51 protein-coding genes (1 of these 51 running past the window's edge) are annotated in these 57,671 nt (G+C 66.5%); 28 read left to right on the top strand and 23 right to left on the bottom strand.

What is annotated here, in order from left to right; translation table 11 throughout:
- The 7 genes in view from thiC to RMCN_RS21695 are tightly spaced (at most 42 nt apart) and all read left to right on the top strand, a layout consistent with a single transcriptional unit that may run on beyond the window.
- Positions 1-1,287, top strand: the 3' portion of a protein-coding gene (gene thiC / locus RMCN_RS21725) for a phosphomethylpyrimidine synthase ThiC (RefSeq protein ID WP_067393602.1). It extends 357 nt beyond the left edge of the window; 1,287 of the gene's 1,644 nt are visible here — the last part of the coding sequence; its start codon lies beyond the left edge, outside the window; the stop codon is at positions 1,285-1,287.
- Positions 1,284-2,120 carry a bifunctional hydroxymethylpyrimidine kinase/phosphomethylpyrimidine kinase gene (gene thiD / locus RMCN_RS21720; protein ID WP_067393599.1) on the top strand — a complete coding sequence of 279 codons (837 nt, stop codon included), beginning with the start codon at positions 1,284-1,286 and terminating at the stop codon, positions 2,118-2,120. Before thiC ends, thiD begins: the two co-directional genes overlap by 4 nt.
- Positions 2,117-2,740 (top strand): alpha/beta hydrolase family protein, encoded by a 624-nt coding sequence (locus RMCN_RS21715; RefSeq protein ID WP_067393596.1) that lies wholly within the window; start codon positions 2,117-2,119, stop codon positions 2,738-2,740. The genes thiD and RMCN_RS21715 overlap by 4 nt, the downstream gene beginning before the upstream one ends.
- Positions 2,730-3,179, top strand: a complete 450-nt coding sequence (locus RMCN_RS21710; RefSeq protein ID WP_131808591.1) for a septum formation family protein — start codon at positions 2,730-2,732, stop codon at positions 3,177-3,179. Before RMCN_RS21715 ends, RMCN_RS21710 begins: the two co-directional genes overlap by 11 nt.
- A 28-nt stretch (positions 3,180-3,207) precedes the next feature.
- Positions 3,208-3,945: a DUF4190 domain-containing protein gene (locus tag RMCN_RS21705; RefSeq protein ID WP_067393590.1), complete on the top strand. Its 738-nt coding sequence runs from the start codon at positions 3,208-3,210 to the stop codon at positions 3,943-3,945.
- A 42-nt stretch (positions 3,946-3,987) separates the two neighbouring features.
- The gene (locus RMCN_RS21700) at positions 3,988-5,475 is read left to right on the top strand and encodes a flavin-containing monooxygenase (RefSeq protein ID WP_067393587.1); all 1,488 of its coding nucleotides are present in this window, start codon (positions 3,988-3,990) and stop codon (positions 5,473-5,475) included.
- Between the two features lie 11 nt (positions 5,476-5,486).
- Complete coding sequence (locus RMCN_RS21695; protein ID WP_110765905.1) at positions 5,487-5,753, top strand: DoxX-related protein; 267 nt, start codon at positions 5,487-5,489, stop codon at positions 5,751-5,753.
- Here the strand turns inward: RMCN_RS21695 and RMCN_RS21690 are convergent.
- On the bottom strand, positions 5,720-6,961 hold the full coding sequence (locus tag RMCN_RS21690) for a TetR/AcrR family transcriptional regulator (protein ID WP_067393583.1): 1,242 nt from the start codon (positions 6,959-6,961) through the stop codon (positions 5,720-5,722). The two genes, RMCN_RS21695 and RMCN_RS21690, sit on opposite strands and share 34 nt — an antisense overlap.
- A gap of 105 nt (positions 6,962-7,066) precedes the next feature.
- On the opposite strand from RMCN_RS21690, the gene RMCN_RS21685 reads away from it, so the two are divergent.
- The 4 genes from RMCN_RS21685 to RMCN_RS21670 are packed head-to-tail and all read left to right on the top strand — an operon-like array spanning position 7,067 to position 10,167.
- Entirely contained in the window at positions 7,067-7,291 is a 225-nt protein-coding gene (locus RMCN_RS21685; RefSeq protein WP_067393580.1) for a hypothetical protein, read from the top strand.
- A 13-nt stretch (positions 7,292-7,304) separates the two neighbouring features.
- Complete coding sequence (locus RMCN_RS21680; RefSeq protein WP_064415176.1) at positions 7,305-7,646, top strand: hypothetical protein; 342 nt, start codon at positions 7,305-7,307, stop codon at positions 7,644-7,646.
- Between the two features lie 14 nt (positions 7,647-7,660).
- Positions 7,661-8,881, top strand: coding sequence for an APC family permease (locus RMCN_RS21675; protein ID WP_110765903.1), 1,221 nt, complete (start codon positions 7,661-7,663; stop codon positions 8,879-8,881).
- Positions 8,878-10,167 carry a uracil-xanthine permease family protein gene (locus RMCN_RS21670; RefSeq protein WP_067393577.1) on the top strand — a complete coding sequence of 430 codons (1,290 nt, stop codon included), beginning with the start codon at positions 8,878-8,880 and terminating at the stop codon, positions 10,165-10,167. The genes RMCN_RS21675 and RMCN_RS21670 overlap by 4 nt, the downstream gene beginning before the upstream one ends.
- On the opposite strand, the gene RMCN_RS21665 is transcribed toward RMCN_RS21670, so the two are convergent.
- The 6 genes from RMCN_RS21665 to thiO are packed head-to-tail and all read right to left on the bottom strand — an operon-like array spanning position 10,121 to position 15,921.
- A complete protein-coding gene (locus RMCN_RS21665; protein ID WP_067393573.1) occupies positions 10,121-11,593 on the bottom strand; it encodes a M28 family peptidase in 1,473 nt (490 codons plus the stop codon). The two genes, RMCN_RS21670 and RMCN_RS21665, sit on opposite strands and share 47 nt — an antisense overlap.
- Positions 11,590-13,113, bottom strand: a complete 1,524-nt coding sequence (locus RMCN_RS21660) for a M28 family metallopeptidase (RefSeq protein WP_067393570.1) — start codon at positions 13,111-13,113, stop codon at positions 11,590-11,592. Before RMCN_RS21660 ends, RMCN_RS21665 begins: the two co-directional genes overlap by 4 nt.
- A gap of 28 nt (positions 13,114-13,141) precedes the next feature.
- Positions 13,142-13,915 (bottom strand): SGNH/GDSL hydrolase family protein, encoded by a 774-nt coding sequence (locus RMCN_RS21655; RefSeq protein ID WP_067393566.1) that lies wholly within the window; start codon positions 13,913-13,915, stop codon positions 13,142-13,144.
- The gene (gene thiG / locus RMCN_RS21650; RefSeq protein ID WP_067393564.1) at positions 13,912-14,703 is read right to left on the bottom strand and encodes a thiazole synthase; all 792 of its coding nucleotides are present in this window, start codon (positions 14,701-14,703) and stop codon (positions 13,912-13,914) included. Before thiG ends, RMCN_RS21655 begins: the two co-directional genes overlap by 4 nt.
- On the bottom strand, positions 14,696-14,893 hold the full coding sequence (gene thiS / locus RMCN_RS21645; RefSeq protein WP_064402091.1) for a sulfur carrier protein ThiS: 198 nt from the start codon (positions 14,891-14,893) through the stop codon (positions 14,696-14,698). The genes thiG and thiS overlap by 8 nt, the downstream gene beginning before the upstream one ends.
- Positions 14,890-15,921, bottom strand: coding sequence for a glycine oxidase ThiO (gene thiO, locus RMCN_RS21640; protein WP_165604470.1), 1,032 nt, complete (start codon positions 15,919-15,921; stop codon positions 14,890-14,892). The genes thiS and thiO overlap by 4 nt, the downstream gene beginning before the upstream one ends.
- A gap of 133 nt (positions 15,922-16,054) precedes the next feature.
- Here thiO and thiE point away from each other — a divergent pair, with 133 nt between their 5' ends.
- Positions 16,055-16,738, top strand: coding sequence for a thiamine phosphate synthase (thiE, locus tag RMCN_RS21635; protein WP_067393561.1), 684 nt, complete (start codon positions 16,055-16,057; stop codon positions 16,736-16,738).
- Here the strand turns inward: thiE and RMCN_RS21630 are convergent.
- On the bottom strand, positions 16,722-17,222 hold the full coding sequence (locus tag RMCN_RS21630; protein ID WP_067393558.1) for an NUDIX hydrolase: 501 nt from the start codon (positions 17,220-17,222) through the stop codon (positions 16,722-16,724). The two genes, thiE and RMCN_RS21630, sit on opposite strands and share 17 nt — an antisense overlap.
- A 111-nt stretch (positions 17,223-17,333) precedes the next feature.
- Between RMCN_RS21630 and glnX the strand changes: the two genes are divergently transcribed.
- From glnX to RMCN_RS21615, 3 genes are read left to right on the top strand one after another with little or no spacing between them, the layout of a single operon-like run.
- The gene (gene glnX / locus RMCN_RS21625) at positions 17,334-18,653 is read left to right on the top strand and encodes a protein kinase G-activating protein GlnX (protein ID WP_067393555.1); all 1,320 of its coding nucleotides are present in this window, start codon (positions 17,334-17,336) and stop codon (positions 18,651-18,653) included.
- The gene (locus tag RMCN_RS21620) at positions 18,653-19,615 is read left to right on the top strand and encodes a glutamate ABC transporter substrate-binding protein (protein WP_067393551.1); all 963 of its coding nucleotides are present in this window, start codon (positions 18,653-18,655) and stop codon (positions 19,613-19,615) included. The genes glnX and RMCN_RS21620 overlap by 1 nt, the downstream gene beginning before the upstream one ends.
- Complete coding sequence (locus tag RMCN_RS21615) at positions 19,615-21,876, top strand: serine/threonine-protein kinase PknG (protein ID WP_067393638.1); 2,262 nt, start codon at positions 19,615-19,617, stop codon at positions 21,874-21,876. Before RMCN_RS21620 ends, RMCN_RS21615 begins: the two co-directional genes overlap by 1 nt.
- Positions 21,877-21,879: 3 nt before the next feature.
- On the opposite strand, the gene RMCN_RS21610 is transcribed toward RMCN_RS21615, so the two are convergent.
- Entirely contained in the window at positions 21,880-22,245 is a 366-nt protein-coding gene (locus tag RMCN_RS21610; RefSeq protein WP_067393548.1) for a group I truncated hemoglobin, read from the bottom strand.
- Positions 22,246-22,605: 360 nt separating this feature from the next.
- Between RMCN_RS21610 and RMCN_RS21605 the strand changes: the two genes are divergently transcribed.
- On the top strand, positions 22,606-23,052 hold the full coding sequence (locus RMCN_RS21605; RefSeq protein ID WP_067393545.1) for an STAS domain-containing protein: 447 nt from the start codon (positions 22,606-22,608) through the stop codon (positions 23,050-23,052).
- On the opposite strand, the gene RMCN_RS21600 is transcribed toward RMCN_RS21605, so the two are convergent.
- From RMCN_RS21600 to galE, 5 genes are all read right to left on the bottom strand, one after another.
- Positions 22,987-24,129, bottom strand: coding sequence for an acetate kinase (locus RMCN_RS21600; RefSeq protein ID WP_067393542.1), 1,143 nt, complete (start codon positions 24,127-24,129; stop codon positions 22,987-22,989). The two genes, RMCN_RS21605 and RMCN_RS21600, sit on opposite strands and share 66 nt — an antisense overlap.
- The gene (pta, locus tag RMCN_RS21595; protein ID WP_067393539.1) at positions 24,129-26,213 is read right to left on the bottom strand and encodes a phosphate acetyltransferase; all 2,085 of its coding nucleotides are present in this window, start codon (positions 26,211-26,213) and stop codon (positions 24,129-24,131) included. The genes RMCN_RS21600 and pta overlap by 1 nt, the downstream gene beginning before the upstream one ends.
- Before the next feature lie 174 nt (positions 26,214-26,387).
- A complete protein-coding gene (locus RMCN_RS21590) occupies positions 26,388-27,752 on the bottom strand; it encodes a hypothetical protein (protein WP_067393536.1) in 1,365 nt (454 codons plus the stop codon).
- A 97-nt stretch (positions 27,753-27,849) separates the two neighbouring features.
- Entirely contained in the window at positions 27,850-29,811 is a 1,962-nt protein-coding gene (locus tag RMCN_RS21585; RefSeq protein ID WP_067393533.1) for a hypothetical protein, read from the bottom strand.
- A gap of 228 nt (positions 29,812-30,039) precedes the next feature.
- A complete protein-coding gene (galE, locus tag RMCN_RS21580; RefSeq protein WP_234787744.1) occupies positions 30,040-30,999 on the bottom strand; it encodes a UDP-glucose 4-epimerase GalE in 960 nt (319 codons plus the stop codon).
- 311 nt (positions 31,000-31,310) lie between these two features.
- On the opposite strand from galE, the gene RMCN_RS21575 reads away from it, so the two are divergent.
- The 7 genes from RMCN_RS21575 (at position 31,311) to RMCN_RS21545 (ending at position 40,853) form a co-directional block, all read left to right on the top strand.
- Positions 31,311-31,940: an FkbM family methyltransferase gene (locus RMCN_RS21575; RefSeq protein ID WP_165604469.1), complete on the top strand. Its 630-nt coding sequence runs from the start codon at positions 31,311-31,313 to the stop codon at positions 31,938-31,940.
- 67 nt (positions 31,941-32,007) lie between these two features.
- Entirely contained in the window at positions 32,008-33,588 is a 1,581-nt protein-coding gene (locus tag RMCN_RS21570) for a lipopolysaccharide biosynthesis protein (RefSeq protein ID WP_084377642.1), read from the top strand.
- Entirely contained in the window at positions 33,589-34,278 is a 690-nt protein-coding gene (locus RMCN_RS21565) for a YveK family protein (protein ID WP_067393527.1), read from the top strand.
- An 8-nt stretch (positions 34,279-34,286) separates the two neighbouring features.
- Positions 34,287-36,308, top strand: a complete 2,022-nt coding sequence (locus RMCN_RS21560; RefSeq protein WP_131808589.1) for an O-antigen ligase family protein — start codon at positions 34,287-34,289, stop codon at positions 36,306-36,308.
- Positions 36,309-36,375: 67 nt separating this feature from the next.
- Positions 36,376-37,332, top strand: a complete 957-nt coding sequence (locus tag RMCN_RS21555) for a hypothetical protein (protein WP_067393521.1) — start codon at positions 36,376-36,378, stop codon at positions 37,330-37,332.
- 43 nt (positions 37,333-37,375) lie between these two features.
- On the top strand, positions 37,376-38,518 hold the full coding sequence (locus RMCN_RS21550) for a glycosyltransferase (protein WP_234787743.1): 1,143 nt from the start codon (positions 37,376-37,378) through the stop codon (positions 38,516-38,518).
- On the top strand, positions 38,508-40,853 hold the full coding sequence (locus RMCN_RS21545) for a glycosyltransferase (protein ID WP_234787742.1): 2,346 nt from the start codon (positions 38,508-38,510) through the stop codon (positions 40,851-40,853). Before RMCN_RS21550 ends, RMCN_RS21545 begins: the two co-directional genes overlap by 11 nt.
- A gap of 13 nt (positions 40,854-40,866) precedes the next feature.
- Here RMCN_RS21545 and RMCN_RS21540 read toward each other — a convergent pair whose 3' ends face one another.
- Positions 40,867-42,126, bottom strand: a complete 1,260-nt coding sequence (locus tag RMCN_RS21540; protein ID WP_067393518.1) for a glycosyltransferase — start codon at positions 42,124-42,126, stop codon at positions 40,867-40,869.
- Between the two features lie 330 nt (positions 42,127-42,456).
- Here RMCN_RS21540 and RMCN_RS21535 point away from each other — a divergent pair, with 330 nt between their 5' ends.
- Together RMCN_RS21535 and RMCN_RS21530 are read left to right on the top strand one after the other, a co-directional pair.
- Positions 42,457-43,596, top strand: a complete 1,140-nt coding sequence (locus tag RMCN_RS21535; protein WP_067393515.1) for a glycosyltransferase family 4 protein — start codon at positions 42,457-42,459, stop codon at positions 43,594-43,596.
- Positions 43,593-45,161 (top strand): glycosyl hydrolase family 28-related protein, encoded by a 1,569-nt coding sequence (locus RMCN_RS21530; RefSeq protein WP_067393512.1) that lies wholly within the window; start codon positions 43,593-43,595, stop codon positions 45,159-45,161. The genes RMCN_RS21535 and RMCN_RS21530 overlap by 4 nt, the downstream gene beginning before the upstream one ends.
- Here the strand turns inward: RMCN_RS21530 and RMCN_RS21525 are convergent.
- The 4 genes from RMCN_RS21525 to RMCN_RS21510 are packed head-to-tail and all read right to left on the bottom strand — an operon-like array spanning position 45,122 to position 50,304.
- On the bottom strand, positions 45,122-46,486 hold the full coding sequence (locus tag RMCN_RS21525; RefSeq protein ID WP_201028902.1) for an O-antigen polysaccharide polymerase Wzy: 1,365 nt from the start codon (positions 46,484-46,486) through the stop codon (positions 45,122-45,124). The genes RMCN_RS21530 and RMCN_RS21525 overlap by 40 nt on opposite strands.
- A 7-nt stretch (positions 46,487-46,493) precedes the next feature.
- Positions 46,494-47,699 carry a hypothetical protein gene (locus tag RMCN_RS21520; protein WP_067393506.1) on the bottom strand — a complete coding sequence of 402 codons (1,206 nt, stop codon included), beginning with the start codon at positions 47,697-47,699 and terminating at the stop codon, positions 46,494-46,496.
- Positions 47,700-47,719: 20 nt separating this feature from the next.
- Complete coding sequence (locus RMCN_RS21515) at positions 47,720-48,838, bottom strand: glycosyltransferase (protein WP_067393503.1); 1,119 nt, start codon at positions 48,836-48,838, stop codon at positions 47,720-47,722.
- On the bottom strand, positions 48,835-50,304 hold the full coding sequence (locus tag RMCN_RS21510; protein WP_131808587.1) for a hypothetical protein: 1,470 nt from the start codon (positions 50,302-50,304) through the stop codon (positions 48,835-48,837). Before RMCN_RS21510 ends, RMCN_RS21515 begins: the two co-directional genes overlap by 4 nt.
- A gap of 164 nt (positions 50,305-50,468) precedes the next feature.
- Here RMCN_RS21510 and RMCN_RS21505 point away from each other — a divergent pair, with 164 nt between their 5' ends.
- Positions 50,469-52,430, top strand: a complete 1,962-nt coding sequence (locus tag RMCN_RS21505; protein WP_067393497.1) for a hypothetical protein — start codon at positions 50,469-50,471, stop codon at positions 52,428-52,430.
- Between the two features lie 10 nt (positions 52,431-52,440).
- Here the strand turns inward: RMCN_RS21505 and RMCN_RS21500 are convergent, their stop codons facing one another.
- A complete protein-coding gene (locus RMCN_RS21500) occupies positions 52,441-53,412 on the bottom strand; it encodes an endonuclease/exonuclease/phosphatase family protein (protein ID WP_067393494.1) in 972 nt (323 codons plus the stop codon).
- Between the two features lie 27 nt (positions 53,413-53,439).
- A complete protein-coding gene (fgd, locus tag RMCN_RS21495; protein ID WP_067393491.1) occupies positions 53,440-54,450 on the bottom strand; it encodes a glucose-6-phosphate dehydrogenase (coenzyme-F420) in 1,011 nt (336 codons plus the stop codon).
- Between the two features lie 34 nt (positions 54,451-54,484).
- On the opposite strand from fgd, the gene RMCN_RS21490 reads away from it, so the two are divergent.
- Entirely contained in the window at positions 54,485-55,222 is a 738-nt protein-coding gene (locus tag RMCN_RS21490; RefSeq protein ID WP_067393489.1) for an MBL fold metallo-hydrolase, read from the top strand.
- 161 nt (positions 55,223-55,383) lie between these two features.
- The gene (locus RMCN_RS21485) at positions 55,384-56,538 is read left to right on the top strand and encodes an acyl-CoA dehydrogenase family protein (protein WP_067393487.1); all 1,155 of its coding nucleotides are present in this window, start codon (positions 55,384-55,386) and stop codon (positions 56,536-56,538) included.
- A gap of 155 nt (positions 56,539-56,693) precedes the next feature.
- On the opposite strand, the gene RMCN_RS21480 is transcribed toward RMCN_RS21485, so the two are convergent.
- Positions 56,694-57,017: a hypothetical protein gene (locus RMCN_RS21480; protein WP_067393484.1), complete on the bottom strand. Its 324-nt coding sequence runs from the start codon at positions 57,015-57,017 to the stop codon at positions 56,694-56,696.
- A 65-nt stretch (positions 57,018-57,082) separates the two neighbouring features.
- Entirely contained in the window at positions 57,083-57,571 is a 489-nt protein-coding gene (locus RMCN_RS21475; protein WP_067393625.1) for a GNAT family N-acetyltransferase, read from the bottom strand.
- Between the last annotated feature and the right edge of the window lie 100 nt (positions 57,572-57,671).

Here is a 57,671-nt window from a genome sequence, read left to right as displayed (position 1 = left end):
GCCGTCATTCCCGCCAACCACAATCACCCCGAGACCGAGCCGATGATCATCGGCAAGGCGTTCGCGGTGAAAGTCAATGCCAATATCGGCAATTCGGCGGTCACCAGTTCCATCGCCGAGGAGGTCGACAAGATGGTGTGGGCCACCCGGTGGGGCGCCGACACGATCATGGACCTGTCCACCGGTCGTGACATCCACACGACGCGCGAGTGGATCCTGCGAAACTCTCCGGTGCCCGTCGGCACTGTACCGATCTACCAGGCGCTGGAGAAGGTCAACGGCGACCCGGCCGCGCTGACGTGGGAGCTGTACCGCGACACCGTGATCGAACAGTGCGAGCAGGGTGTGGACTACATGACCGTGCACGCCGGCGTGCTCCTGCGTTACGTTCCGCTGACGGCCAAGCGCGTCACCGGAATCGTCAGTCGCGGCGGTTCGATCATGGCTGCCTGGTGCCTGGCTCATCATCGGGAATCGTTCCTGTACACCCACTTCGACGAGCTGTGCCAGATCCTGCAACGCTACGACGTGACGTTCTCACTCGGCGACGGCCTGCGGCCCGGCTCGATCGCCGACGCCAACGACGCCGCCCAGTTCGCCGAGCTGCGTACGCTGGGCGAACTCACGAAGATCGCGAAATCTCATGGCGTACAGGTGATGATCGAGGGACCCGGCCACGTGCCGATGCACAAGATCGTGGAGAACGTCCGGCTGGAGGAGGAGTGGTGCGAAGAGGCCCCGTTCTACACGCTGGGCCCGCTGGCGACCGACATCGCACCGGCCTACGACCACATCACCAGCGCCATCGGCGCGGCGATCATCGCACAGGCGGGCACCGCGATGCTCTGCTACGTCACACCCAAGGAGCACCTGGGCCTGCCCGACCGCAAAGACGTCAAGGATGGCGTCATCGCTTACAAGATCGCCGCGCACGCCGCGGATCTCGCCAAGGGCCACCCCCACGCCCAGGAACGTGACGACGCACTGTCCCGCGCGCGATTCGAGTTCCGCTGGAACGACCAGTTCGCGCTCTCCCTGGATCCCGACACCGCACGGGAATTCCACGACGCGACGCTGCCCGCCGAACCGGCCAAGACCGCACACTTCTGCTCGATGTGCGGGCCGAAGTTCTGTTCCATGCGCATCACGCAGGACGTCCGCGACTATGCTGCCAGGCACGGACTCGACAGCGAGGAGGCGATCGAAGCCGCGATGGAGATGGGAATGGCCGAGAAGTCACGCGAGTTCGCCGAACACGGCAATCGTGTGTACCTGCCGCTGGCATGAGCTACCTACCGCTGCCACCACCCGGCACCACCCCGGTGCGCGTGATGACGATCGCCGGGTCCGATTCCGGTGGAGGCGCCGGGATCCAGGCCGACATGCGCACGTTCGCTCTGCTCGGAGTGCACAGCCTGGTGGCGGTCACCGCCGTCACGGTACAGAACTCGGTCGGGGTCAAGGGCTTTCACGAGGTTCCGCTCGATGTCATCGCGGGGCAGATCGAAGCGGTGGCCTCCGATATCGGGGTGCAGGCGGCCAAGACGGGAATGCTGGCATCATCGGAGATCATCGACACCATCGCCGAAACCTGGCGCGCACAGGGTATGGCCGGTTCAGTGCCATTGGTCGTCGACCCCGTGTGCGCCTCCATGCACGGCGATCCGCTGTTGCATCCCAGCGCGCTGGATTCGCTTCGGACACAACTGTTCCCGCTGGCGACCCTGGTGACGCCGAACCTCGACGAGGTGCGCCTGCTCACGCACATAGAGGTCATCGACCCCGAGTCCCAGCGTGAGGCGGCCCGCGCGCTGCACGCACTGGGACCGCAGTGGGCACTGGTCAAAGGGGGACACCTGCGGGCGTCGGCGCATAGTCCCGATCTGCTGTACGACGGCACCGAGTTTCACGAGTTCGACGCCACCCGGATCGATACGGGCCACGATCACGGTGCCGGCGACACGTTGGCCGCGGCCATCACCAGCGCGCTGGCACACGGCTATTCGGTACCCGAGGCGGTCGCGTTCGGTAAGCGCTGGGTCACCGAATGCCTGCGTGCCGCTTACCCGTTGGGGCGTGGTCACGGCCCGGTGTCGGCGCTGTTCAGGCTCACCGAGTGAACCTCGAACCGATTGCGGGTGTCGCGCACCAACCCGACGCGGACCCCGCCGGTGTCGTCGTGCTCACCCACGGTGCCGGCGGCAGCAGGGAAGCCCCGCTGCTCAAGAGGCTCTGCGACCAATGGGCCGCACGCGGTTGGCTTGCGGTGCGCTACAACCTGCCGTACCGGCGCCGCCGGCCCAAAGGTCCCCCGTCCGGATCCGCCAGGGCCGACCAGGCCGGAGTGCTCGAGGCCATCACCATCGCCCGCGCGCTCGCCGACGGCCCCGTCATCGCGGGCGGGCACTCCTACGGCGGGCGGATGACATCGATGGCGGTGGCCGATGGGACCGCCGACATCGCTGTGCTGACACTGTTCTCGTACCCGCTGCATCCCCCCGGTAAGCCGGAACGCGCACGCACCGAACACCTTCCGCGCATCGCGGTACCGACGGTGTTCACGCACGGCACCGCCGACCCGTTCGGCTCGATCGATGAACTCCGGTCCGCCGCTGCTCTGATCGGCGCACCGGCCGAGGTCGTTGAGATCACCGGCGCCCGGCACGATCTGGCCTCCAAGACACTCGATGTGCCTGCGCTGGCGGTCGAAGCGGCATTACGGTTGACGGGTGCGTCCTAGCCACTGGGTGATCGTCGCTGTTGTCGTGGCCGGCATCGGCGCCTTGGCAATGATCGGATGGTTCTACATCGTCAAGCCACGCATGACGACCACGGTGCGCGCTGACCTTCTGCAGCTCGGAGATTGTGTGCGCACTCGAGAGTCCGACGTTCTGCAGCACGGAGTCAAGCGAGTCGACTGCGACGGACCCCACCACGGGGAGGTGTTCGCGATCGTGCGCGCGCCGGATGCTCAGGAGTATCCCGGCGAGGAAACCCTGAGGAGAATCGGCGACCAGTGCAGTGGAAAGTTCTTCGACTACGCGCCGAATATTCCGGAGGGGCCGACGTTTCGGCTCGCGATCGGTTACCCGAGTGCGCAAGCGTGGTCGGAGGGGTCGCGGTCGGTGGTGTGCGTCGCGATGGCCAAGCACGAGCGGTGGGGTTCGATCCGCAGCTGAAAGGCCGTGACCGCGATACGGTTGCCGTGTGAGCACGCCGCCGGGTCCTCCCCCGCCGTACGGACCACCGCCGTCCTACGGCGGGCAGCCACCGAATCAGTACCCGCCGCCCGGGCCCGCGTACCCCCCGCCGCCACCGCCACCGAACTACCCGCCACCGCCGCCACCCCCCTATGCGCAGCAGGGGTCTTACTACGCGCCGCCCCAACAGCGCCCCACCAACTGGTGGGCCATCGTCTCGCTCATCTTCGGCCTGCTCGGAGGCGTTCTGATCAGCGTCGTCTGCGGCGTCGTCGGGTTGAAGAAAGCCAGGGAGGGCCAGGGTGGCCGCGGCTTGGCGATCGGCGGCCTGGTGCTGTCGGCGCTGTGGGTGGCAGTGGGCGTCATCGCCCTGCTGGTGTACTTCCTCATCGGCAACGGCACGGTGACCGCGACCGACGTCAAGCAGGGCGACTGCCTGGCCGAGATTCCGGCCAATACCCGGGTGCTGACCGTGAAGACGGTCGGATGTGACGAGACCCACGCCGGTGAGGTCTTCGCGGTCCTGCAGATGCCCGACGGCGACTTTCCCGGCCAGGCGGCGATCGACGCCTACGCCGAGAAGTGCAGCCCTGAACTGGCCGCATACGCGCCGGACGCCATGACGGACAGTTCCGTTCAGCTGTATGTGCTCTACCCCACGGCCGAAACCTGGGAGCAGGGCGACCGGGCTGTGACCTGCATTGCGACGCTCGATCCGCCGAGAACCAGCTCGCTAAAGGGCTGACGCCTCACCGATACTGCCTGGTGGCTGCGGTACCGTTTTCTTATGACTTCCGAACTACTCGACGTAGTCATCGTGGGCGCCGGTTTCGGGGGGATAGGCGCGGCCATCCAGCTCAAGCGGATGGGTTATGAGAACTTGCTCATCCTCGATCGCGAGAACGATCTGGGCGGAACCTGGCACGTCAACCACTACCCCGGGCTGGCGGTCGATGTGCCGACGACCACCTACTCGTATTACTTCGAGCCCAACCCGAACTGGTCGCGGCTGTACTCGACCGGTGACGAGATCAAGCAGTACGCCGCTGACGTCGCGGACAAGTACGACGTGCGTAGGCACATGCGGTTCAACACCGTGGTGCAAGGCGCCCGCTGGGACGAGGACGCCGAACTCTGGCAGGTGACTGTCAACGACGGCGAGGTGCTCAGCGCCCGCTACCTGATCACCGCCACCGGCTTCCTATCCCAGCCGAAGGTGCCCGACATCCCCGGCATCAACACCTTCGCGGGTCGGGTGATCCACACCGCCGATTGGGATGACGACTACGACCCCGCCGGGCAGCGGATAGCTGTCATCGGCACCGGCGCCACCGCGGTGCAGCTCATTCCCGAACTGGCCGAGACCGCGGCCGATCTGACCGTGTATCAGCGCACCCCGATCTGGGTGGTGCCCAAGATCGATCTGCTTTTCGGGCCGCGGACGAAGCGGTTGTTCGCCCGGGTGCCCGCAACGCAGCGCGTGCTGCGCTGGCTCACGGATTCCATTTACGAGTGGATGGTCACGATCGGGGTCGTGCACTACCGGACGTTCCGCGGACGGGGCAACATCTCGGCCGCCGACCTGTCCAAGTTGCACCGCTTCATCACTATCCGCGATAAGGAGCTTCGGCGCAGGCTCACTCCGGACTATGACTTTGGTTGCAAGCGACCAACTTTCAGTAACGGTTATTACCGGTCCTTCACTAGACCCAATGTGCACCTGCACGACATCGGGATCGACCATGTGCAATCCGACGGCATCATTGGCACGGACGGCACCAAGAACGCCATCGATACCTTGGTGCTCGCGACCGGGTTCGATCTATGGGAGGCCAACTTCCCGGCCATCGAGATCATCGGTCGCGAGGGCCGCAACCTCGGAAAGTGGTGGCGCGAGAACCGGTTCCAGGCCTACCAGGGCGTGTCGATACCATACTTCCCGAACCTACTCAGCCTGGCCAGCCCGTACGCCTTCCTCGGACTGAACTTCTTCAACGCGATGGAATACCAGATGCGATTGATGGACCGGCTGTTCCGGGAAGTGCAGCGGCGCGGTGCGACCACCTTTGAAGTCACCGAGGAGGCCAACACCCGCTACCTGGACCGGATGACCGAGTTGCTCGGCAATTCACTGTTCACCCTGGGTAATTGCGCATCAGCGAGGTCCTACTATTACGATCCGGCCGGCGAGCCGACGCTACTGCGGCCCACCACCACCGATACGGCGCTCAGGGAGGCTTCCGAGTTCCCCTTGAGTGACTACGCGATCAAGTGAGAGGAATCGCATTGGTGGAGAAGACTTCGCGCGCGGCCACCTTGGCCGGCCTAGGGCTGGCCGGCGTCGGGCTCAGCCACTTCGTCAAACCCGAGTTGTTCGAAGCGATGACGGTGCAGGCATTCCCACGCAACACCCGCCAGTTCATCTACGTCAACGGCGGGATCGAGACCGCGCTGGGACTCGGGCTGGCCGCCCGCAAGACCCGCAAACTCGCCGTCGTCGGCACCGTCGGTTACCTCGCCTACTTGGCGGGCAACGTCGCGCGCAACCGGTAGCGGCCCAACAGCGTCACGTCCAGCATCCGCTGCAGAATCGCCCGGTTCTGCGTCGAGTTCTCGTACCGCATCAGCCTGCCCAGGTCGATCACCAACGCCATGGCCGCGTGCACGGCGAACCTGGCCTGACCCGGCGTCCATTCCGGGCGCACGGCGACCACCAACTCCACCATCGATTCGACGGTGGTGCGCTGCATATTGCGCAAGATCTTCTGGTCCGTCGGCGACATGTGCAGCCGCTCGGAGTAGTAGACGTAGTCGAGTTCGGGATGTGCGAACGACCTGGCCACATAGGCGTCGATCACCGCGGCAAGGGCGTCCTCGGGGTCGGCGTTGGCAGCGGTGATCGCGGTCAACTCGTCGGAGAGCCGGTCGGCCGCGCGTCGGAAGACGGCGGCCAGGATGTCGCTTTTGCCCGCGAAATAGCGGTAGATGCCCGATGCCGGCATGCCGACCGCCGCGGCGATGTCCTCCATCCCCGTGTCGCGGTATCCCTTGGTATTGAACAACCGCATGGACTCGTTGAGTAGCGCTTCATATCGCGACGGCTCGACGGCGGTGGGAACCGGTGCGACCGGCCGCTCGGTGACGTCGTCGCAGTCTGGCAGCTCGGTGGCGGCAAGCGTTTCGGCGAGATCGGACAGCAGCGCGCGCACCTGGCCGGCGGGCAGCTTCGCACGGTGGTCGACGATGCTGCCGGCGACCGACAGGACCGCGATGGACAACGTCCACCGTTGATGCGACGTCAGATCCGGACGCATCGCGCTGATGGGGCGCTGGATCCGGCGGTTGACGGTGCGCATCTGCGCGATCAGGGACGCCTGATCGTCGCCCCGCAGATATCGTGCCTCCCAGCGATACAGCCCGCCGGACTCCCGGTTCGCCATCGCGGTCTCGATGAGCGCCGCGGCCACCCGGTGAAGTTCCAGTCCAGGGTCCTCGAGATCGCTCTCGTCGATGAACGCGGTCGCATCCACCAGCTGCTGCCCCAAATTGAGCACGGCATCGCGGAACAGGTCGTATTTGCTCGCATAGTGCCGGTAGAGGGCGGCCGCCGAGATCCCGACCCGCGATGCGATCGACTCCATGCTCACGCCGTAAAAGCCCAGGGTGCTGAACGCCTCGGCGGATGCCCGGGCGATCTGGGCCTTGCGGTCCTTCGGCCGGCGCCGGACCGCGTCACCGCTCGCCGGCCGAGTGCGCGACATGGCAGACACGATATCGGACCGAGCTCGGCCGTACCGGTCCAGTACCGTTGCCGGATAATCGCGCGAACTTGGCAGCCCACACAGAATGGCGATTAACATAATGGTGTGTTCGGCGCGCTCCGCAAGCTATTGGGCTTTCAGGTCACGATCGGGGAGTTGATCACGGTGGCGCTCGTGCTCGGCACCCCGTACCTGCTGGTCGGCGTGTTCTGGTCGACCACCCATACCGATCACCTGCAGGGGATGACCGGTGCCGACCTGGTCATTTCGTATTTGGGGTCGATCGCCTCATGGCCGGTGCTGCTGTTTGCAGACGTCTGCATGACATGAACGGGGGAACACTTTGTCCGACCACCACCATCGTCTCGCCTGGACCGGGATCATCGCCGCCGTCGTATTGGGCGCGGCCCTGCTGGCGATGAACTTCCCGGTGTTCCTGGACAGCTACGACCAGTACGGCTGGCAAGTCAAGTGTGGGACGGGATACCTCACCGACATGACCCAGGCGGCCGCGGCAGGCAGCGACACCAACTACGTCGAGCAGTGTGAGTCCGCACTGCTGATGCGACGGCTGTGGACGGTCCCGCTGGCCCTGCTCGGCGGTGCCGGTCTGCTCGTGGCGCTGGTGGCCTCGGCGACGACCTCCGCCCGGGAGTCGTTGGCGCGGCACCACAACAACGCCTGATCTAGCATTCCGGCGTGAGCACGCCGGCCGGCCCCGCGCTGCCACGCCGGCTGGGCACCTTCGACGCGGTCGTCATCGGGCTGGGCTCGATGCTGGGCGCGGGCATCTTCGTCGCGGTCGGACCGGCCGCCGCGGCGGCCGGTTCTGGACTGCTGATCGGCCTCGCGGTCGCCGCCGTGGTGGCCTACTGCAACGCCACCTCGTCCGCCTGGCTGGCCGCGCGTTACCCCGAGTCCGGCGGAACCTATGTCTACGGGCGTGAGCGGCTCGGTCGGTTCTGGGGTTACACCGCGGGGTGGAGCTTCATCGTCGGCAAGACCGCATCGTGCGCGGCGATGGCGCTCACGGTCGGCTACTACGTGTGGCCCGATGCCGCCCGCGGAATCGCGGTCGGGGCGGTCGCCGCGCTGACCGCACTGAACTACGCGGGCATCCGCAAATCGGCAATGCTGACCCGCGTCATCGTCGCCGTGGTACTGGCCGTGCTGGGCACCGTGGTGGTCACCGTGCTGGGTTTCGGGGACGTCGAATGGACCCGCCTGTCGGTCGACGCCGACGCCTCCGTCGCCGGCGTCCTGCAGGCCGCCGGATTGTTGTTCTTCGCGTTTGCGGGCTATGCGCGGATCGCGACACTGGGCGAAGAGGTCCGCGATCCCGCCCGCACGATCCCTCGCGCCACACTCTTGGCTCTGGCCATCACGCTCGTGGTGTATGCGCTCGTCGCCGCCTCTGTCATCACCGAATTGGGTACGGCGGCAACGGCTTCAGCAGCCGCACCGCTTGCCGACGCGGTGGCCGCGGCCGGCTTTGCCGCGCTGGAGCCCGTCGTGCGGGCCGGCGCCGCGGTGGCCGCGCTCGGGTCGCTGCTGGCGCTCATCCTCGGGGTGTCGCGTACGACGCTGGCGATGGCGCGCGACCGCCACCTGCCGCACATCCTGGCGCGCATCCACCCGCGGTTCGGCAGCCCGCACCGCGCCGAGGTCGTCGTGGGCGTCCTTGTGGCCACTCTGGCGGCCATCGTGGATGTCCGCACCGCGATCGGATTCTCGTCGTTCACCGTGCTCGTCTACTACGCGATCGCCAACGCCTCGGCGTGGACACTCGGCCGCCGAATGGTCCCCGCGGTCGGGCTGACGGGATGTGTGGTGCTGGCGTTCCTGCTTCCGGTGCCGTCGGTGCTGGCCGGCGCTTGCGTGGTGCTCGCGGGCGCGCTGGCCTACCGTCTTAGACCGTGATCGAGCTGACCTGGAAGCGCGTCGACGCCGACACCGGCGATGACTTCGTCGTCGCACCCGACGAACGTCTCGGGTGGGGCCGGACGATCGGGCTCGGCGCCCAGCATGTCGTGGCCATGTTCGGCGCCACCTTCCTGGTCCCCGTCCTCACCGGCTTTCCACCGGCGACGACGCTGTTGTTCTCGGGTGTCGGAACGATTCTGTTCCTGCTCATCACGGGCAATCGATTGCCCAGCTACCTGGGGTCGAGCTTCTCGGTGATCGCACCGGTCACCGCCGCGGTCGCCTCACACGGAACGGGCAGCGCCCTGGGCGGTCTCGTGGCGGTGGGCCTCGCGTTGGTGGCGATCGGCGGCGTCGTCCACCTGGTCGGCACGCGCTGGCTCGACCTGACACTTCCCCCGGTGGTTACCGGCGCGATCGTCGCGCTGATCGGCTTCAACCTGGCGCCCTCGGCCAAGGCCAACTTCGAGCAGGGTCCGGTGGTCGGACTCGTCACCCTGGTGCTCCTGGTGGCCACGCTCGCGTTCTTCCGCGGCATCATCGGCCGATTGGCCATCTTCCTGGCCGTCCTCGCCGGATACGTTCTCGCGCTGATGCTCGGCGAGATCGACACCGCGCCGATCGCCGCCGCTCCGTGGCTCGGTCTGCCCGAGTTCCAGACCCCGGCGTTCAGCCTCGCGGTGTTACCGATGTTCCTGCCGGCGGTGATCGCCTTGGTCGCCGAGAACATCGGCCACGTGAAATCGGTCGGCCAGATGACTGACACCGATGTCGACCCCGTGATGGGCCGCGCGTTGGCCGCCGACGGCGTGGCCACCACGCTGGCCGGTTTCGGCGGCGGATCTGCGACCACCACCTACGCCGAGAACATCGGTGTGATGGCGGCGACGCGGGTGTATTCCACCGCGGCGTACTGGGTTGCCGGCGCCGTGGCGGTTCTGCTCTCGCTGTGCCCGAAGGTCGGCGCGGCGATCTCGGCGATCCCCGCCGGCGTGCTCGGCGGCGCGACCGTGGTGCTCTACGGTCTCGTCGGTGTGCTGGGAGTCCGGATCTGGCTGACCAACCGCGTCGACTTCTCCCGGCCGATCAATCAGATGACCGCGGCCATACCGCTGATCATCGGTATCGCCGACTTCACCTGGCACGCAGGCACATTGACATTCACTGGAATCGCGTTGGGTTCGATAGCCGCGCTGGTGGTCTATCACGGTATGCGGCTGTTGGGATTCCGCCAGGCTAGCGAGCGGCCCGCTGCCGTTGGTCCGGGGGCGGAACACCGTTGACGCCGTCTACCGAGGCCGCATAGCTCGCGACCGCGTAGGCGACCGCGGGCCCCAGAACCGACAGCGCATCCCGGTTGACGTTCTCGACGGTGTCGCGCTTGGTGCGATAGTTCGGGTCGAAGGGGACACCCGCCCGGCCGCCCCAAAGGCGGGCCTGTATCTCACTTTTGCGCTGAGACGAACCAGCTGTCAGACCGCCGACCGGCACTCCTGCGGTGAGAAACGGGTAATAGTCGGTGAATTCGCTCAATGGCATGTCCGCGGGGCGCACCCCCGCCGTGTTGAGGTAGCCGGCCAGCATCCGCTCGATACCGGCCGAACCCACGGGTACCGACTGTGCGGGGATCGCCGGGTTGGGTGTAGCGGACTGGTCACCGTCATAGGTGAAGTAGCCGGCGTTGGGCGAACCGAGCATGTCGAAGCCCAGATACAGTGCGATGTCGCGGAGTTCGTCGGGCGAAAGTCCCTGCACATACCTCGTCGGTCCGGCCAGCCCATTCTCCTCCGAGGCCCAGAACACGAAGCGCACGGCGTTGGCCACCCGGGGCTGTGAACCTAGTACCCCCGCTGTCTCGAGCAACGCCGCGATGCCGGTCCCGTCGTCGTTGATCCCCGGACTCGCCGCCGAGCTGTCCAGATGCGCGCCCGCCAGCACGACGTTGCGCGCATCGCCGGTCTTGGTCTGCGCCACGATATTTCGGGTCTTCTTCATGACCGGTTTGCGGTCCAGTACCAGGCGTACAGGTGCCGAGGTTCGCCGCAGTGCGGCGTCGGCCTCGCGGCCGATGACCCCGACGGGCACGGTCAGGTCCTGGTAGTAGCCGGGCGTGAACAGACCCGCCGGGCTTCCGCTGCCACCCGGCGAGCTGACGACCAGTAGGCCAACGGCGCCCTCCGACACCGCAGCGTTCTGTTTGGCGACTACCGAGCACCCCGTGTCGTCGACGACGGCGATCGCGCCCCGCACCGAAGCGCCGTCGTAGTCGGCGGTCCGGCAACCGGCCGGCTTGGTCGGCCGAAGCGTCACGGCGTTCAGCCCGCCCCTCGGCGTGGTGATCAGGAGAGAAGCTTGGTCGACAGGATATTCGCGCCCGCTGACCCGCATCGACGGGTTGCCACCCTGACTGTGATCGAGCAGTTCGAACTCGGGAGTCTGGACGTCGAAACCCTTGTCGCGCAGGAACTGCGCGACGTAATCGACGGTGGCGTCGTATCCCGGCTTGCCGTTGGCGCGGTTACCGCCGTTGGTGTCGGCGATCTGCTGCAGTTTCTGCAGGTGGGTGTACATCCCGTCGGCGGTGACCTTGTCCGCCACCTCCTGCGGCGACGGCGGTGCCGGCTCCGGGGTCGCGCACGAGGTCAGCGCTCCGACGACGCCGAGGACGACTGCGACAACGACTCCCGCGCGGGCCGCCCCTGTCCTCATGAGCCGAGTGGGTGACGGACGCGCAGATCGCGCGTGGGAATTCCGTTCGGGCCGCCCTGGTCCTGGGCGTAAATGCCGATGGCGTAGGACACGCCCGCGCCGTGAATGCCGAGTGCGGTGCGGTCGATGTGCTCGAGGGTGTCCGATTTTTTGTGGTAGTTGGGGTCGAACGGCTGACCCGCCTCACCACCCCACAGCTCGGCTTGTTCGGGGGTCATCTTGGCCTCGGCGCCCGAGAAGGTGCCACCCGCCGGGATGCCCGCAAGGGTGAACGCGTCGTAGTCGGAGCGACCGTCGAAGCTGGTGTCTTCGGCCGGTTTTCCGGCCGCGTCGAGGTAGTCCACCAGCGTGCGTTCCACGCCCGCCGCCCCTTCCGGCACCCTGGTGATCGCGCCTTCCTCGTCGGGCGGCAGGGATTGGTTCCCGTCATAGGTGAAGTAGCCGGGGTTCGGCGAGCCGACCATGTCAAAGTTCAGGTAGAGCGAGATGTCCTTGAGGGCATCGACATCCAGCGACTCCAGATAGTTGTTCGATCCGAACAACCCGACCTCCTCCGCACCCCAGAAACCGAACCGTACCGCGTTCTGGACATCGGGGGAACCGCCCAACTGCACTGCGGACTCCAGCACGGCCGCCACACCGGAGGCGTTGTCGTTGATGCCAGGCCCCTCCGGGACGCTGTCCAGATGTGCACCGGCCATCACGACGTTTGCGGTGTCGCCCGTTCTGGTCTGGGCGATGACGTTGCGGGTCCGCTCCTTACGCACACCCGCGTTGAGCTTGAGGGTGACGTCACGTGGTTCGGCGCGTAGCCGGTCGCCCTCGGCCTTGGTGATGCTGACAACCGGGATGCTCGCCTCGGTGTCCTCCCCGAGCGTGCCGCCCATCTCGTCGTTGTCCTCGTTGTTGGCCACTATCAGCGCCACCGCACCGCGTTCAGCGGCCGCCTGTTCTTTGTCCGAGAATTGGCACGTGCCACGGTCGACGAGCACGACGGCGCCCTTGACGGGTAAGCCGTCGTAGTCGGACACGGTGCATCCCGGAGAGTCCTCGACGCGGGCGGGCACCAGCGGACCCGACACCCCATCCGGCGGCGTACCGATCGTGAAGTTCAGCGGTCTGGCCTTGACCGCGGCGCCGCCGACGGTCAGTGCGGGTTCGTCGGCGAACGGCAGGCGCACCTCGAACTCCGGTGTCTGCACGTCGAAACCCTTGTCGCGCAGGATGTTAGCCACGTAGTCGACGCTGGCGTCGTAAGCCGGGGTGCCGAGTGCACGATTGCCGCCGTTGTCGTCGGCGATCTCCTGCAATCGCACCAGATGCTGGTACATCGCGTCGGCGGAGGTGCGCTGCGCGAGCGCCCCGGCGAAGTCCACGGCCGCCGGCGACACCCCGGCCTGTGTGGTGGGCGGCTGCACCGCCGGTTGCTCCTCGTCACGGCCGCAGCCCCCGAGCACGATGACGCCGACCGAGATCACGGCGGCTGTCTTTGTAAGCTTCGAAACCTTTGTGTGGTTCATTGCCCACTACGTTAGCGTCGCCCGGGCGCTAGCCCGTCAGTTGCGCGACGATGAGGTCGGCGACGGCGCGCATGCCCGCCGCATTGGGGTGCAGGGGTGCCGGCCGTCCCGGTCTCACCAGGTCGGCCAGCCCGAACCGGGTCGTCCACGGCTCGGCCGACCACGCGTGGTGCGGGCGGCTGGGCTCGGCCACCCTAGCAAGACCGCAGCCGGTGGCCGCGGCCGCCTCCGCGGTCAGCCGTTCCAACGTGTCGGCGACGTGGCGGCCTGTCGCCACGTCGGTGTCGGACAACGGTGGTGCCGGCACACCCGGCTGCGGTAGCAGCGTGAGGTAGTCGACGAACAGCACCGTCGCGCGGGGTGAACGGGCCCGCAGGGTCCGGCCGACCTCCTCGAGCGAAACGGCGACTTCTGCCAGCGCGTCCTCGCGCGCCCGCGGGTCCAGCTGCGTGCGCAGCACCCTCCCCAGCAGCGGCAGCTTGCGGGCGGCGCGCGGGAGGCCAGCGGCGAACAGCATCGGCACGTAGCCGACGTCGTTGCCACCGATGGTCACCGTCACCAGCTCTTCGGATCCGGTCAGAGCCGAAATCTGCGCCGGCGCACCGTGTTGCGGTTCGGACAGGACGTTCGCGGTCGTCGCACCGGAGTACGTCATGTCGACGAGGTCGAGATTCAGCTTCGCGGCCACCAGGTGCGGATAGTTGCGCGCCGACCGGCCGGCGGCCCAGGGTGCACCGTCGGCGCGGGGCCTGATCCCGGGACCCGCCGCCATCGAACTGCCCAGCGCGACATAGCGACTCATCGAGAGGGGCTGGACGCCTGCGCCCAGAACCGCTTAGGGATGCGGCCGGCCTGCCGAGCCAGATGTCCCGCTGTGACCGCGGCGGCCATCGCCGCCGCCATGATCGGCGGATCGGCGGCGCGTGTCACGGCCGTGGCCAAAAGCACGGCGTCACACCCCAGCTCCATCGCCATCGTGGCGTCGCTCGCGGTGCCGATGCCCGCGTCGAGGACCACCGGCACCGATGAGGCCTCGACGATCATCTCGATGTTGTGCGGGTTGGCGATTCCCAGGCCCGTTCCGATCGGCGAGCCCAGGGGCATCACCGCCGCGCACCCGATGTCCTCGAGTCGGCGCGCGAGCACCGGATCGTCGTTGGTGTACGGCAGCACCGTGAAACCGTCGTCGACCAATTGCTCAGCGGCCCTGACCAGTTCGACGGCATCGGGTAGCAGCGTGCGCTCGTCGGCGATGACTTCCAATTTCACCCAGTCGGTGTGTAGCGCCTCGCGGGCGAGTTGCGCCGTCATCACCGCCTCGGCCGCCCCGCGGCAGCCCGCAGTGTTCGGCAAGGGGGTGATGCCCAGCCGGTTGAGCAACTCGAGCACGCCGGTGCCGCCGTCGGCGTCGACGCGTCGCATGGCCACCGTCGTCAGCTCGGTACCCGATGCGACAAGCGCTTCTTCGAGCACGGCGAGATTCGCCGCGCCTCCGGTGCCGAGGATGAGCCGCGAACCGAACTCGCGGCCGGCGATGGTCAACTTCGTGACCGACGCTCCGTTGGTGCGAAGGGTGTCGGGGCTAGCCACCCTGCACCGCCGTCACCACCTCCACGCGAGCACCGTCCGTCAGCGCGGTGTCCCAATCCGATTTCGGCAGCACCGACCAATCCACTGCGACGGCGATGCCCTTCTCCGGAAAGCCGAGACGCTCCAGCAGCGCGGCGACCGTCGTCGAGGCGTCCACTTCCACCGCTTCGTCGTTGACCAGTACCTTCATTGTGTCGCTCCAATCGTGACATCGAGTTCGGCCGCGATCCGTTCGGCCGTCCAGGGTGCGAGAAGAAAGCCGTTGCGCCCGTGGCCCGCCGCGACCAGTGTGCGCTCATCGAGGCGTTCGACGAGCGGTAATCCATCCGGCGTCATCGGCCGCAGGCCCGCGGCGCATTCGGCGAGTTCGTACTCGCCCAGCGCGGGCATCACCGCGCAGGCGTCGTCGAGCAGTTCCCGCACGCCCGTCACCGCGGGCGCGGTATCACGGCCGTGTTCGTACTGCGTGGCGCCGACGACGACCCCGTCGGCGCGCGGAACCAGGTATACCTGCCTGCCATGCACCCTGGCCCGAATGACCCGCTGCGGCACCGGCATGCAGCCGCGGCGCCACCGCAACCGCAACACCTCACCCTTGACCGGCCGGATGGGCAGGTCGGGCCACAGCGTCGGAGCGTCGATACCGTTCGCGATCACCACGGCATCCGCCTGCACCTCGGCGAGTTCGGACACGGGGGGCGCCCACTGCACACCAAGCCCTTCACACGACACGGCCAAGGCTCGCACCAGCAGCCGATTGTCAACGGCCAGTTCGGTTTCGGCGCGAAACCCATGCCGGATGCCCTGAGCGAGCAGCGGTTCGATATCGCGGGCCGACGTCGTCGCCGTCACCGGATGCCCTTGGGCCGCAAGCCACTCGCCCACTGTCTTGAGGTCGCTCGCATCTGCGCGGTCGACGGCGACCACCAGCGATTCGCGTGCCGTGACCACATCGTCGGGCAGCCCGTCGAGAAAGCCGCCGTGCCACAGGTGAAGCGATTCCAGGCCGAGCTGCAGCAGCTTCTCCTCACCGGGCCAGCCCTCGCTGTGGGGTGCGAGCATGCCGCCGGCGACCCACGACGCGCCGCGCTCGTCGGTGCGGTGCACGCGGACGTCCCAGCCGGCACTCAGCGCACGCCGCGCGACGGCCAATCCGATGACGCCGCCGCCGATCACGGCCAGGCTTGCTGCGGTCAACTTCCCTCCCTTCGCCGGCATGACCCGGATCAGGTGCGACGGTAAGGGCAGGTTCGAATGCCCACTCTCAGTCCCCGTTCCCGGGACTCCCGCGTTCGTCAACCCACAGTACCCGCTGGTTAGGCCCCCAACGACGAGCCGCTAGCGTCGCGGTGTGCACCAACCTCGAGAACGCCTGGCCAGCGCGTCGCTGTACCTGTGCACCGACGCCCGGCGCGAGCGCGGCGACCTCGCGGAGTTCGCCGACGCCGCCCTCGCCGGAGGGGTCGACCTCATCCAGCTGCGCGACAAGGGTTCGCCGGGCGAACAGCGGTTCGGCCCCTTGGAGGCACGCCAGGAACTCGAGGCCCTCGAGGTGCTCGCCGACGCGGCCCGGCGCCACGGCGCGCTGCTGGCCGTCAACGACCGCGCCGACATCGCGCTGGCCGCCGGCGCCGACGTGCTTCACCTGGGGCAGGATGACCTTCCGCTGGCGGTGGCGCGCGGCATCGTCGGCGAGGGGTCGGTGGTCGGGCGGTCCACCCACGACGTCGATCAGGTCGCGGCGGCGGTGGACGAGGCCGTCGACTACTTCTGCGTCGGCCCGTGCTGGCCCACCCCGACCAAACCCGGCCGCGCTGCGCCCGGGCTGGAGCTGGTCCGGCACACCGCCCAACTCGGTACGGCCAAGCCGTGGTTCGCGATTGGCGGAATCGACGCCGAGCGGTTACCGCAGGTGCTGGCCGCCGGCGCGCGACGCGTCGTCGTGGTGCGGGCGATCACGGCGGCCGAGGACCCTGGTGCGGCGGCCTCGTCTTTGAAGGTGGCTTTGCAGGCGGCGCTCAGAGCTGAGGGTTGACCAGAAGCGGGATCGACGTGAACTCGTCGCGCAACCGCTGCCAGCTGGCGGCGAATCCCGGGTGCAGCGGCAGGGTGGCGACGTCGTCGACGGCCACCCAGCGCAACTCGGCGCTCTCCCGGTTCGGCACGGTGGGCAGCATCTCCTGGGCGTCGGCGATGACCGTGCTGTAGCTCCAACTGACCCCGTCGCCCGCGACGATCTTGGTCTGCACCACCTTGCGCACGGTCAACTGCTCGGCAGGCAGCCCCGCTTCCTCATGGGCCTCCCGGATGGCCGCCTGCTCCGCGGTCTCGTGGCTGTCGCGCGCCCCGCCGGGCAGACCCCAGGTGTCGCCCTGGTGGCTCCAGGCCGCCCGGTGCTGGAGAAGCACCACCGGGGTGCCGTCGTGGCCGGGGGCCCGCAGCAACAGGCCGACCGCGCCGTACCTGCCCCAGTAGGCCTGGCCGTGGGAAACCACCCATCCGTCACCGTCGCCACGCACGCCTCAACAATAGGGCCGCCCGGCCTGCCGGAAACTCTTAGACTTCTTTCATACAGTGGGAGCGGTCGAAACGACGAGCCGGAAAGCGATGCTGATGAGGTCCGCGCGCACGTGACTGTGGAGTTGGCGCACCCGTCGACGGAGCCGCTCGCGTCGCGGTCGCCGTCGACGTCGGCACAACAACGCTGGTGGTTTCTGTGGACCACGCCCGGCCGGATCCTGACCATCGGAGTGGTGCTGTCCGCGCTCGTCATCGCCAGCGCGTTCGCCACGTCGACGACGATCAACGACCGCCAGCAGGCGCTGATGACGGTGCTCAACCACACCGAGCCTCTGTCGTTTGCCGCCGGGCAGCTCTACACGAAGCTGTCGGTGGCCGATGCCGCAGCGGCCACGGCCTTCATCGCCGGGGCGGAACCGCGCGACGTCCGACAACGGTACGAGCAGGCGATCACGGACGCGTCGGTGGCCGTGACCCGGGCGTCGAGCGGGCTCACCGACGAGGACCTGGTGCAGCTGCTCGGCCGCATCAACGCAGAGTTGTCGGTGTACACCGGCCTGGTCGAGACCGCCCGCACCAACAATCGTTCGGGTAATCCGGTGGGTTCGTCGTACCTGTCGGAGGCGTCGGCCTTGATGCAGACGCAGATCCTGCCCGGGGCCCAACGGCTCTACGAGGAGACCTCGCAGCGCGTCGACGCCGAGACCAGCGCGTCCACCCGGATCCCCGGCCCGGTCATCCTGGTGGTGCTGGCGACCTTGCTGTTCGGGGTGTTCGCCAACCGTTGGCTGGCCAGGCGCACGCGCAGGCGGATCAACATCGGCTTCGTCGCCGGCGGACTGGCCGTTCTGACCATGCTGATCTGGGTGGGCACGGCCCTGGTCATCTCGACCTCCGACAGCCGCAGCGCCAAGGACACCGCCGCCGAGTCGTTGAAGACGGTGACGAACCTGGCGATCACCGCGCAGCAGGCCCGTGCCGACGAGACGCTGTCGTTGATCCGGCGCGGCGACGAGACGGTGCGCAAACAGTCGTACTACCAGCGCATCGACATGATGCAGCAGCAGCTCGCGGACTACCTGGCCCGCGAGGACGCCATCGACAAGACCGACCTCGCCGAGGCCGAGCAGTTGTTGAAGCGCTGGCGCGCCGCCGACGACCGGATCAACGCCTACATCAGCGTCGGCAACTACCAAGCCGCCACGCAGGTGGCGCTGGGCGCCGGGGCCGACGATTCCACGCCCGCGTTCAACAAGCTCGACGAGGCGTTGAGCCAGGGCATCGAAGAGAGCCGCGGGCAACTGCGCGACGACATCATCAACGCGCACCGGGTGCTGTCCGGTGCGACTGTGGGCGCCGCGGTGCTCAGCGTCGTCGCGGCGGTCGCGGTGGCGCTGGGGTTGTGGCCGAGGTTGAGTGAGTACCGGTAATGAAGAAGTTCTTCGGCCTGCTCGTCGCCGCCGCGCTGGTTCTCACCGGATGCGGGCAGGCCGCGTCGGTGACCTCCACACCCGGTGTGACGCTTCCACCGCCCACCCCGGCGGGTATGGAGGAGTTGCCACCACAACCGGTGCGCCCGCCCGGCGACGACACTGAGGACTGTGACCGCACGGCGAGCCTTCGGCCGTTCAGCGATCGGGCCCAGGCCGAGGAGGCCGTCGCGAACATCCGCGCGCGGGGGCGGCTGATCGTCGGCCTGGACATCGGCAGCAACCTGTTCTCGTTCCGCGACCCGATCACCGGGCAGATCACCGGATTCGACGTCGACATCGCCGGTGAGATCGCCCGCGACATCTTCGGAACCCCGTCGCAGGTGGAGTACCGCATCCTGTCGTCGGCGGACCGCATCGCCGCGTTGCAGAACGATCAGGTCGACGTCGTCGTCAAGACCATGACCATCACGTGCGAACGCAAGAAGCTGATCGGGTTCTCGACGGCGTATCTGACTGCCAATCAGCGCATCCTGGCGCCGCGCGACTCGACGATCCGGCAGGCGTCGGACCTTTCGGGACGCCGCGTATGCGTCGCGAAGGGCACCACATCGCTGGAGCGGATCCGGGAGATCACGCCGCCCCCGATCATCGTCGGGGTGGTCGCGTGGGCCGACTGCCTGGTGGCACTGCAGCAGCGGCAGGTCGACGCCGTCAGCACCGACGACTCGATCCTCGCCGGCCTGGTGTCACAGGATCCTTACCTGCACATCGTCGGCCCAAGCCTCAACCGGGAGCCCTACGGCATCGGGGTCAACCGGGAGAACACCGGCCTGGTCCGGTTCGTCAACGGCACGCTCGAACGGATCCGCCGCGACGGCACCTGGAACACGTTGTACCGCAAGTGGTTGACGGTGCTCGGGCCGGCGCCGGCTCCTCCGGCCGCGAGGTACTCCGACTGATGTCCGAGACCCAACTACACGACTACGACGACGAGGGCCCGGGCACCCAGCCGGCGAGCTTCGACGATATGGGCATGGATTCGGCCTCGACCATCCGCCCGATGGCGACCGAGGCGGTGTTCCGGCCCCATCTCGACGACGACGACGGCGGGTCGGCGGGCACCGGAGACACTGAGCCGCAGGAGCAGACCACCACCACGACGCGGGCGTTGTCGCGGACGCGCCGCCTGGGCGGTGGGCTGGTCGAGATCCCGCGGGTGCGGGCCAAGGATCCGCTCGAAGCGCTGATGACCAATCCGGTGGTCGCGGAGAAGAAGCGCTTCTGTTGGAACTGCGGCCGCCCCGTCGGCCGTTCCAGCGAGGGCAAGCCTGCCCGGTCGGAAGGTTGGTGTCCGCACTGCGGCAGTCCGTATTCGTTTCTGCCGCAACTGAATCCGGGTGACATGGTCGCCGACCAGTACGAGATCAAGGGCTGCATCGCACACGGCGGCCTCGGCTGGGTCTATCTGGCATTCGACCACAACGTCAACGAACGACCCGTCGTGCTCAAGGGCCTGGTGCATTCCGGCGACGCCGAGGCGCAGAAGATCGCGATGGCCGAGCGGCAGTTCCTCGCCGAGGTCACCCATCCCGGCATCGTGAAGATCTACAACTTCGTCGAGCACGCGGACCAACACGGCAACCCCGTCGGCTACATCGTGATGGAGTACGTCGGCGGCACATCGCTCAAACAGGCCAAGGGCGAGAAGCTGCCGGTGGCCCAGGCCATCGGATACATGCTCGAGATCCTGCCCGCGCTGGGCTATCTGCACTCGCTCGGCCTGACCTACAACGACCTCAAACCCGAAAACATCATGATCACCGAGGAACAGCTCAAGCTGATCGACCTCGGTGCGGTGTCGACCATCAACTCGTTCGGCTACCTGTACGGCACCCCGGGATACCAGGCTCCCGAGATCGTGCGGACGGGGCCGACGGTGGCCACCGACATCTACACCGTCGGCCGCACGCTCGCAGCGCTGACGCTGAACCTGCGCACCCGCAAGGGCCGCTACGTCGACGGGTTGCCCGAGGACGACCCGGTGCTGGCCGAGTACGACTCGTTCGGCCGTGCGCTGCGCCGGGCGATCGACCCGGATCCACGGCGGCGTTTCGGCAGTGCCGACGAGATGTCCGGGCAGCTGCTCGGTGTGCTGCGTGAGGTCGTGGCGAAGGACACCGGGTCACCCAAACCCGGTCTGTCCACGGTGTTTTCGCCCACCCGGTCCACGTTCGGCATCGATCTGTTGGTAGCGCACACCGACGTCTATCTCGACGGGCAGGTGCACTCCGAGCGGCTGACCGCACAGGAGATCGTCAGGGCCCTGCCCGTACCCCTGGTCGACCCGACCGACGTCGGCGCGCCGGTGCTGTCGGCCAGCGTGCTGAGCCAGCCCGTGCAGACCCTCGACCAGCTGCGCGCGGCCAGGCACGGGGCGCTGGATTCCGAGGGCATCGATCTGTCGGACTCGGTCGAGCTGCCGCTGATGGAGGTGCGCGCGCTGCTCGACCTCGGCGACGTCGCCAAGGCCACCCGCAAACTCGACGACCTCGCCGAGCGGGTGAGCTGGCCGTGGCGGCTGGTCTGGTTCAAGGCCGTCTCCGAACTGTTGACCGCCGACTACGGCTCGGCGACAAAGCATTTCACCGAGGTGCTCGACACGATGCCCGGCGAGCTGGCGCCCAAACTGGCCTTGGCCGCCACCGCCGAGTTGGCGGGCACCCCAGAGGCCGGAAAGTTCTACAACACCGTGTGGTCGACCGACAACGGGGTGATCTCGGCGGGGTTCGGCCTGGCGCGCGCGCAATCGGCCGCCGGTGAGCGCGACGATGCGGTGAAGACACTCGACAAGGTGCCCGCGATGTCCCGCCATTTCACGACGGCCCGGCTGACCAGCGCGGTCACTCTGTTGTCCGGCCGGTCGTCGACCGAGATCACCGAGCAGCAGATCCGAGACGCCGCACGGCGCGTCGAGGCGCTGCCGGACAGCGAGCCGCGGGTGCTGCAGATCCGCGCGCTGGTGCTGGGCACCGCGATGGATTGGCTGGCCGACAACACCGCCAGCACCAATCACATCCTCGGGTTCCCGTTCACCGAACACGGATTGCAGCTGGGCGTGGAGGCCTCACTGCGCGCGCTGGCGCGGGTGGCACCGACGCAGGCGCACCGCTACGCGCTTGTGGACCTGGCCAACAGCGTCCGCCCGACCAGCACGTTCTGACGGTCAGACGACGCTGGCGGTCGCGATCTCGTCGCGCAGCGGGGCGATGGCTTCCAGAATCTGGCCGGCCGTCCGCTCAGGCACTCCGGCAGCGGCGAGGCTTGCGCCCAGATGGTCTGCGACGAGGTTGAAATGGTGGACGGTGATGCCGCGGCCCTGGTGGACCTGGCGCATCGGCGCGCCGGTATACGGTTCGGGCCCGCCCAGCGCGGCGGCGAAGAACTCGACCTGCCGCCCCTTGAGCCGCGCCATGTTGGTTCCGGTGACGAAGCCGGCCAGCTGATCGTCGGCCAGCACGCGGTTGTAGAAGTCCTCGACCACGCCTTCGAGGGCTTCGTGGCCGCCGATCTGCTCGAGAATATTCGACATGAGTGCCCCTTCGTCGCACCGAATGGGCACATTCCAGCCGACGGCGGTTGCGGCCGGATTTCGGCATGTTGCCAGCGGGGCAAATTCATCCTCACCGCGGCCACCCGAGCGGCGTCAGAACTACGGATTCCGTGGCCGTTACAGCAAACCGCACCGCAGCAGGCCTCGACTTTACGGGATTTGCCCATGTCGTAACACTCGATGGTCCTGCCGCGGATTTCGTAGTAATCTGCATCACAGGTTGAGGTCACAGCCAAACTGCAGAGGTCATCGGGGCCATCCCGTTCGTGGCGCAGCAGCTGTCAGGCGTCGCTGACGGCCTCCGCGGTTTCAATCGCATCTCGACAACAGGAGTGCGCCGTGTCCGCTGTAGGAACCTGCCGGGTGTTCCGTCCCGACCCTCGGTCGTTTGATCTGTGCGAACACCACCATCGGGCCAGCTTCACAGCGTCTCACCGGCATGGTTCGACGGTCCTGGTGACGGTCGAGGGCGAGATCGATGCCACCAACAGCCGAGCGCTGGCCACCTACGTCGAGGGTCAGGTCGCCGGCACCCGGCGCCTGGTGATCGACCTGCGACTCGTCGACTTCTTCGGCACCGCCGGCTTCGCGGCGCTGCACTACATCAACGTGATCTGCTCCCGGAACGGAATCGACTGGCAGGTGCGCTGCGGCAGGCAGGTTCGTCGGCTGCTGGCCATCTGCGATTCCGCCCAGGAACTGCCGCTCGAAAACCCGCGCTCAGTGCTCGATGAGGTTCGTGCAAGCGCGGGCGATCGCAAGCTCCTCATCAGTGGGAACAACTAGCACCGTCGTTCCAGACCGGTCGGCCGATATCCGCCGGGCCTTCTTGTCGGGGCTGGCGTTGAGCATCTCGTCGAGTTCTATGCCCAACGGCGCCATGCCGCGCAACGCGTCACGCCGCACCGCCGCGTCGTTCTCGCCGACTCCGGCGGTGAAGGTGATGATGTCCGCGCCGCCCAGCAGCGCAAGATAGGCGCCGATGTATTTGCGCAGCCGGTGGATGTAGACGTCGTAGGCCAGTTGCGCAGAAGCGTCCCCGTCGTTGATGCACTGGTGGAGCACCCGGAAATCGACCTCACCGCCGAGTCCGCGCACGCCGGAGCGACGGTTGAGCATCTCCTCGATGTCGTCGACCTTCATGTTCGCCGTGCGCCACAGATAGAACATCAGACCGGGATCGATGTCGCCCGAACGGGTTCCCATCACCAACCCCTCCATCGGCGTCAACCCCATCGAGGTGTCCACCGGGCGGCCCCCGACGATGGCCGAGGCCGATGCGCCGTTGCCCAGGTGCAGCACGATTTGGCGCACCGAGTCCAGTGGGACGCCCAGGAAGGCCGCGGCCTGCTCGCTGACGTACTGGTGTGAGGTGCCGTGGAAGCCGTAGCGGCGGATATGCCACTGCTCGGCGATGTCGCGGTCGATCGCGTACGTCGCCGCGGCGGCCGGCAGGTCGTGGAAGAAGGCCGTGTCGAAGACCGCGACATGCGGGAGATCGGGCAGCGCCTTGCGTGCCTCCTCGATTCCCAGCAGCGCTGGCGGATTGTGCAGCGGGGCAAGCGGAGACAGCTCGTCGATCCTGGCGACCAGGGCGTCGTCGACCAGCGTCGGCTCGTAGAAGTCCGGGCCGCCGTGGACCACGCGATGGCCGACGGCGACGAGGTCGAGAGCGTCGAGGCCCCGGCCCGCTTCAGCCATCTGGGCGAACGCCGTCTGCAGCGCCTCGGCGTGGTCACCGACCTGCCCCTCACCGATGCGCTCGACGATGCCGTCGATCACCATCGTCTCCGAATCCGGTTCGATGACTGCGTATTTGAGCGAGGATGACCCCGAGTTGAGAACCAGAACGCTGCGGGCCATCAGAGCGTCTGCGCCTGGATCGCGGTGATCGCCACGGTGTTGACGATGTCTTCCACCAATGCCCCGCGCGAAAGGTCGTTGACGGGCTTCTTCAGTCCTTGCAGCACCGGCCCGATCGCGATTGCGCCTGCGCTGCGCTGGACCGCCTTGTACGTGTTGTTCCCGGTGTTGAGGTCGGGGAAGATCAGCACCGTCGCGCGGCCGGCCACCTTCGAGTCGGGCATCTTGGACTTGGCAACGGATGCATCGACCGCGGCGTCGTACTGGATCGGACCGTCGACCAACAGGTCCGGCTCCCGCTGCATAACCAATTCGGTTGCCTGCCGGACCTTTTCGACGTCCGCGCCGGATCCGCTGGTGCCGGTCGAGTAGGACAGCATCGCGACCCGTGGCTCGATATCGAAGCTGGCCGCGGTGCGCGCCGACGAGATCGCGATATCGGCCAACTGCTCGGCGGTCGGATCCGGCACGATCGCGCAGTCCCCGTACGCGAGCACCCGGTCGGCGAGACACATCAGGAAGATGCTGGAAACGGTGGAGACATCGGGCAGGGTCCTGATGATCTCGAAGGCGGGCCGGACGGTGTGGGCGGTGGTGTGGCGCGCGCCGGAGACCATGCCGTCGACCATGTCGTTGTGCACCAGCATGGTGCCGAAATAGGAGACGTCGTGGATGGTCTCGCGCGCTTGCTCTACGGTGACGCCCTTGTGCTTGCGCATCTCGGCGTACTGTTCGGCGAACTTGTCGCACAGGTCGCTGGTTTGCGGGTCGAGAACGGCGGCGTCCGAGAGATCAATACCCAATTCCGCTGCGCGCGCCCGTATCTGAGATTCCTCGCCGAGGATTGTCAGCTCGGCAACGCCGCGGTGCAACAGCCGACCGGCCGCGATCAGGATGCGGTCGTCGTCGCCCTCCGGCAACACGATGCGCTTGCGATCCGAGCGGGCCCACTCCAGCAGCTTGTGGGTGAACATCTGGGGGGTGACCACCTGTGGAATCGGGATGGCCAACTGGTCCAGCAGGTCTGCGATGTCGACGTGGGTCTCCATCAACGCGATGGCCGTGTCGATCTTGCGCAGGGAGGTCGCTGTCACCCGGCCGCGTGCGGACGCCACCCGGCTGGCCGTCTCGAACGTCCGGAACCTGGTGGCGATGATCGGCAACCGCAGTCCGAGCCCGGCGACCATTGCGGCGATCGAGGGGTGCAGTTCCAGCCCACCGTTGAGGATGATGCACGACAACGACGGAAAGCCCTCGGCGGCATGGGCGCTCGCGAGCGCGAGCACGACGTCGGATCGGTCGCCGGCCGCGATGACGGCCACACCCTCGCTGAGCCGCTCGAGGACGCGTTCGGCGGTCATCCCGGCGACCATCAGATCCATGGCCTCGCGCGACAGCAGCGCCGGATCGCCACTGATCAATTCGCCCTCGACGGCCCGCTGCAGTTCAGCGACCGACGCGGCGACCAGCAGCGGCTCCTCCGGCAGCGCGTAACACTTGGGATCGAGGTCCTTCAACGCGTCGAGCACCGCGGTCAGTTGTTCGGGGTCACAACGGTTGGCGACGACCGCTGCGGTGTGCGCGTGCTGAGCGGCGATCTCGCCGAGGCAGATGTCGACGATCTGCGCGACGTCGGTGGGGCTGCGATCCTTGGCCTTGACCGCCAGCACCACCGGAGCGCCGAGGTTGGCCGCGATCTGCGCGTTGGTCGACAGCTCGCTAGGGGCGGCGATGTCGGTGTAGTCGCTGCCGACGATCAGGACCGCATCACATTGGTCGGCCACCCAGTGGTACCGGTCGACGATTTCGGCGAGCGCCGCGTCGGGATCCTCGTGCAACTGCTCGTAGCCGACGCCGACGCAGTCGTCGTAGGACAGACCCGCGGTGGTGTGGTCCAGGAGCAGCTCGAGGATGTAGTCGCTGTCCTCGCCGAGCCGGGTGATCGGGCGGAAGACACCGACCTTGGCGACGGTGGCCGTCAACCGGTGCAGGATGCCCAGCGCGATGGTCGACTTTCCCGTGTCACCTTCCGGGGATGCGACGTAAACGGCGGACACCGGTTTGCGCTCTGGTGGACTGTTCAATCGCCTGCAACTCCTGGTCGGCCCACAGAATGTGCCACGGTGTGGGTGCCTTGCTGCTCTTCACGGTAGAACGTGCTGACGCGACGTTAGCGTACGGCCGGCGAGGCGGCGTCTCGAGCGGCTGGGTACGCACGCATCCGCCGTTGAGCCACGCCAAACCAGCGCGGCGGCACGTCAGTCCTTCTGAACTGCGAGGAACTCGACCGCGGGGGCCTTCATGTACGAGGGCGGATCAACTCCGAAGAGACGAAGAATCGTAGGTGCCACCGACGTGAGCGGTATCTTCTCCCCGCCAGTGCGCGGTGTTGGGCATTGCACCCAGAAGCAGCCGTCGGGATGGTGGCGGCCGCTGCGGATCGTATGGATGCGGCTGAAGAGCGATTCGAAGGGCACCTGCCTCCCGTTCGGAAGGGTCACCGTCCCGACACTCGGCGACCAGTCGTTGACCGCGCAGCCGACCTTGATCCTCAACGGCTCGGCGTGTTCGAACCTGAACAGCGGTTGGTCCCCGACCAACGAGCCCTTCAGCCGGGTCAAAGCCTCGTGAGCTGATGCCTCGTCAGAGAACGACAGCAGGAACTCCTCAGCCATGACCGGCGCGACCGAGGTCCGGGAGGGATCGAGTTCCAGGACTTCCAGCAGCCGGTCGAAATCGGTCGGCCGGTAGGTGCACTTCGTCGTGTCCCACGGCTGTTGACTCAAGGCCGTCGCGAACACGAGCCGGTCGTCAGGGAAGTCGGCCAGGAAGCGTCCGATGAGTCGGTCATAGTTGCGGTAGCCGGTGAGTACCGCATCCATCAGCGACGGGTGGTCCTCGGGTGGCGGCGGCGCCGAGAAACTCTCCGGCCGAAAGTTGCGCCAGAAGTAGTGCTGGAAATGGGCGGTCGAATTGGAGAAGAAGGTGGCGTACGCGACGTCGTGGCGGCGCACCAGTTTCCGGAATACGTCGTACGAAATCGCGTCCAGCACAATGGATCGCCGCCATTTCAGCCCAGGGTCCCGCCGCTCGTCGATGAGCTGACGTGCCGCCAGCGCGGCGGTCGCCGGTGTCAGACCGTGGGTAGCGATGTACGCGAGGAATGGGACCGCGGCCTGCTTGTCCAGTGTGTTCGCCGAGTTCTCTTGAACGGCCGACACGACGAACTTCGTGAACGCGCTGAGACCTGCGGGATGCGGAGTCGCGTTCGGACTCCACGGGTCTGGAACCACGAAGCCGTCCAACGGCCCGTAATCGAGGTTCATCGAGCCGAACACACCGACTCTGAATCCGGCATCGGCCAACTCGCGTGCGACACCTCGGCCGACAACCCGCTTCCCCTCGCCGAGGTGCTGGATCCCATGATCACAGTCGGCGATGCCGGTGTGCAGCGTAGGCCACTGGACCCACGGCTCGAGATTGTTCTCGTCAGAGGCATCGGTGACGAAGACCGCCGACGATTCCTGCAGCCGCCGGAAGTTCGGCAATTCTCCCGCAGCGATGAACTCATCGATCAGCGTCGGACTCAACTCGTTGAATTCGATCTGGATTGTCCGGCGCATCGGCAGCCCCCGCTTTACATAAACCGCCGACAACGTATCACGAGTAGCCATGAGGTACCGCCGAACTCCACGGCGTGATGCCCCCAGGGTTTCGCGGTCAGGGCGCAGGACCGACGCCCGCGCTGGGGCGTGATCGCTTCCTCAGCAACACGACTGTGCCCCCGATGAGGGTGAGGATCACGAGCGCTCCGGCCCCCAGCAGTGCCCACTCGTACCACCCGCGCGCGTCCGATTCCTGTTCGACCGCATCCGCGTTGACGCCGGGCGGCCCTGCCATCACCGGCCCGTCGGCCCGCACAGTCAGCTGCTGGGGGACCTGGCCCTGGCCAACCACCAGCACGTCACCATCCAGGTCCCGCCAGCCTTTGGGTAGACCCGCGAGGTAGTCGAGCAATGGGATCGCGAGACTCCACGGACCCGAGGTGGTCAGAAGAACGACCGTCCGGTTGTTGTGCGCATAACTCTGAAGGGCCGCTAGCCCGGTAGAGATGTCGATGACGGTCGAAGAAGGCAGGTCAACCTCGGACATGCCGCCCCGCGGTGCTATCGGCGGATCGAGGTTGTTCTCCTCGACTGTTTGTGCGCCGGCGATGATCAGTGCGCCTTCATCGCTCGTGGCGGCCTGCTCAACGCTGACCACTTCGGGTCTCAACGCCGTCGACGTAAGCCGCTGGATCAGCCCGACGATCTTGACCGCATGGGCGAGTTGGCCGGGGTCGCTGCCGTCGAAAGCTACTTGGAACGTCGGAACGAATCCTTGTGGCAGAGCCGCAAACCCGCCCATCTCCACCGCGCCGCCGGGCCGAACTCTGGCAGTCGACATCGGATCGATCTCGAACTCCATCGGCAGGGTGAGCGGATTACACCCGGGCCCCGGCTCATACCTGACCGTCACGGTCAGATCCTGATCCCGGGCGGCGACATCGGCAGGAATCGAAAAGCGGCTGTCCACCTGCCCAGACGCGTCGAGACGGGCCGTGGCGAGCACGAGCTCGCCGGCGGTGACGACCATCGTTGCCTTCTCGTTCTCGTCAACCGGTGTGTAATTCGCCAACAGTCGGACATCGACGATGCCCGGATCGCTAGCTCTGGACAATGCGGGAGCGATGTTCAAGAAGATGTACGACTCGCCTAGAACGGCCGTGTTGCCACCCATGCGAAGCTGCCCGAACGTCGAGGCCGATCCTGCTTGTTCGTTCGACGCCCCTTCGGTCGATTCGACTGTGACTGTGTCGGTCTGGGCCACCTTCTGTAGTCCATCCCGGAACAGGCCGACCTGCTGGACGAGGCCGTCGCCCTGTCCGCTCAGAATGAGAAAAGGTGCGCCGGCATCGGTGATCAGCCGCACGCCGGACTCCGCCTGGGCAACGTCACGGACAACGATCGCACGGACCGAGGCATCACGATCGGGCGGTGGTCCCGCATCGATTCGGGGTAGCGCACGCACATTCACCGCGACGACCCCCGGCTGGTAGTACTTGGACAATGCGGCGACGAGAGTGAGCGTCGTGGACTTCTCGGCGTCGGTGGGTACCGGGTCGACGTACAAGTCGATCACCGGCGCGATGGCCGGTAGGAATTCCTCGATGGTCCTGGGGGGCTGCACGGCCCCGGTGAAGGCCGCGCTCATTTCGCTCATGACAAGAGTCGGCAGTGGATCGCAGACGTCGTCGTCGTTGACCCTCAACACCAAGTTCAATTGGATCTCGCCGCGCACCACCGGAACTGAACCGAGATCGAAGGTGAACGGCACCGGGGGCTGACCGGGCGGGACAATCGGTATCGGCACCGAACCCACGAACCGCCCGTCCTGGGTCTGGGCTTCCACGAATCCCGAAGGGATATTGCTGACCGCTCCGATCAAACCCGAGAGCGTAATCGGCACAAGCCCCTGCGGCACGGGTATGGAGACTCTCTGCGTCATGTCGTGGCCCACGAATGACAACAGCGGGTTGATCCCGAGTTGCTGCCAGCCGAAAGCGGTCACCGGCGGCGGGGCGTCGTCGGCGGGCTGACCGACGGCCAGACCGGGAACCCCGGTCATCGAGATGGCAACCACGCATACGACTGCGACGAGCGATGACGCTATACGCCGTATCAACACGTACCTTCCTACGCAGGACGGGCGACGTCACGTGCTCGACGAATGGACACCCACGCAAACCACAGAGTCGATCGATATTAACGGTCCCGAGGCTCAAGGCGCGCGATATCTCGCGCGACGGCCCGGCGGTGTTCGCGACACCATCGCATGTGGCGAGCACACCACGGGCCCCGAAGGGCAGCTTCAGGTCTGGTCATTGGCGACCCACGCCTTCCAGGCGCTGTTGACGGTGCTGGCTAGGTCGTGGCGGGATTCCCAACCGAAGTCACGTTGGATCTTCGCGGGATCGGCGACGACGTCGGGAGGATCACCCGGACGGCGGCCGATGACGTCGCACTCGAAATCGACGCCGGTGGCCTGCCGTACCGCCGTCATGATTTCGAAGACACTCGTACCCCTCCCGGTGCCGATGTTGTAGACAGCGGCCAGATCGTCGAACGCCATCTGGTTCAGGACAGCGGCATGGGCATCAGCGACATCCTCGACATGGATGTAGTCACGGACGCACGATCCGTCCGGGGTCGGATAATCGGCCCCGAAAACCTTTGGATGAACGCCCGAGCTGATCGCCCGAAAGACTCTAGGTATCAGGTTGTTCTCCCCGCGGTCGGCCAACTCCGGCGTCGCTGCGCCGGCCACGTTGAAATAGCGCAGGGCCGACCAACTGAGTCCGTGCGCTGCCGCAACGTCGGAGAGCAACTGTTCACCAATCAATTTCGTCCAGCCATAGGGCGACGACGGACTGGTCGGCGTCGCTTCGGTCACTGGACTGACGGCCTGCTCTCCGTAAACCGCCGCACTCGACGAGAACAGGATGCGGCGTGTGCCCGTGCCGACCATCGCCTCGAGCACGCTATGCATGCCGGTGACGTTCTGGCGGTAATAGAACAGCGGGTTGGCGACCGACTCGTCCACGGCCTTCTTGGCGGCGATGTGCACCACGGCGTCAGCGGAAAAAGAGCGCAACGACGACTCGACGAACGCGGTGTCCAACAACGAGCCCCCGTAGACCGGGGTGTCGGGCGTCAGCCGACCACGACTCCCGGTGGAGAAGTCGTCAAGGACAGCGACGTCATGCCCGATGCCGCGCAGCGCCCTCGTGACGTGCGCTCCGATATATCCCGCCCCACCAGTGACGAGCACTCTCAACGCATTCTCCAATGCTGGATGCCGAAATCAGATCAGATGTACCGAACCGCCGCAGGGGTTCTGGCGGATCCCTCGATGGCACGGTCGCGCGTCAACAGCGATGTTACTGTCGCGCCGTGGCGTTGAAGCACGTGGTGTATCGCGCGCTCGATCATGGGCCCGGTCGGCTGCTGATAGGTGTGGGGGCCAACCGACGGGCGCGGGCCGCAGGGGAACGCGCGCGATTCGCCTATGACCGTCCATCTGGGCTGTGGTCGAAGCGCACGCCGGCCGGGGTCATGCTACTGCCGGAGCGGTTGCAGGGAATGGGCATCGAGGAGTGCGAAGCTTTCACCAAGGACGTGTTCCTGTTCGATTACACGGTGAAGCCCGGCGATGTGGTACTCGACATCGGCGCAGGCATCGGTTCGGAGTCACTCCCTTTCTCCCGGTGGGTGGGAGCATCGGGCAAAGTGATTGCGGTCGAAGCTCATCCCGCTACGTTCGCGACCTTGGAGCGCGCTGTCCGACTGAACGGCGTGCGCAATGTCGACTTGGTGAACGCGGCCATCATGGATTCGGGCGCGCCCGTCATGATCAGCGACCTCCCCACAGAGGTCAGCTACGAGAACAGGATCGGGTCCGAGGGTGTCGAGGTCGCCGCGATGACGCTTGCGGACTTGGTCGAGAGGTACGACCTGAAGCGCGTCGACTTCCTGAAGATGAACATCGAGGGCGCGGAACTCCCGGCGCTGCGGGGTAGCGCGGAGATGCTGTCTCTGGTACGACACGCGGCGATCGGATGCCACGACTTCCTGGCGGACGAAACCGGCGACGACTCCTACCGAACCAAGGAAGCCGTCTACGAGTTGTTGGTGAATGCCGGATTCACCGTGCGTCGGCGGGATGGCGATCCCCGCCCCTGGGCGAGGGATTACCTGTTTGCCTCCCGGTGAATCGCCAACTGGCCGAGGCGGTTTGGTGCTCGCGGTCGGGCCCGGGTGATGTGGTAGCCGGCGTCCCATGAGGTTCAGGAAGACACGGCCCACGCGCGCCGCATCCCACGTCATCGGCGATGATGCTGTTCCCGCCGGTGGCACCGAGTCGGCGCCGCTGACCACGCCGCCTACGGGACGGCAAGCCGCCTGGAACTATCTGGTGTTCGGTCTGAGCAAGAGTTCCGCGCTCATCACGACGGTCATCGTGGCCCGCCTACTGGACCCCGCCGACTTCGGTTTGTTCGCACTGGCCCTTCTCATCATCAACTTCTTCGACTACCTCAAAGACCTCGGCGTCGGCGCGGCACTGGTTCAGAGCCCCGGCTCGTGGAAGCGGTTCGCGCCAACAGCATTGACACTCGTCACCGCGACCGGCCTGCTGGCTGGTGTGGCGGTTGCCGTGGCGGCGCCGCTGGCTGCCTCGATGCTCAACCAGCCGGAACTCACGAATATGGTGCGTGTTCTCGCCATTGCCGTCACCGTCTCCGCCATCGGTGTGCTACCGGCTGCTCTCTTACGAAGAAGGCTCGATTTCAAGCGCAGGCTCTGGCCGGAATTCATCGCCGCCGTCATCAAGGCCGGTTTGACGATTGCGCTCGCCACCACGGGTTTCGGCGTGTGGAGCCTGGTCTACGGGCAGCTGGTAGGAACCATCGCGCTGACATGCCTGTACTGGTGGGTGGCCCGCACCCCCCTGGAGTACGGTTTCGATGCCCACGAAGCGCGCCAGCTGGTGCTCTACGGGCTCTCCGTCACAGGAGTCACCTTTCTGGCGTTCGGGATCGCCAACGTCGACTACGCGGTCGTGGGCGTCCGCCTCGGCGACACAGCGCTGGGGCTCTACACCTTGGCATTTCGCATCCCCGACCTGCTCGTCCTCAGCCTGTGCATCGTGATCAGCGAGGTGCTTTTCAGTTCGCTGTCCCGGCTCCAGCAGGACAGACGCCGTGTCGGGGAGCACTATCTCCAGGTGCTGACGATCGTCGTGCCGCTGACCGCACCGATCTGTGTCGTCCTGGGCGCCGCCGCGCCAGCGGTGATCGGCACCCTGTACGGGTCGGATTACGCCGATGCGGCGCCGGTGTTGTCGATCCTGGCGGTGTACGGCCTCATCCACTCGGCGTCCTATCACGCCGGTGACGTGTTCAAAGCGATCGGACGTCCCGGACTCTTGACGGCGACCGGCGCCGTGAAGCTCGCCCTGCTGATCTGGCCGATCTGGTGGGCGGCCGGCCACAGCATCGTAATGGTCGCAGTAGTTCTGTTGCTGGTCGAGCTGGTTCCGCTGGTGGCGAATATGGTGCTGGTGCGCGTGGTGACTGGGCTGCGGTTCAGACCGCTGATCGCCGCGACGCTGCGTCCGATGCCCGCGGCGGCGGTCATGGCGCTCGCGATGTTGGGCATCACCTCCGTCACCGATCATTGGCCCGCACCCGTTGAACTGAGTCTGGCGGTGCCAGTCGGGCTAATCTGCTACGTATTGATGCTGAGGCTGACCGCACGCGCGCTTTATGACCAGGGACTGACGGTCATTCGCTCGGCACGGCGGCGATCGGCGCAGTCGGCTGCTCCCATCGGTACACCTGAGTCGGGGAAGGACACCTAAGTGGTCAAGACGCTTTCCGGGCGGCGGTGGTTGGTCGCGGCGTTGTGCGCGGTCATCGGGATGGTCGCCGGTCTTCTGATTGCCTATGTGCTGCTCGGGCATTCGAAGAGATACGCCGCACAGGCCACCCTTGCCATGTTGCCGGCCTCCTACATCCCCACGAGCGAGGCCGCACAGTACTGGGATGTACTCAATCACGGGCAGGCGACGCGGTCCGCGGCGATCGTGTTCGGTCAGAGCACGTGGCTGCAGTCCGCGGCAGCCGCGGCCAACGTGCCCCCCTCAGAGTTGACCATGTCCGCCGGCGCAGTCCGTGACACCACCCTGATCGAAGTGAGCGTCGAGGCCGGTTCCCCCGAGGCCGCCGAGGCGGCGCTCAGTTCCGTTCTCAGCGACGCGAGCGGGCCCGCGACCACTGTCGCCGGTCCATTCCGTCTCGAGGTGGTCAGACCACCCGCCGGCAGCGCCCAGGCCTTGGGGCCGGGCGGCCTACAAGCCTATGGCGCTGCGGGTCTCGCGGGACTCGCATTGGGCGCGGGCGTCGGACTGCTTGTCGGCCGACGGGCAGGAAGCAGGAATCCTGAGTCCTCGGAGTACGCCCGTCACGCCGCCGGCTCTCGCTACGCCGACACCGCTGAAGAGTCCACCCTTCACACCGAGCCGATGTCCCCCGAGCCAACCTCGCGGTGAGACCGGCCGTGCCCGACAACGTCGCCGCGTTGGCGGGGCGAAGTGAGATCCTCGTCGGCGCAGCCATGGGCGTGACCGTCTTGGCAGCCGCCGCGTGGGTTGTCGGGATCGTTCCGGTCATTCTCGTCGTCGGCCTGCCCTGTGCGATGGCCGCGGCCATCTACCTCGTGCGGCGACCGCAATGGGCCGTGGTGGCGATGGCCGTGTGCGAGGTGGCCAACATCAGTGGCGTGGTCGGCCCGTGGGGACCGATCTCGTTTTTCCGCATCTCACTTCTCATCGGGCTCATCACTCTCGGCTTGGCGTTACGCGACCCCATCGCCCGTGGCCGGCTGAACCGCTGGACACTGGTGTTCATCGGCCTCGTGGGCGTCTTCTTGACGACCCGCTTCCTCGCCTCGATCGGTGCTGCTGACGTCGGCGGCGCGTTCGGCCTGCTGAAGAACGAAGTCGCCGATCTGGCGTTCGTCGTCATCGTCATGGTGTTGTTGCAGATGACCGAGCGGCACTGGACGGTGGCCGCCGCGGTGGTGCTCTCCTTCGCCGTGCTCAGCGTGCTGACCCTGGTGAACCAAGTCCTCTTCAGCGGGACCATGTCCTTCGGCGGATTCGCAACCGTCACACAGGCAAGCGGCGAACTGGTGACCACCTTGCGCTACGGAGGTCCGCTTCCCGACTCGAACTTCTGGGGTCGTCACCTGATCATGGGGCTGCCGCTTGCGGGCGCACTCATTGTGCGTGCCCGACGTACGGGTCCGCGGTGGGCGGTGATCGGTTGGGCCGCAGCGATGCTCGCTCTACTGGCCGGGATCTACCTCACACAATCCCGCGGAACCTTCATCGCCACTTTCGTCGCGCTGGCCGTCTGGACCGTTCTCAGCGGTCCCACCACCCGACGCGCAGCGGTGAAGGTGCTGCCTGTCGCGCTGCTGTTCCTGCTGATACCCGGCGTCGGCAACCGACTGATCGCTCTGATGGCCGACGTGTACGGGTCGCAGCCGAGCTATTCCATCGACCCGTCGGTCGCGAGTCGCATGGCCGCCGGCGAGGTTGCCTGGACGATGTTCGACGACCGCCCGGTATTCGGCTTCGGGCCCGGCGGATTCCAGCTCCTGGTGGAGCGCTATTCGGGCCTCGTGCCGACGGCCGTGACGAACCCCCCGACTGCCGCAGCGCACGACCTGTACGCCCAAATCGCCAGCGAGGCGGGCGTTGTCGGCCTACTCGGGTGGGCAGTCCTGGTCATCGGCGTCGTCCTGTCTGTTGCCATTCGGGTGTCCCGGCTCGCGATGCAGTCCGAAACCGTCGAACGTTCGCTGGCGGCCGCCGTGTTGGCCGCCATTGTCGCCTGGTCGATCGCGAGCATCTTCATCCACCTGACGTATCTGCGGACCTTCGGCATCCTCCTGGCGCTCGCCGGGGCGATCGCGGCGCAAACAAAAGACCAATGGCGGGATCCGCTGCGCGAGTGCGGGCGGTTCATCACCGCAGCCACCGCCGCGGTCCTGCTTGCCGTGGTGGTCGTCGCGACATGCCTCACGGCATCGGCCACGCGCACGCATACCGCAAGTCAGCGCCTCACATTGCTGCCCGGTCCCGATGTCGAATGGGGTAAGGCCTATGTCCTCGACGTCCGCAGCCGCGAGGTCGTGCTACCGAGCTACGCCGCCCTGATGGTGGCGGGCAGCCCGCAAACCACCGCTGTGGCCGACACCGTGCGCGGCATCATCACGATTGGGGTGACCGCTTCCAGCCGCGACGCCGCCGTGGAATCTCTCCGAATCGCGTTGATGGATGCCGAAGCCAACCTCAAGAGGTTCGGAGCTGACTCGCTGTACGTCGTGCAACCGGTCGGACCGATCGTCCAACGCGATAAGAACGAGCAGTCACCCCTGGCGAGCGCAATGGCGCTGGGGGCGGGTGCGATCGTCGGGTTCGGCGCTTTCGCGCTGCTGTATCGCCGTCTGCAGGCACGGGCCCGCCGTCCGGCCCCTGTCGCGCCTCCGCCGCTTCTGCTGCCGACTCGCTGACCCGAATGGCACCACGGCAGCCTGCGTATTCTGGCTCTGAAATAGCGGTGCGGATGGGAGTGCCCCAATGCAGGCCACGGGTCGGCCCAGATCTGCGCTGCCGATCATCGTCGGTGTGTGTCTGGTCCTTGTCCTGGCAGTGGGCATCGTTACCGACGCCTCACGCACGAAACCACCGAGCGAGCCGTTCGCCGATGACAGTCCGTTTCGAACACCCGTCGCGTCCGACGCGCCCGTGGACCCGAACAGCGCGGCGATGGTGGCGCGGATATCCAGAGACGGCGTGATGTATGCCAACCTCGTCGAATTCGCGATACCCATCTACTCCGCCGGCGACGACACGCCGCGCATACACGTGAAATGCAGGATCAAAGACTGGGGCCCATGCCCGTTCGACGGTCACCGCGTGCCGATCCCCGAGAATGCGGTTCCCTCACCGGGGTCCGACGGGGCGATCGTCGTGATCGACCACGACAGGCGTCTTGTCTTCGAGTTCTGGCAGGCGCAACGTCACCGCGAGCACTGGACAACCAGTTTCGGCGCGGTCAACGACCTCGACGGCTCCGGGTGGGGCACATACGAGAACGGCTTCAGCACGGCTTCCGGCGCATCGCGACTCGGGGGTGTGATCCGCGTCGACGAGATGCGCCGCGGAGTCATCCCACATGCGCTGGCACTACAGAGCGACAGCGTATGCGCCGAGATTTTCCGGGCACCGGCAGTGAAGACGGACGGCACCTACGACGGGCCGGACTGCATTCCCGAGGGCGCCCGCCTTCGTCTCGATCCCGACGTCGACATCGACACCCTCGGACTCGCGCCCGCCGCGCGTGTGGTCGCCCAGGCTCTGCAGACCTACGGCGCTTTCGTCATCGACTACGGCGGTGCGCCTCTGAGCGTCTCGTTCGAACGTGACCCCGCGGCCGCACACCACCACCCGGGTGAAACCTACGGGCAGCTCGGCATGCCGTGGGATTACAGCATGATCGAGGTCCCCTGGGAGCACCTGGAGGTGTTGGCCTGACATCTCGTTCGTCCACCCATCGACCAAGCCCCGGAGGTTGAGGATGTCGAAACCCATGCCCGCTGACGGCACCCCAACACGTCCGGTACAAGTGATGATGGTCTTGGATTCCTTCAGCTTCGGGGGCGCGGAGAATCTCGTCGCCGAACTGGGGACGCACGCTCCCGCATCGATGAGGATCTCGGCCGCGAGCCTGGCTCCTCCCGTCGGCACCCGCACCGCACTCTTCGATCGCATCGCGGAGGCCGGGCTCGAGCCGACCTACCTCGGTGTGAAGAAGTTGACCGATATCGCGGGCTTCATCCACCTGGTGCGCACCCTGCGGCGGAGTCCGGCCGACGTCGTGCATGCGCACCTCGGCTACTCGGCGATCCTCGTGCCGCTTGCGGGCTTTCTGGCACGCAAACCCGTCGTCGCCACCCTCCACCTCATCCCGCAGAAGCACACCAAACGACGAGAATGGCTCAAGGAGCGGCTGTCGGTGCGGATCCCGGCCCGCCTGGGCCGGCTGATCTTTGTGTCGCAGCATGCATTCGACGCGTACGCCGAGCTGCACGGCCCTGCCCGGCACACTTGGCGGATGATCCCGAACGGTGTGAACACCGACCGCTTCAGCGCTGGGCGCTCCGCTGACCAGACTAATGCGCCCGTTTGGGCATGCGTGGCGGCGCTGCGCCCGGACAAGAACCACGCCGATCTGCTGAGGGCATGGGGCGACGTGGTGGTCGCCCATCCCGGCGCGCACCTACTGATCGTAGGTGACGGCCCCGCCCGCCCGGACATCGAACACGTGGTTTCCACACTGGGCCTGCAGGATTCGGTGACTCTGCTGGGACGCCGTGAGGATGTCGCCGCCGTTCTCGCCACGGTCGACGGTGTGGTGTCCGCGTCGGTCGAGGAAGCGCTGCCCACCGCGCTACTCGAGGCCGCGGCCTGCGGGCTGCCGATCGTGGCCGCGGACGCCGGGGGCACCCGCGAGATCGTCATCGACGACGTCACGGGCCGCCTCGTTCCGGTTCGCGATGTCCGCGCGCTCGCCGAAGCGTTGGTGAGCACCATCGACGACCCGGTGCGCGCGGCTGAATACGGAAGAGCCGGAAGGGCCCTGATCGATGAGAAGTATTCACTGGCCCGCTGGATAGAGAACCTGAACCGCCTGTATGCAGAGGTGATCGGTGAGGCCTGACCGCGCGGACACGACGCTCACTGTCGCCCATGTCATCCACTCGCTTGGCGCCGGCGGGGCGGAAGCCGTCCTCGTCGAACTCGCGCGGGTCGCGCCGGCTGCCGGGCTGCGGATGGTCGTGATCGGACTGTCGGACGTCCACACATCCGAGGGTGTCGACAACCGGATGGTGCCCCTGTTGCGGGCTCAGGGGGTGGCCGTCTTCGAACTGCACTCACCGCGATATGACGCATTGGCAGCGCTTCGCGTGGCACGGATCCTGCGTGCTGAGCGGGTCGACGTCGTGCATACCCATCTCAAACACGCCGACGTGGTGGGCGGGCTTGCGGCGCGGCTGGCCGGTGTGCCCGCGGTCTCCACCCTGCACGTCATCGACAAAGCCGCCTCACGCCGACACCGGCTGCGGGTCCGTGCGGCACTGAGCGCCCGCCGGCGGTTGGCGCGGACCGTGATCGCGCTTTCGCAAGCCCAACGTCGCTGGTACACCGAGATCGCCGGCGAGGACATACCGATCACCGTGTTACCCAACGGCGTGAACGAACCCGAGACGACGCGGGACCGGGCGGCCGTTCGAGAAGAGCTGGGTGTTGGGCCCGACGGCTTGCTGGTGCTGTGCGTTAGCCTCTTACGCCCGGAGAAGGGCCACCCCGATCTTCTCGCCGCCATGCGCGCGGTAACCGGCGACCGGCCGCTGACATTGGCGCTGGCGGGTGACGGCCCGCTCTTGGATCAGATCACCGCGACCGTCGACTCGGAACCGTCTCTGCGTGAACGGGTCCGCGTACTCGGGTTTCGATCTGATGTGAACGATTTGATTGCGGCCTGCGACTTCGTCGTGCATCCCTCCCGGGAAGACGCCTTGCCCACCGCACTCATTTCGGCGCTGGCTGCGGGGCGACCGATCGTTGCGACCACAGCAGGCGGAATCACCGACATCGTCACCGACGATTGCGGGTTGCTCGTCGAACCCGGCGCACCGGCCGCCCTTGCCACGGCGATCGCCGATATGGCGGAGATCGTGGAAGAAGGCGGACCCAGGCTGCAGCGCATCACTGATGCAGCCCGGCAACGGTACGGAACCCAATTCAGCGCACAGGTATGGGCAGCCAAGTTGTACAACCTGTACCACCAGATCGTTCGGGGCGATGACGCAGCGAAGCGTCGGCGCCTCGCGCTGGTGCAGTTCCAGCCCTCCGGCGGACTGTTCCACTTCGCGCTACAGCTCGGTGAGGGGCTGGCCCGGGCCGGCGAGAAAGTCGATGTCATCACCGGGCCCACACCGGAATTCGCGTCGCGGGTGCCCGGCTGCCGTGTTCGCAGTGTTCTGCCCACATGGCATCCGAACGCCGGTGAGAACGCGCCAGAATGGTGGCGCCGCGCTCGGCGTGGGGTGCGGGGTGTTCAGCACACGGTGGCGTGGGTCGTGCTATTCGGTTATCTGCTTGCCACGCGACCCGATGTGATCGTGTGGTCGTACTGGCAATTCCCGCTCGACGGACTTGGCGTGCAGATCATCCGGCGGGTACTGCCCCGAGCCGTCCTGGCACTTGTCTCGCACGAGCCACGGCCGTTGGTGCGGCGTCGGGAGTTGGAGGGGATGTATCACACCGCAGGGGTGACCCGAAGCGCACTCGCCCGCGCCTACGCCGACTTGGACGTGGCCTTCGTTCTGGGCGAGACCGCTCGCCGGGCACTGCTTCAGACGTGGCCGGTCAGCGCCCCTGTGCACATCATCCCGCACGGTGACGAAGGGTTGCTCGCCGCTTCGATCCCTCCGGCCGACACCACGAAGCCGGTGGCGTTGGCGTTCGGGATCATCACGCGTTACAAGGGAACCGACACACTCTGTGACGCTTGGCCTTTAGTGTTGAAAGCCCTGCCCGACGCCGAGCTTGTCATCGCCGGCGCCGCCGACACCGACATCGATAAAGACGAGCTGCGGGCCAAAGTTGCACGCCTAGAGCGGGTCCGGCTGGACCTCGGCTACGTCCCCACCCCCGAGGTGGCGTCCTACTTCGCAGCGGCCCGCTGTGTCGTGCTGCCCTACAAGCGCAGCAGTCAGTCCGGTGTCGCACATCTGGCACACACCTTCGCTCGGCCGGTGGTGGCTTCGCGCGTCGGCGACATCCCGTCCGCGGTCGACGACGGCGCCTCCGGATTACTGGTGACCCCGGAGGATCCTGAGGCGCTGGCAGACGCCCTGATCCGCCTGCTCTCCGATGCCGTGGAGGCGCGACGAATGGGAGATACGGGGGCGGAGGCGCTTTCGGCACGAGCGTCCTGGGATGAAGTCGCCGCCCGTTTCCTGGACGCGCTGCCTGATCGACGACGGTGACGCTACGTCGACGTCACCCCAGACCGAACACCGTGTCGTATCGAGCGAAGACCGCCCGGCGGGAGTATGTGCTGTCGAAGTGCTGTCGTGCCGCAGCGGACAGATCGGCGTTGTCGCGAGTATCTGTTGCCTCGAGCATGAGTTGCGCAAAATCGGGAGCCGAATCCGCCACCAGAACACCATGATCGGCTCCAACCGCCACACCCTCGGCGCCGATTGACGTCGAGATCACGGGTATCGCTGCGCCGAGCGCCTCGATGATCTTCAGCTTGACGCCCGAACCGAATCGAAGTGGATTCACCAGCGCAGCGCTTCGCGAAAGTATGCTCGCCAACTCCGGCACATAGCCTTCCAGGGTCACGCTGTGCGGATACTGTGCCGCCACCTCAATCAGATTCGGGAGAGGGTCGCGGCCGATAACGGTCAACCTGGCATCGGGCCGCTGTTCTAGCACCAGCGGCCATATCGCGGTGAGGAAGTGTCTGAGGCCGTCGTCGTTGTGCGTCAGTGAGAGTTGGCCCAGGAATACGAATTCCGGGGCGCCCCGGTAGTTCCGCACCGGCGCCGGCCGGTCACTCAGCAGCGGTGGTATCCCATGGATGCGGGCGCCGTCGACGCCCGCGCGGGTGCGGAGCAGCGCCGCCTCCTGCTCGTTGATCAACAGCGTGGTGTCGAAGCGGTGCGCGACCCGGTCCTCGCTTCGTCGCACGAGTCGCTGTTCCAGGCGAAGCAGCGCTCGCTGGCTGGGTTGCCACGAAGCGCTCGGGCGCAGAGCTTTGGGGACGTGAACGGCGAAGTTGCCGATGGCGTGAAGGTCGACATCCTGATACCGCTGGGCCGCATCGAGCATCCTGCGGTACCGCTCTGAGAACAGGTCATCGAGATAGCAGACCGCACGGCGGTTCGTGTCGGGGGCGTGTTGCGCCATGCGGACTGTGTCGTAGATTTCGAGGTCCGGTTTGATGTCCTGCAGAGTGCGGTGGATGGCGGCGCGCAGGTCGGGGGTGTTCAGGAGTGCTTCCTGCATACTGCACCGCCCGGTCAGTGTCCGGGTGAACAGGCTGACCATCGCCTCGCGGCCGCGCGGTTTTTCCACGCCCCGAAGTGTCACCGGGAAACGGCCGCATTCGCCGCCACCCACCATTACGTAGTACATCTGGTGTGCGCCGATCCGTTCGGACAGGTAGTCAACGAATCCGGCAAGAACGACCTTCTTGCCCGCATCGGTGGGGTATGGATCCACCGCGCTGATCAGTGCGACCGACTTCGGCACCCTCTACTCCGATGCTCTCGATAGTTCCCGATGAGGCTCGTGGCTTTGCCAAACCCACAACTCTCCGCACAATAGCGGAAAGTCGCCAGCTAGCCGGTGGTCTGTTTGTTACACCGGAAATTTGCCACAGCAGAACTATCGCAGTCGGTTACCCCCACCGCAAACGGAGAGACCGCGACGCACCTCAGCGCGCCTGCCGAGCGAGGGCACCTATCATCGCCCTGTGTCGGCATGTACACGCTGTCGAGTCGTTGCGCAGCGATCGCTTCCGGGCGAAGAGGTGCCGATGTACGACGTATCCCGTCGACGTCCGGCTCGAGCGAGGGTGCAATGCCGGTGAATGGCGGCGGCGGTGTCGACCTGCTGTTCGACGCGCGACACATCGAGCAGAGCGGTATCGGAACCTATATCAGCAAGCAGATACCGATGCTGCAGGAACACTTCGCGACCAGGGGCCTGTCGTTGGCCATCCTGGGCAACTCGGACGACTTCGCCGACCTGGCGCCGACCACCACGCTCGTCAGGTCGCAACCAGGCGATGCGCCGATGTACTCGGTGCAGGAGCAGAGGGCGTGGGACGACGCCCTCGCTCGGGTACGCCCGCGAGCGGTCTGGGTTCCGCACTACCCGTTCCCCCTCAGCCTGCTGCGTCCGAGGAACAGAGGCATCGCGTTGTTCATGACCGTGCACGACGCCATTCATGTCGTTCCCGCCGCCGTCAGCGGACAGAACTGGGTCCGCCGGTCCTACGCGCGAACGATGCTGGGTATCGATGTTCGTCGGTGCGCCCAGATCTTCGCGGTGTCCGAAGCAACTGCCGGCACGCTGCGTGAGCTGTTTGCCGGAGCACCGCTGACGGTGGCGCCGCAGCCGATCGATCCACGTTGGTTGGCCGATGTCGACACGGCGCTCTCGCCCGTGGCCGCTCCCTACCTCGCGTATGTGGGAAATACGCAGCGACACAAGAATCTTCCTCTACTGCTGAAGGCGTACCGACAGGTCGCCCGAGACATTCCCCAGCGCTTGGTGATCGCGGGCGGCGGCGCGTTGGTCCGGTCATCGGACGACCGAATTCGTCCCCTGGTCGACGATCTCGGTGACCGTGTCGACATGGTCGGACGGGTCAGCTTCGAGACCCTCCGCGCCTTGGTAGCGCGCGCCGACCTGCTGGTGATGCCTTCGCTTATGGAAGGTGCGGGGCTGCCGCCGCTGGAAGCGATGGCGTCACAGACCGCGGTCCTGGCGTCCGACATTCCGGCGCTGCGGGAGACCTGTGGTTCGGGCGCCGAGTTCTTCGATCCCCATGATGCGGCGGGATTGGCGCGGCTCATTCGCCACTACGCGCTCGACGAACTTGCGAGATCCGGGTTGGCGCAACGGGGGTGGCGACATGTGACCGACCGGCAATCGCGCCTCTCGTTCACAGTCGCTGTAGAGGCGATCGGCGCGTACCTGGTTGAGCGGCGGTGAGCCACACCCGCCGAGAATTCTGCCTCGGAGTGTTCGCGGCGGCGCTGCTCGCCGGCTGTCACGGCGCCACCTCGGGCGGCATCGTGAACGTCCGTGACCACGGGGCCAAGGGTGACGGCGTCAGCGACGACTCGGCCGCGATCCGGTCGGCCGTCGACGCCCTCGAGTCGGGCAACACTCTGTTCTTCCCGCGCGGCAGCTATCGATTCGCCAAGCGCGACCCGGACGGCGGTGCGGCGATCTACCTCTCCGAGAAGTCCGATCTCACCATCGATTTCGAGCACGGCGCCGAGTTGATGATGGACAACGTCGATCCTGCCGCCCGCACGGGAACCAGCCACTGCATTCTGATCCGCGGTCCGGCATCACGCATAACTCTTCGGGGTGTGCGGATCCGGTGGGCCGCCGCGTCCCTGCGGTCCATGGGCGACGGAATCCGGGTGATCGGGTCTCCGCAGACCTCCGGCGGCCCGATCGCGGGCTGGGAAGGCCCGCAGCGTCCTGTTCACGACATCACCCTCACCGACTGCGCGGTCCGGGCGAGCCCACAAACCGGCGTGATCATGATCGGTGTCTCCGACATTCGCATCGCGGGGCTGCAATCGTCGGATACCCGCGCCGACGGGCTGCACTTCAATGCCTGTCGACGAGCCACGATCGCCGACTACACGGCCGTCAACACCGGCGATGACGGGTTGGCACTCGTGACGTACCAGTCCGCCGCCGCCGCATACGACGTGGGGGCCGAGACTTTCGCCTTCCCCGAGCTGACCGACTGGTCGAACGCCGATTTCTGGATCTCCAAGATCACTGTTGAGGGCGGCAAGGCCAATGGGGTCCGGCTCGCGGGGGCAAACGGTGTCACCATGACAGAGCTCGATGCGCGCGGATTACGTTCTGGCGCAGGGGTGATGGTGGACTCTGCCGCCGCCGGCGATGACGTGGACTGGCACTACGTCGCCTCGCGCAACGTGCGGCTCGATCGGATCGACGTCGACGGATGTGAATTCGGTGTGCACGTGCTTGCACGGCCCCCACTCGTACCGGACGCCCGGTTCACGGACTTCGACGTCAGCCTGCGCACTGCCGCCTTCCGAAACTGTTCGAACTGGTCGCTTCGGGTGGAGTCCGACGCACGAACGCCGATGACCGGTGTGTCGGTCAGCAGGTGTCTGGTCGAAGCACGATCGACTGCGGGCGGTAACGGCGGTGTGGGACTCGCCAACACGAGCGGTGTCCAACTGGGCGAGGTCGTCATCGACCACCGGAATGCCGTCCCGATGTTGGCGATCGCCGACACACAGCAAGTGAAGATCCGACAGGCGCGATTGACCATCACGAGTACCGGTGGCGCCGGTTCGTCGCCGTGCGTCGGTCTGATCGGCAGCGATGGCCAGATAGACGAGCTTGTGATCCGATGGCAGCACTCGCCGGACTCCTGGATTCCCATCCGCGTCACCGGCCGGAGCGGTGAGTGTGCTGCCGCCTCGGCCGTCGGTGGCATCACAGTGGGCAACCTCGAGCTTCAAACGGCGTCGATCACCCGCCGCGTCACCACCTGCTGACACACGCGTCCGAGCGGGCGGGACCGTCGTCTGGCGAATTCGAGCGCCAGGATCGCCGAACCGGCCGTCAACAGCATGAGGAAGATGACGATCCCGTTGTTGAGCATCTGTGTGCGCCATACCTCGGCGAACGAGTACGCCATCACACCCGCCGACCCGGCGATGACGCCGCTGAACCGCATCAGCCAGCCGAACAGGTATCCGGCCAAACCGTAGAGACCCAACGTGTAGAAAATCCCCCAAACGCCGTGGCTTGCATAGGTGTCCGCGAAGACGGAGTTCGTGATGAAACTCTCCGAGAACGACGCATTGTGCTCGTAGAAGACCTCGCCGCGGCCTTCGTCTTTGCTCGTCTTGTCGAATTGGAGAAACGTCGGACGCACCGCGTCGATCGCCTCGACGGGATCGACCTCGTTGTTCCAGACCCCTCTGGTGAGAGCATCGGAGACGCCGAGCGACACCTGCGCGGGTACGGCGAGATAGGCGCCCATCTGGTACAGGTTCATCGCTATGGGGTGGTCGACGCCCAAATCCCGGTAGTAGTTGGCGTTTCGCGAATAGTTCAAGACGGTGAGAAGACCGAAGAGCACCACGACGATCGCGGCGACGACGAGCGGCCTGCGTGCTCGGCGCTTGTCACGGCCAGCGGAGGCGTTGCCCGCCCTGAGCCAAAGGGCAATGTAGACGAAGACCGCCATCATGAGACCCAGCCGCGATGTGATCATGGCGTTGAGGAACAGCAGAAGTCCGGTGATGACGACGTACGGCCAACCGAGCAACTTTTGGCGAAAAAGGTGGAAAGCGATGGGAGCGGCGAGAATGGTGGCATACCGCAGGGTCTGAGGACCGGCGAAGCCGGGAAGTGCGTTGCTGAAATCGTTGGCAGTCTGGTTGGCGAGCGATGCGACGATCGAGTAGGTGCTGCCGATCTTGTAATACGCGTACGCGACCCCGACAACGGCCATAGCCAGGATCACGAAGAAGTAGGCACGTTCGAATGGCTTCGTACTGGTGTGCGCGTTCAGGCGCTGTGACACCCCTTGCCGCGAGGCCAACTTCCAGCCGATCAGTGCCGCCGAAGTGATTGCGCCGTACCACAACACGAGCAAGGCCACATTGTGCGGCCCGGCAGGTTCTGGATGATCGAACCCCGCCAGCTTCTCCCACGAGGCAGCAGGCGTGTGCTTCGCCGCACGTTGGTAGTTGAGTGCCAACCAGGCGGCGAACGACATGACCACCGGCAGCAGGATCAGAAAGGGCGGGCTGAACCACCACCTCCGGCCCACCTCGCCTGTCGTGGGCATCCCTGCATGCGCACTCGTCATGGTGACGTCATTTCGCAGATCTTTTCCATCGCCGCGCCAACACCGCGCCTGGGACGAGTGCTGCGCTCCTGAGGGTCAGGTCGTACTCGTCGACTCGTTTCTTGGCGACGAAGTGGTAGACGACCGCCGTGACGAGTTCTGCCACGACGAATCCAATGAACAGCGCCATGACGGTATCCCAGAGCAGGAGGAAGCCGATTCCGAACGCCAGGTAGGCCACGGTCGTGAAACCGCGGATCCAGAAGACGAGCTTCGTGGCTCCCGCCTTCCGCAGCGCTGCGAAGGGAACGGTCGAGATGAGCATGACGAGCTTCCACATGCAGGCGATGACGAGGACCACAGCTCCGACACCGCTCCATGCCGAACCGAAGATCAGTTCACCCAAGCCGCCTAGGGCCGCTACGAGTACGGCAATCAATCCAGCCGAGAAGATGAGGACGAACGTGGCCAGTTCCCCTTTGTGGCCATGGGCGAGCAGCCGGTACCGGCCGTAGGCCAGGATCGGCTCCAAGGCACCGGACACCGTGGAGATCACCCGGAATGTGACGGATGCGGCGGGCCCGAGGATCATCAGCACCAGATAGGTCAGCGTCGGCTGAACGACGCCGAGGACGGCTGTCTCCGCCGTCACCCACGACGCCCGGCGCACATCGGGCGGCATTCCGGATACACCGATCGCGGTACGTGGCCACCACCGGACCAGGATCGCGGCCACACCACCCAAAGCGAGAACCTGGACGCAGTGCGGGTTCTGACGTGCGGCAAGAACGAGGGCGACCAAGCTGGTTGCCAACAGCAGAACGGCACCCACCGCTTCCGACTTCCAGCGGCCACAAACCACACCGATAGAGCGCGCCATCAGCAGTCCGGTCATGATGCCAACGGAGCCCGCGATCAGAATCCACGGCGGAGCGACGAGCGGCCCGAGAGACAGCAGCGCTCCGGCCGCCACCACCAGGACGCCAACCCATCTCGGCAGCGACAGGTTCTGGTCGGCTCCCGGAGTGGCCAGCCGGCCCTCCACGACGAACGCGTTGAACAGCTGTGCGACGTAGACGCCGACGGTCAGCGATACCGCCAGAAAACCCTGAGCCTCGATCGGAGCGATTCGCGCGTACACCGCGATGAACATCGCCGGGAAGGCGTTCAAGGCCAGGCCGGCAACGACCTGCACCAGCGCCTGCAGCCGCGAACGGCTAACCAAGGGGCGCACCAGCCTTCAACGGCGAGGAATCAGCGACCACTGTGTTCTGCCATGGTGCGTGCTGCGACGTCGGCCATCCCGCGCCTGAACGCCGACCGGGAGAACCGCTCGGCTTGGCTTCGGATCTCGAGCAGGTTGAACTGCTCCCGGTCGAAGCGGGCCAGTTCGTCCGCCAAGGTGTCGATGATCGCCTCGTCGTCGCCGAAAGGAATGAGACGACCCGTGACCCCGTCGACGATGCTATCGCGCGCCCCTCCGATACCCAGCGCGATAACGGGCGTGCCGCACGCCATCGCCTCCACCGGAACGATTCCGAAATCCTCTTCACCCGGCATGATCAGCGCCTTGGCTCCGCGCATCAGCCGTCGCAGTTCTTCGTTGGACACCCGGCCCGTGAAGCTCACCGGATGACCTTCGGCCAGCTTCCTGCTCGATTCGGCCCCTCGGCCAACCCCGGCCACCACCAAGGGAACTCGCGCCTTGATCGCGGCTTTGATCGCGATGTCCGGCCGTTTGTAGGGCACCAGGCGACCGGCGACCAGGTAGTAGTCACCGGCTCGTTGATCCGGGTCGGGTGTGAAGTACTCGGTGTCTACCGGCGGGTGGACGACGGTGCACTCCCTGTTCCAGCGCAGACGGATGCGCTCGGCGACTGCGGTGCTGTTCGCCACCACGGTGGTCAAGCGTTGTGAGGCGCGAACTTCGGTCGTCATCGCCAACCGGGCGAGGACGGACAGGGCGGCACGGCCGGGAAGCGAGGATGCCTCGCCTTCGCGCATATCCTCGTCCCAGGCCCACCGCGCCGGGGAATGGACGTAGGCGATCGTCGGACGCGACCCCGCGGCGTACGCGGCCGCTACCCCGAATGCGTGGTGGCTGATGAACACGAGTTCGGCGGACCCGAAGTCACACCGGCTGAAGAAGACTGGCGCCAAAGGCAGCAACGGCGCATACGTGCGGTACCGCATCATCCGGTATGCCTGCGAGAGCGCGCCCGTCTGGACTCGATCCGAGAAGTCGCACTCTATGCGCCTGTCCACGATCGGGATGTGAATCGGCGCATCGGGCCACTGTGCGGAGAGCTGAGTGACGACGTGTTCGGAACCGGCGACCTCGGTCAGCCTTTCGTGGACGATCGCAGCCCTCATGGCCGGCCGTCCGTGTCCCCATTGTCGGTGCGGACTGTCCGCGATTCGTGACGACCGGTACTGCCGGGTCGTCCCCGGGGCCGGTAGGTGAGCACGGACCAGACGGGCGTCTGCGCCGGCACCGAAGCGCGCACAGTGAGAACCTGAGTCACGGTGTCGACACCGATCTCGGCCACAACGACCACCACTGTCGCCAGCGCGATTGCCTCTGGTATCCGCCGGGAGGTACCGATCGTGCCGGCGTCGATGAGTACGGTGGCGGCCTCCCCGGCGGGTGCAAGCGCCGCGCTATCGTCTCGCGCCAGCGTGATGGTTCTCGTCGGTCCCCGTTCCCCGGCGGCAAATTCGAACAAAGTCAACACGACCGGCGTAGGTGACGTCGCCGATGCGCCGATCAGCACAACGACCCGGCTCTGTCCATGAGAGGGACACTGCGCGTAGAGCGTCCTTGCCAGCGTTGCCCCCGCTCTGTCCCGGAACGGATCTCGACTTTGCCCTACCTCCACCGCCGGGTAGAAAGTCCCGTCCACGAAATCGGCTAGGTCATCGAAGGTCGTCACCCGGCCGGCCCGACGTCGGCGGGAATTCATTGCCAGCGGCACTACGGCACCACCCACGACGGCGCCGAGTAGCGCCCCCATCAACCAGTCACTGCCGCTCGCCGAGTTCACGGTCGGGGTCTGCAGGATCACCATCGAACTCGAGTCGGCTTGCAACAAAACGTTTTCTCGTAGCCGCTGGATTTCCTGTGCGCGACCGACATTGCCGGATTCACGTGCTGCCCGCTCCCATTCACTGAAGGCTGGGATGATCGTGCGCAATTCCCCGTCGACCCGCTGCTCGAGGTTCTCTGCATAGACGTCGACAGCGGCCTGCACGATTCGGCGTGCGGCGTCCCCGTCGTCGGAACTGCTCGAGATACCGACGACCGCGGAATCGTCATCGTGCTCGATCTCGAGCTCGACCGGTTCGGACTGCCCTACCTTGCGCGCTACCACCTGGGCAAATCCGTTGCCCGACAGGAACGCGACCTCGCCTGTCACGTACCTGCGAACGTTGTCCATGGTGTCCGGGGTGGTCTGCGATGCGCTCGCCGCCACCGCCGTCAGATCGACGGGTTGCAGCAACCGAACATATGCGGTCGCCGTTGATTCCGTTGCCGCAGTGCGAAATACGAGCCATCCGGCGATTGCGCCGATGAGAGCTCCGATGACGGCACCGATCAGAAGTTTCGCGAGCCATTCGCGACGCGCCCGCGCCACCGTTGCGCCCGACGATGCGATCGAGTCACCCGCCACCATCAATGCGCTCCGATCGTAAACGGCACGCTCCGCGCCGCAGAGCGATCCGGGGACGCCGGCGCGCCCCCCAAGGCTCCACTTCGCCGAGAATAACGCAACGAAACCTGGGGTCGATTGACGGACATATCGAGCGAAGGTCACCTTCTGATCTCGGATGCCGATCACCGCGCCGCTTCCCCGGGTAGCATCCGACCGAGCGAACCGCGGACGACTCGAAAGTGAGATTCCGTGTACCTGGTTACCCCGCGTCCGTCACCACCAGCGCCGGGTGTCCGGCCCACCGCGTATGCGCAAGCGCTATCGGTCGGTTCGCCTGCCGAGGCGAACTCGTGAAACGCGGTTCCCTTCTCGCCGCGGTGTCCGCGGTTTTGCTGCTGACGATTCCGGTAGCGGCCGCTGCTGCCCTCGTCGCCCCCGCCGCGTCAGCGCAACCCGATCCGCCCCCGGCACCTGGCGCCGAAGATCTCCGGCTGTCGTGGTCGTCGCTCGGCCTGCCCAGCGACGTCAGATTCGTCAGCGCCAACACCAACCAAGACTTCCGAATGCCCCTACCGGCTGGCTTCACGCCGCGCCGACTCCAGGGACAGATCCATGCCCCGGTGAACTTCGGGCCAGGCTTTGTCGAGATCGAAGACGCCCGAGGCACCTTCCTGGGCGCGGTAAACCTACCCACGGTATCCCCTGACCAAGCCGTCGTCCCCTTCGATGTCGATCTCTCGCAGGCTCCGTCGACGAGTTCACCGCTGACGCTGTCGTTCACCGTCCGGCAGAACACCGGCGAGGGACAGATCTGCGGTCCGGGCCAGGAGCTTCACATCAGCCAATTGACCACCATCTACGCCGGTGCAGAACCGCCACCGACCACCGTCGACACCTTCTTCGCGCCGGTGCTGCAGCGGCTCACGATATACGCGCCCGGTGACGCCGACCGATCCGAACAGGAGGCCGTACTGGCGCTCGCGTCCGCCGTCGAACGGGCCTACCAACCGCAGCCCGTATCGATCACTGTCGCCAACAAGCCGCGCGACACCCCGCCGCCGGCTGCGGGGCAACTGACGCGCGCGATCGCCGTCGAACGCGGAACGGCGGGGCTGACCCTGACCAATCCCGGCACGACCGAGACGTACCTGCGGCTCTCCGGGCGCGGCGACCAACTCACCGCGCAAGTCGCACTGCTACGTGACGATCTCCAGTCGATGGCGCAGACCACCGCTGCGCGGGTAGACCAGGCGGTGTCGCCCACCGACCGCTCGGGGGACACCGTGACGTTCGGCGAGTTGAGCATGGAGGGAAAAGACGAGGTACTGCGTACCTCGGACCTGACCGTCGGCGTGGACCGGGCGGCCTTGGGCGGCGGCCGTCTGGAAAAAGTCAGGGTGCACCTGCTTGCCGATTACACCCCGGTCGACGGTGACGACGTGGCGACGCTGGTCGTTCGAGCCAACGACGACGTGGTGCACAGCGCCGAACTCGACACCAGCGGCCGCGTCGACACCGCCTTCGACGTACCGAGCGACCAGTTCGGCGAACGTCTGACGTTGACTCTCACCGTGACGTACACGCCGCGCTTTCTGTGTTCCTCGATGATCGCGCCGTTGACGTTCCAGATCGATGAAGAGTCGACGCTGACCGTTACTCGTGGCGGCGCAGCCCGCGGCGGGTTCGCCGCTCTCCCGTCGGGATTGATGCCCGCGTTCCTCGTCGCGCTCGACGGCAGCTCCCCCAACCAACTCGACTATGCCGCCAGGGTTCTCGTGGCGATGGCCCGCGTGTCCAGCGTCGAGCTCATCCCCCGTGTCGTCGAACTGAAGTCGGCCGCGGCGTCGGACCAACCTGCGTTGATCGTGGCGAGTTCGGCAGGGCTCAAACAGACGGATCTGAATCCTCCGGTCAGCGGTGAAGGCTCGGCGATCAGGGTGGACGGCGACAATCTGCGTGTCGATGTCGAACGTGGAGTGGGCTCGGTCCAGGCGTTCGCCGACACACCGCGCGACCGGCCGGTCGTGCTCGTCACCACCACCGCCGCCTGGCCGCTGGTCGATCCGCTGATCGGCTACATCGAGGGCTTGCCCGGTGGCTGGTCTGGTCTGACCGGAGATGTGCTGGCGGCAGGGGCGCAGGGCACACCCACCGACGTGGCGATCCGCAGCGACGTGGTGGCGCAGAACGCCGTCGCCGCAGACGACAGCTCAAACCGCCACTGGGGATGGATCGCCGCGGGTGTGGCCGTTCTGGTTGCGCTGGCCATCGCCGCCGGATGGCTGGCACTCCGGCGGCGCCTTAATCCGTGAGACGCGACGTTCAGCTGGCGGTCGGGTCCGCGGGAATGTCGACGACGGCTGCGAGCCCACGGTGATCGGATCCGGGCACCTCCACGGTGTACGCCGACGAGGCTGCGCAATTGCGCAGCAGGACATGGTCGATCCCGACCACCGACGGCAGCCACGGCCTGCTCGGGTAGCTGCGGGTCAGGCCCGCGCCGGCCTGTTCGGCGGCGTCGCGGTAGCCCTCGTCCAGCAAGAGCCGGAACGGACGCATGTCGTAGGTCGCGTTGAGGTCGCCCGCCACGATGACCGCACCGGAGCCAGCGCTGTCCGCCAACTTCCGCAGCGTCTCGGGCAACCGCGCGATGTCGTTCTGAAACCAGCGCAGCGGCTGCACCCACGGAGCGGCCAGATGAACCGCGAGCACGGTGACGTCGAATCTCACCCCGGGAACCCGGATCCGAGTGCTCAGCATCGGCATCTGGTAGCCGTCGACGGTGCCGGAGGCCACGATCGGATTTCGACTCCACACCCCGATCCCATCGGCCGACGGGCGCGGCTCGATCACCCGGTGGCCGAAGATCGTGTCGAGTCCGGCACCCGACATGGCTTCGGCCACTTGCGGGGTCATCTCCTGTACCACCAGGACATCGGCCGCCGATGACGCCAACTCCACCACCGCCCCCGCGTCGGCGCCTCCCATTCCGAGATTGGCGGTGAGCACCCGCAGCGCGACCGTCGGAACACCGGTCTCCTCGGGCCCGAGATAACGCGGTGCCAGCACCGCGATCATCACCACACACAGACCCGCGGCCACGATCGTCGCCGCCCACCGCCGCGCCACCGCGAACAGCACCATCGACGCGATCCCCGCTGCGCTCAGGTAGGGCGACGCCGCGGCCAGCACCAGCACGACTTCGCTGTCGACCGGCAGGTAGCGCGACACCAGCCCGGCGAACGCCAACGCGAATGCAAGCACGCCGAGAACCGTCGCCGGCACTCGAATCATGTTGTGTGCTTACGGTTCTCGTGCGATCTAGCCCAGACGACGCAGACGCGGCTCGAGGTCGCGCTGGAACAGTTCGAGGAACCGGCGCTGATCGTGACCCGGGGCGTGGAACACCAGGTGGTTGAGCCCCCAGTCGACGTAGTCCTTCACCTTCTCGACGGCTTCATCGGGATCCGACGCCACGATCCAGCGCTTGGCGACCTGCTCGATGGGCAGCTCGTCGGCGGCCTTCTCCATCTCGATCGGATCGTCGATGGAGTGCTTCTGTTCGGCGGTCAGCGACAACGGCGCCCAGAACCGGGTGTTCTCCAACGCCAACTCGGGATCGGTGTCGTAGGAGATCTTGATCTCGATCATCCGGTCGATGCTGTCGGGGTCGCGTCCGGCGGCCTCCGCGCCCTCGCGCACCGCGGGGATCAGCTTGTCCTTGTAGAGCTCCTCGCCCTTGCCGCTGGTGCAGATGAAGCCGTCACCCGCGCGGCCGGCGTACTTGGCCACCACCGGCCCGCCCGCGGCGATGTACACCGGCACACCGTCCTCGGGCACGTCGTAGATCGAGGCACCCTTCGTGCGGTAGTACTCGCCCTCGAAGTCGACCCGGTCGCCCAGCCACAACTCGCGCATCAGCTTGACCGACTCCCGCAACCGAGCGAAGCGCTCCTTGAACTCGGGCCAGTCGCCCTCGTACCCGGTGGCGATCTCGTTGAGCGCCTCCCCGGTGCCCACGCCGAGGAAGATCCGGTTCGGATACAGGCAGCTCATGGTCGCGAACGCTTGTGCGATGACCGCCGGGTTGTACCGGAACGTCGGGGTCAGCACCGACGTCCCGAGGACGAGGTTCTTGGTGCGCTCGCCGACCGCGGTGATCCACGCCAGCGAGAACGGCGCGTGGCCACCCTCATGACGCCACGGCTGGAAGTGATCGCTGACGGTCGCGCTGTCCATGCCGTGCTCTTCTGCCGCCACAGCCAGCTCGACCAGTTCCCGCGGCGCGAACTGCTCCGCCGACGCCTTGTATCCGAGTTTGAGTTCAGCCACGACTCGTTTCTACTCCCTTGCCTAGACTCACGACATGGCAGCACGCTTGAGCGCCATCTCCGACACCGTCCATTTCGGGTTCACCGAGCTCGTCAACTGGACGCTCGTGACCGACGGCACGGGCGTCATGTTGATCGACGCGGGGTTTCCCGGCAGCCGCGACGACGTGCTCGCATCGCTGCGCGAGCTCGGCTTCGGGGTCAACGATCTGCGCGCAATCCTGTTGACCCACGCCCACATCGACCACTTCGGCTCGGCTATCTGGTTCGCCGAGACCTACGGCATCCCGGTCTACTGCCACGCCGCCGAAGTGGGCCACGCCAAGCGGGAGTACCTCGAACAAGCCTCTCCGGCCGACATCGCCAAGCACATCTGGCGGCCGCGTTATCTCACGTGGTCGGTGGCGATCACCCGCAAGGGCGGCATGGTGCGCGACGGCATACCCACCGCGCAGGCCCTGACCGAGCAGGTGGCGGCAACTCTGCCCGGCAAGCCGATGGCCATCCCGACGCCGGGTCACACCGGCGGACATTGTTCGTTTCTGGTCGACGGCCTGCTGGTGAGCGGCGATGCGCTGGTCACCGGGCACCCGCTGTCGACACGCGGAGGGCCGCAGCTTCTGCCCGGGCTCTTCAACCACGACCAGGACGGCTGCGTGCGCAGCCTGTCCGCGCTCGGCCTACTGGATGCCGAGGTGCTGCTGCCCGGGCACGGACCGGTATGGCGCGGGTCGATTCGCGACGCGGCCGAACGAGCCGCCGCAAAAAGCTGAACAGCTCGGTCGAACCATTCGGCGTCCGCAGTCGTCGTTGTCCTCAGAGCCACCCGACCGCCCAGTCATGAGAACCGCGGTCTCGTGGTTCACCAACTGACCAACTCGGCGAATGAACCGCCCCCCGGTGGTTCTCGATATTTCTGATCAGCGAGGCCCTGATGACCTACCCCCATGCCGCAATGCTGCCCACCAACGGAACGGAGCACCTGCAAGCAACCGCGACACGCATCGCCGACACGGCCGCGAGCATGGCCGCCGTCATCGACTGCCACCGGCGACTACCCAACCAGGTGCTCACCGAACTCGCCGTGTCCGGATTGCTGCGCGCGGGCGCACCGATCGAGACCGACGGGCTCGAACTCGACCCCGGCACGTCGCTGCGGTGCGCGGAAACGATCGCTCGCGGCAATGCGTCGGTCGGATGGTGCGTGTCGATCGCGACCGCAAGCAGCCTCCTGCAGGCGTATATGCCCGAGAGCAGCCGAACCACGTTCTTCGGCAACGGAATCGGCGTCGCCGCCGGCGTCTGGGCACCGCGAGGCAGGGCACAACGCGTGCCCGGAGGGGTCAAAGTAACCGGCCGGTGGCAGTTCTGCAGCGGAGTCAACCACTCCGGCATGTTCTTCGGTGGATGCATCGTCGATGAGGGTCCCGAGCACTCGGTGGTGGCCATCCCCGTCGCGGATCTCGAGATCATCGATACCTGGCACACTCTGGGCTTGCGCGGAACCGGCAGCGACGACGCCGTTGCGGCCGATGTGTTCGTGCCCGCCGACCGGGTGCTTTCCCTGACCGAAGGGCCGGTGATCAACCGTGCGCTGTACCGCTTCCCGATCTTCGGGTACTTCGCGTGCAGCATCGCCGCGGCGGCGCTGGGCAACGCGCGCGCAGCGATCGACGGCTTCATCGGTTTGGCGGCTACGAAGAAGGCCGGTGGTTCGTCACGCACACTCGCCGAGCGCCAGACCGTACAGGGTGCGGTCGCCGCCGCGGAGGCGGCCTTGCGGTCGGCCCGCGCACTGTTCTATCAGGCGATCGAGAACGCTTGGGCGGCAAGCCAAGCCGATGCGCTCACGGCCGATGATCGGGTTCAGCTGCGGCTTGCGGCCACCCACAGCGTCCGGACAGCCACCGACGTCGTACGCACCGTATACGACCTCGCGGGCGCCAGCGCGATCTACGACGACGCTCCGCTGCAACGGCACCTGCGTGATGCGTTCACCGCCTCGGCGCATTTCCAGGTCAGTGATACGTCCTTCGAGTCGACCGGTCGTATCCTGGTGCACCGGCCGGCCAACGCGGCGACGTTGTGAGCAGGTGATCGAGGTGCACCCTTACTCCCGGACGGCCTCCGCCAGTGCCGCGACGATGCCGTCGAGGAAATAGCCGCGTTTGTGCTTTCCGCTTTCGGCGGGGACCGGCATGCAACATATCGTATCTCGCTACGACGCGAAGCGTCCGCCTCTGTTCACACCAGACTTTGATAGCCGAGCAGAAAGACCGCGGTCAGGCACAGCCCGGACGCGATCACGATGGTCGGCATCAGGATCATGGCGTCGAGCTCGTCGTCGTCGAGCACGTCGCTCTCGAAGCGGCCGAACAGCACGCGCGCCACCCCCGTGCGGCGGAAGGTGTGCACCATGATCCGCACGGCCTTCGTCTCGCGCTGCCGTCCGATGACCACTCGCGAGGCCACCCCGAACAAGAACGTCAGCAGACCGGCCGCAACCAGCAACCAGCCGACCATCGTCTGCGATAACGCCACGTTCACCCCCGGTGCCGCGCGGCTCATCGTGCTTCGCGCGACACCGCAGCCCAGCCTATAGGCCGGTCACGACCCTCAGCGCTCGACGAAGCTCATCCCAGCACCTTCACGAACGCGACCGGGAAGACGTCGCCCTCGGCGGGCAGCGGATCGGCCAGCCGCTCATAGCCCGCCGACTCGTACAGCGCCTCCGCTTCGGGTTGGCGGTCACCGGTGGTCAGGTAGACCCGTCGATACCCGCGGGCGAGTATGCGGGCCTCGAGTTCGACGAGCAGCGCCTTGGCCAGCCCTTGTTGACGGTGCCGGCTGTCGGTCCAGATCCGCTTCAGCTCGGCGGTGGTGTCGTCGAACCGGCAGAACGCCCCGCCCGTCACCGGCCGGTCGCCGAGCAGGCCGACGACCAGGTCGCCGTGCGGCGGGGCGAACGCGTCGGCCGGATGCCCGCGCAGCCACCTGCTCACGGTGTCCTGGGGCGGGCCGTAGCGCTGCGAATACTCGACCGTCAACTCGGCCAGCAGCGGCTCCACCAGGGGGTCGTCCTGGCGGACGGCGACGAATTTCAGCGGCGTCGACACGGGCATCATCTAACCTCGATCTTTCGTGATGATCGGTTGATGACGGGCGTGTAATGCACGGAAGTGCCTGTCCTGCTTGAGAAAATCGGCTTGTCTAGGTCCATTT

Origin of the sequence: Mycolicibacterium novocastrense (genome assembly GCF_001570485.1) — a bacterium.
Lineage (GTDB): Bacteria > Actinomycetota > Actinomycetes > Mycobacteriales > Mycobacteriaceae > Mycobacterium > Mycobacterium novocastrense.
The sequence above is the reverse complement of the archived record's forward strand: the minus strand, read 5'-3'. Positions and strand labels throughout refer to the sequence as shown.

Coding starts and splice junctions, on each gene's coding strand:
- thiD (WP_067393599.1), top strand. CDS start 1,284: ATGAGCTACCTACCGCTGCCACCACCCGGCACCACCCCGGTGCGCGTG.
- RMCN_RS21700 (WP_067393587.1), top strand. CDS start 3,988: ATGACTTCCGAACTACTCGACGTAGTCATCGTGGGCGCCGGTTTCGGG.
- RMCN_RS21690 (WP_067393583.1), bottom strand. CDS start 6,961: ATGTCGCGCACTCGGCCGGCGAGCGGTGACGCGGTCCGGCGCCGGCCG.
- RMCN_RS21665 (WP_067393573.1), bottom strand. CDS start 11,593: ATGAGGACAGGGGCGGCCCGCGCGGGAGTCGTTGTCGCAGTCGTCCTC.
- RMCN_RS21660 (WP_067393570.1), bottom strand. CDS start 13,113: ATGAACCACACAAAGGTTTCGAAGCTTACAAAGACAGCCGCCGTGATC.
- RMCN_RS21655 (WP_067393566.1), bottom strand. CDS start 13,915: ATGAGTCGCTATGTCGCGCTGGGCAGTTCGATGGCGGCGGGTCCCGGG.
- thiS (WP_064402091.1), bottom strand. CDS start 14,893: ATGAAGGTACTGGTCAACGACGAAGCGGTGGAAGTGGACGCCTCGACG.
- thiO (WP_165604470.1), bottom strand. CDS start 15,921: ATGCCGGCGAAGGGAGGGAAGTTGACCGCAGCAAGCCTGGCCGTGATC.
- RMCN_RS21620 (WP_067393551.1), top strand. CDS start 18,653: ATGAAGAAGTTCTTCGGCCTGCTCGTCGCCGCCGCGCTGGTTCTCACC.
- RMCN_RS21615 (WP_067393638.1), top strand. CDS start 19,615: ATGTCCGAGACCCAACTACACGACTACGACGACGAGGGCCCGGGCACC.
- RMCN_RS21610 (WP_067393548.1), bottom strand. CDS start 22,245: ATGTCGAATATTCTCGAGCAGATCGGCGGCCACGAAGCCCTCGAAGGC.
- RMCN_RS21600 (WP_067393542.1), bottom strand. CDS start 24,129: ATGGCCCGCAGCGTTCTGGTTCTCAACTCGGGGTCATCCTCGCTCAAA.
- RMCN_RS21590 (WP_067393536.1), bottom strand. CDS start 27,752: ATGCGCCGGACAATCCAGATCGAATTCAACGAGTTGAGTCCGACGCTG.
- RMCN_RS21575 (WP_165604469.1), top strand. CDS start 31,311: ATGGGCATCGAGGAGTGCGAAGCTTTCACCAAGGACGTGTTCCTGTTC.
- RMCN_RS21570 (WP_084377642.1), top strand. CDS start 32,008: ATGAGGTTCAGGAAGACACGGCCCACGCGCGCCGCATCCCACGTCATC.
- RMCN_RS21555 (WP_067393521.1), top strand. CDS start 36,376: ATGCAGGCCACGGGTCGGCCCAGATCTGCGCTGCCGATCATCGTCGGT.
- RMCN_RS21550 (WP_234787743.1), top strand. CDS start 37,376: ATGTCGAAACCCATGCCCGCTGACGGCACCCCAACACGTCCGGTACAA.
- RMCN_RS21535 (WP_067393515.1), top strand. CDS start 42,457: ATGCCGGTGAATGGCGGCGGCGGTGTCGACCTGCTGTTCGACGCGCGA.
- RMCN_RS21525 (WP_201028902.1), bottom strand. CDS start 46,486: ATGACGAGTGCGCATGCAGGGATGCCCACGACAGGCGAGGTGGGCCGG.
- RMCN_RS21515 (WP_067393503.1), bottom strand. CDS start 48,838: ATGAGGGCTGCGATCGTCCACGAAAGGCTGACCGAGGTCGCCGGTTCC.
- RMCN_RS21500 (WP_067393494.1), bottom strand. CDS start 53,412: ATGATTCGAGTGCCGGCGACGGTTCTCGGCGTGCTTGCATTCGCGTTG.
- RMCN_RS21490 (WP_067393489.1), top strand. CDS start 54,485: ATGGCAGCACGCTTGAGCGCCATCTCCGACACCGTCCATTTCGGGTTC.
- RMCN_RS21485 (WP_067393487.1), top strand. CDS start 55,384: ATGACCTACCCCCATGCCGCAATGCTGCCCACCAACGGAACGGAGCAC.
- RMCN_RS21480 (WP_067393484.1), bottom strand. CDS start 57,017: ATGAGCCGCGCGGCACCGGGGGTGAACGTGGCGTTATCGCAGACGATG.
- RMCN_RS21475 (WP_067393625.1), bottom strand. CDS start 57,571: ATGCCCGTGTCGACGCCGCTGAAATTCGTCGCCGTCCGCCAGGACGAC.